Origin of the sequence: Pseudobutyrivibrio sp. JW11, from assembly GCF_900115355.1 — a bacterium.
Taxonomy (GTDB): domain Bacteria; phylum Bacillota; class Clostridia; order Lachnospirales; family Lachnospiraceae; genus Pseudobutyrivibrio; species Pseudobutyrivibrio ruminis.
Genome location: NZ_FOWB01000003.1, coordinates 230,686 through 288,356 on the forward strand (window position 1 = coordinate 230,686; position 57,671 = coordinate 288,356).

General features: G+C 37.7%; 33 protein-coding genes (2 of these 33 only partly in view). 29 read left to right on the top strand and 4 right to left on the bottom strand.

Annotation, left to right across the window (positions count from 1 at the left end):
- From BM102_RS04960 to BM102_RS05005, 10 genes are all read left to right on the top strand, one after another.
- Positions 1-736, top strand: the 3' portion of a protein-coding gene (locus BM102_RS04960) for a tRNA threonylcarbamoyladenosine dehydratase (RefSeq protein WP_090479491.1). 8 nt of this gene lie to the left of the window's left edge; the window shows 736 of its 744 coding nt (coding positions 9-744); its start codon lies beyond the left edge, outside the window; it ends in the stop codon at positions 734-736.
- Positions 737-740: 4 nt separating this feature from the next.
- A complete protein-coding gene (locus tag BM102_RS04965; RefSeq protein WP_044937330.1) occupies positions 741-1,682 on the top strand; it encodes a LysR family transcriptional regulator in 942 nt (313 codons plus the stop codon).
- A 65-nt stretch (positions 1,683-1,747) separates the two neighbouring features.
- Entirely contained in the window at positions 1,748-2,380 is a 633-nt protein-coding gene (locus tag BM102_RS04970; protein ID WP_090479493.1) for a precorrin-2 dehydrogenase/sirohydrochlorin ferrochelatase family protein, read from the top strand.
- A 124-nt stretch (positions 2,381-2,504) separates the two neighbouring features.
- On the top strand, positions 2,505-3,848 hold the full coding sequence (locus BM102_RS04975) for an HD-GYP domain-containing protein (RefSeq protein WP_090479496.1): 1,344 nt from the start codon (positions 2,505-2,507) through the stop codon (positions 3,846-3,848).
- Between the two features lie 165 nt (positions 3,849-4,013).
- Positions 4,014-8,654, top strand: a complete 4,641-nt coding sequence (locus BM102_RS04980) for an ATP-binding protein (protein ID WP_177194905.1) — start codon at positions 4,014-4,016, stop codon at positions 8,652-8,654.
- A gap of 37 nt (positions 8,655-8,691) precedes the next feature.
- Positions 8,692-10,809 (top strand): HD domain-containing phosphohydrolase, encoded by a 2,118-nt coding sequence (locus tag BM102_RS04985; RefSeq protein WP_090479503.1) that lies wholly within the window; start codon positions 8,692-8,694, stop codon positions 10,807-10,809.
- A gap of 34 nt (positions 10,810-10,843) precedes the next feature.
- Positions 10,844-14,503, top strand: a complete 3,660-nt coding sequence (locus BM102_RS04990; protein ID WP_090479506.1) for a hybrid sensor histidine kinase/response regulator — start codon at positions 10,844-10,846, stop codon at positions 14,501-14,503.
- Between the two features lie 140 nt (positions 14,504-14,643).
- Entirely contained in the window at positions 14,644-17,010 is a 2,367-nt protein-coding gene (locus tag BM102_RS04995; protein ID WP_177194906.1) for a response regulator, read from the top strand.
- 21 nt (positions 17,011-17,031) lie between these two features.
- Positions 17,032-17,790, top strand: coding sequence for a response regulator (locus BM102_RS05000; RefSeq protein ID WP_090479512.1), 759 nt, complete (start codon positions 17,032-17,034; stop codon positions 17,788-17,790).
- Positions 17,791-17,799: 9 nt separating this feature from the next.
- Complete coding sequence (locus tag BM102_RS05005; protein WP_090479515.1) at positions 17,800-22,035, top strand: hybrid sensor histidine kinase/response regulator; 4,236 nt, start codon at positions 17,800-17,802, stop codon at positions 22,033-22,035.
- Between the two features lie 96 nt (positions 22,036-22,131).
- On the opposite strand, the gene BM102_RS05010 is transcribed toward BM102_RS05005, so the two are convergent.
- A complete protein-coding gene (locus tag BM102_RS05010) occupies positions 22,132-23,994 on the bottom strand; it encodes an AAA family ATPase (RefSeq protein ID WP_090479518.1) in 1,863 nt (620 codons plus the stop codon).
- Positions 23,995-24,326: 332 nt separating this feature from the next.
- Here BM102_RS05010 and BM102_RS05015 point away from each other — a divergent pair, with 332 nt between their 5' ends.
- The 10 genes from BM102_RS05015 to BM102_RS05060 all read left to right on the top strand — a co-directional run bounded on the left by BM102_RS05015 (position 24,327) and on the right by BM102_RS05060 (position 36,363).
- Positions 24,327-25,694: an MFS transporter gene (locus BM102_RS05015; RefSeq protein ID WP_090479521.1), complete on the top strand. Its 1,368-nt coding sequence runs from the start codon at positions 24,327-24,329 to the stop codon at positions 25,692-25,694.
- A gap of 206 nt (positions 25,695-25,900) precedes the next feature.
- A complete protein-coding gene (locus BM102_RS05020; RefSeq protein WP_090479524.1) occupies positions 25,901-26,338 on the top strand; it encodes an ATP-binding protein in 438 nt (145 codons plus the stop codon).
- A gap of 70 nt (positions 26,339-26,408) precedes the next feature.
- Positions 26,409-27,623 (top strand): hypothetical protein, encoded by a 1,215-nt coding sequence (locus BM102_RS05025; protein ID WP_090479526.1) that lies wholly within the window; start codon positions 26,409-26,411, stop codon positions 27,621-27,623.
- 5 nt (positions 27,624-27,628) lie between these two features.
- Positions 27,629-27,925, top strand: a complete 297-nt coding sequence (locus tag BM102_RS05030) for an STAS domain-containing protein (RefSeq protein ID WP_044937552.1) — start codon at positions 27,629-27,631, stop codon at positions 27,923-27,925.
- 71 nt (positions 27,926-27,996) lie between these two features.
- Complete coding sequence (locus tag BM102_RS05035) at positions 27,997-29,766, top strand: MATE family efflux transporter (protein WP_090479532.1); 1,770 nt, start codon at positions 27,997-27,999, stop codon at positions 29,764-29,766.
- Entirely contained in the window at positions 29,766-30,764 is a 999-nt protein-coding gene (locus tag BM102_RS05040; protein WP_090479535.1) for a GNAT family N-acetyltransferase, read from the top strand. The genes BM102_RS05035 and BM102_RS05040 overlap by 1 nt, the downstream gene beginning before the upstream one ends.
- Positions 30,765-32,918, top strand: coding sequence for a SpoIIE family protein phosphatase (locus BM102_RS05045; RefSeq protein WP_090479537.1), 2,154 nt, complete (start codon positions 30,765-30,767; stop codon positions 32,916-32,918). It abuts the gene before it with no gap.
- A 24-nt stretch (positions 32,919-32,942) separates the two neighbouring features.
- A complete protein-coding gene (locus BM102_RS05050) occupies positions 32,943-33,512 on the top strand; it encodes a Crp/Fnr family transcriptional regulator (protein ID WP_044937357.1) in 570 nt (189 codons plus the stop codon).
- Positions 33,509-35,128, top strand: coding sequence for a dicarboxylate/amino acid:cation symporter (locus tag BM102_RS05055; RefSeq protein ID WP_090479540.1), 1,620 nt, complete (start codon positions 33,509-33,511; stop codon positions 35,126-35,128). The genes BM102_RS05050 and BM102_RS05055 overlap by 4 nt, the downstream gene beginning before the upstream one ends.
- 194 nt (positions 35,129-35,322) lie before the next feature.
- A complete protein-coding gene (locus BM102_RS05060; RefSeq protein ID WP_090479543.1) occupies positions 35,323-36,363 on the top strand; it encodes a S66 family peptidase in 1,041 nt (346 codons plus the stop codon).
- A gap of 46 nt (positions 36,364-36,409) precedes the next feature.
- On the opposite strand, the gene BM102_RS05065 is transcribed toward BM102_RS05060, so the two are convergent.
- Positions 36,410-36,934, bottom strand: a complete 525-nt coding sequence (locus tag BM102_RS05065) for a flavin reductase (RefSeq protein WP_090479546.1) — start codon at positions 36,932-36,934, stop codon at positions 36,410-36,412.
- 33 nt (positions 36,935-36,967) lie between these two features.
- On the bottom strand, positions 36,968-38,878 hold the full coding sequence (locus tag BM102_RS05070; protein ID WP_177194908.1) for an EAL domain-containing protein: 1,911 nt from the start codon (positions 38,876-38,878) through the stop codon (positions 36,968-36,970).
- A 222-nt stretch (positions 38,879-39,100) separates the two neighbouring features.
- On the opposite strand from BM102_RS05070, the gene BM102_RS05075 reads away from it, so the two are divergent.
- The 6 genes from BM102_RS05075 (at position 39,101) to BM102_RS05100 (ending at position 51,647) form a co-directional block, all read left to right on the top strand.
- The gene (locus BM102_RS05075; RefSeq protein WP_044937557.1) at positions 39,101-40,165 is read left to right on the top strand and encodes a branched-chain amino acid aminotransferase; all 1,065 of its coding nucleotides are present in this window, start codon (positions 39,101-39,103) and stop codon (positions 40,163-40,165) included.
- Positions 40,144-42,780, top strand: a complete 2,637-nt coding sequence (locus BM102_RS05080) for a sensor domain-containing phosphodiesterase (RefSeq protein WP_090479552.1) — start codon at positions 40,144-40,146, stop codon at positions 42,778-42,780. The genes BM102_RS05075 and BM102_RS05080 overlap by 22 nt, the downstream gene beginning before the upstream one ends.
- Before the next feature lie 15 nt (positions 42,781-42,795).
- Complete coding sequence (gene glyA, locus BM102_RS05085; RefSeq protein ID WP_044937376.1) at positions 42,796-44,046, top strand: serine hydroxymethyltransferase; 1,251 nt, start codon at positions 42,796-42,798, stop codon at positions 44,044-44,046.
- Positions 44,047-44,083: 37 nt separating this feature from the next.
- Positions 44,084-46,441, top strand: coding sequence for a transporter substrate-binding domain-containing protein (locus tag BM102_RS05090; protein ID WP_090479555.1), 2,358 nt, complete (start codon positions 44,084-44,086; stop codon positions 46,439-46,441).
- A 186-nt stretch (positions 46,442-46,627) separates the two neighbouring features.
- On the top strand, positions 46,628-51,070 hold the full coding sequence (locus BM102_RS05095; protein WP_090479558.1) for a SpaA isopeptide-forming pilin-related protein: 4,443 nt from the start codon (positions 46,628-46,630) through the stop codon (positions 51,068-51,070).
- Positions 51,060-51,647: a class D sortase gene (locus tag BM102_RS05100; protein WP_090479561.1), complete on the top strand. Its 588-nt coding sequence runs from the start codon at positions 51,060-51,062 to the stop codon at positions 51,645-51,647. Before BM102_RS05095 ends, BM102_RS05100 begins: the two co-directional genes overlap by 11 nt.
- Before the next feature lie 32 nt (positions 51,648-51,679).
- Here BM102_RS05100 and BM102_RS05105 read toward each other — a convergent pair whose 3' ends face one another.
- A complete protein-coding gene (locus tag BM102_RS05105; protein ID WP_090479564.1) occupies positions 51,680-52,492 on the bottom strand; it encodes a transglutaminase domain-containing protein in 813 nt (270 codons plus the stop codon).
- 277 nt (positions 52,493-52,769) lie between these two features.
- Here BM102_RS05105 and hypB point away from each other — a divergent pair, with 277 nt between their 5' ends.
- The 3 genes from hypB to BM102_RS05120 form a co-directional block, all read left to right on the top strand.
- Positions 52,770-53,441, top strand: coding sequence for a hydrogenase nickel incorporation protein HypB (hypB, locus tag BM102_RS05110; protein WP_090479567.1), 672 nt, complete (start codon positions 52,770-52,772; stop codon positions 53,439-53,441).
- Between the two features lie 71 nt (positions 53,442-53,512).
- Entirely contained in the window at positions 53,513-56,296 is a 2,784-nt protein-coding gene (locus BM102_RS05115; protein ID WP_177194909.1) for an FAD-dependent oxidoreductase, read from the top strand.
- A 699-nt stretch (positions 56,297-56,995) separates the two neighbouring features.
- Positions 56,996-57,671 carry the 5' portion of an alpha/beta hydrolase gene (locus tag BM102_RS05120; protein WP_090479569.1) on the top strand. The gene runs 326 nt beyond the window's last position, so the window shows 676 of its 1,002 coding nt (coding positions 1-676); its start codon is at positions 56,996-56,998; the stop codon falls past the right edge of the window.

Sequence of the window (57,671 nt, forward strand, 5' to 3'; positions counted from 1 at the left end):
TCAGTTTTCGAGAACAGAACTTCTTCTTGGCAAGGAAGCCATGGAGGGGCTGGAGAATAAAAGAGTTGCCATTTTCGGAATTGGCGGAGTAGGCGGATATGTATGTGAAGCCTTGGTACGAAGTGGGGTAGGACATTTTGATTTGATTGATAATGATACTGTTTCCCTTACAAACATCAATCGCCAAATTATAGCTACTCATTCTACTGTGGGAAGGCAAAAGGTGGAGGTAATGAAGGAAAGAATGCTAGACATTAATCCTGATGCAGACATTACCATTCATCAGTGCTTTTTCCTTCCAGAGAATGCTAATGAATTTCCGTTCGAAACATACGATTATGTTGTCGATGCAGTAGATACTGTTACTGCTAAGATTGAAATAATTATGCGCTGTAAGGAGCTTGGAGTTCCTGTTATAAGTGCCATGGGAGCAGGCAATAAGCTTGATCCAAGTAGATTTAGAGTTGCTGATATCTATAAAACAACAATGTGCCCATTGGCAAAGGTAATGCGTAAAGAGATGAAAAAGCGTGGGATTAAGGATTTGAAAGTGGTATTTTCTGATGAAATGCCAGTTAGCCCAATAGAGACGGAGGATGTGGAGCCATTAAATCCTGGAAAAAGGGCAACTCCAGGTTCTATAGCTTTTGCACCATCAGCTGCAGGCCTTGTATTGGCAAGCGAGGTACTAAAGGATTTAACTAACGGATTTAGCAGAGACAAAATAGGGGAATAAAACTATGACATTACAACAAGTATTGTACGCGTTAACTATTGAAGAAATGGGGTCAATGAACAAGGCTGCGGAGAAGCTATACATTGTTCAGCCTACACTTACAAGTGCCATTCAAGAGCTGGAAAATGAGGTGGGACTGACCATTTTTATGAGAACCAATAAAGGTGTTATAGTAACACCTGAGGGGCAGGAATTCTTGGATGACATCAGAGGTTTCTATCGTCAATACGATATTGTAATGCAAAAATATAAGGATGAAGGTACATACAAAAGAAAGTTTGGTGTATCAACTCAGCACTACACATTTGCTGTAAGAGCCTTCATTGATATGGCAAAAGAATACGATATGAATCAGTTCGATTTTGCCTTGAGAGAGACCACCACATATAACATTATTAAAGATGTCAGCTCCCTAAAAAGTGAAATCGGTGTTCTCTACATAAGCGAGCATAATCGCAAAGCTTTAAATAAGCTTTTCAATGAGCATTCAGTGGAGTTCCATCCACTAATCAAGTGCCGTGCTTTTGTTTATTTGTGGGGAGAGCATCCACTTGCTCAAAAAGAATATATTACGTTTGATGACTTGAAGGATTATCCTTGTCTTTCCTTTGAACAAGGAGAAAATAGTGAGTTTTTGGCAGAAGAGATTCTTAGCGAGAACATATATCCTCAGACTGTAAGAGTTACAGATAGATCAACAATGCTTAATCTGGTTCGTGCAATGAACGGTTATACACTGTGCTCTGGAATTGTTTGGGGAGATTTGAACAGTGACGGATACGTTGTTGTCCCTTACAAAGGTGATGAGGAAAACCCAAACAGCGTTATGGAAATAGGCTATATCACCAAGAAAAACTCTGTAATGAGTAAGATAGGTGAGCAGTATCTGGAAGAGATAGATATTGCATTATCTCAAATTGATAAGAGCGTTATTTACGAAGAATAGTTTTTTCACATATTTTTGCTATAGTGTATACACTGATGATGAGAAAACGTATCAAGGAGGTGTATATGGCATATTTTCCAATGTTTGTAGATATAACAGATACTAACTGCCTGGTAGTTGGTGGCGGTGAAGTAGCCCTTAGAAAGGTAAATGTACTTCTTGATTTTGGTGCAAAGGTACATGTGATTGCCAAAGAAATCTCTATGGAATTGGCTGCTTTATCTGAGGAGACGGATCATCTTCTCTTAGAACAGCGCGAGTTTACACCACTTGACCTTCAGGATCGCAAGTTGGTTGTTGTTGCAACTAACGATAATGAGCTGAATGCTCAGATTTCTATGATGTGCAATGAAGGAGGTATTCCAGTTAATGTTGTAGACGACCAGGCTAAATGTTCTTTTATTTTCTCGTCATATATTAAAGAACAGAATTTGGTGGGAGCATTTTCTAGCAGTGGAAATAGCCCGGCACTTACTCAGTTTCTTAGAAATAAAGAAAAAGAGGTGCTTACACCAAAGCTTGGAGAGCTTAATGAGATGCTTGGCAGATGGAGACAGCCGATTACAGAGCTGTTCCCGCTTGAATCATCTAGGAAAAGTGCCTTTGAGCAGCTTATAGACTATGCTCTTTGCTACGATGGAATCCCAACAGATGAAGAGGTTGAGGAGCTTCTAGGCGCTATTAGCATGACATTATAAACATATCTAAGAAAAAGACCTTGAAAAAAAGGTCTTTTTTTGTGTATTTTTTGTCAAAAAAGACACATTTTTGCAAAAGTTGGGTACAATAGAAGTGTTATTTTATATAACGAGGGGTGAGAGTATGAGTACATTACAGAAAACAAGAAAACTAATAAAAAGATTGTTTATAATCTTAGGAATTTCTTTTGCTATCATCATTATTTCTTTTGTATTTCATGTGATTCAAGTTAACAAGTTTAATAGCCAGGAAAGATATTATACACCAGATACTGTATCCATGGATGTTATAGCGGATATTCATCCTAGGGGGATGCTTACAGATTCTTGGGAAAAGAATGATGCTTTCGATGATATGGTTATTAATGGCAAAATCTATGAAGCTACTGTAGTAAACAATTCAAAGTGTCTCTTAACAGATTGGCAGTTGAAGGTATATGTTCGGGAAAGCTGTTGGATTAATAATGCCTGGAATGGGACTATGGAAATTCATCAGTTTAAGAATGGCGTAGAAAACATTCAGACTTTAGATTTGAGAGATTATAACGTAAGTGATATTACTCTTGATTATTATTTGGCAGGACAGGATTTGCTTATTCCTCTTAATAGTGGTGATTATTTTATATATCATCCAAAAACAGGTAGTGATTCTGGAGAAGTACCAATTAAGTCAACATCGGAGCTCTCAGGTCAGTCCAACATTGGATTTATCCTGTATAGTCTGTCGGGGGACAATGATTTATCTGACTATGTAATGACATATCATCTTACTAAATCTTATTTTGCAGGCACAGCTGGAATGATATTTGTTGTACTTATACCGGCATGGATTTTACTGATAATTGTATCTGCAATAATTGGATGGATTATTTTAGGCTTCGAAAGTACTGTGAATTATCAAACCCAGATAATAGATGACATGTTTACAATCTGTAGCAATCTTGCAGATGAAAAAGATTATTATCACAAAGAACATTCTAATAGAGTTGCAAAATATGCTAAGAAAATTGCTGAGGCAATGGGAATGGATAAGCATGATTGTAATGTAGTGTATTATGGTGCACTCCTTCACAATATAGGTAATTATGCAGTACCGGAAAGAATTTTAGGAAAATCAACCAAGCTCACAAAGGATGATGAGAAAATTGCACAAATACATACAATTAAAGGCGCAAAATTGCTTGAAAATGTAAAGATGATACAGCTAGCACCTGCAGCAGCATTGTATCACCATGAACGCTTTGATGGAAAAGGCTATCCAATGGGCAAGAAAGGGGAGGATATTCCTTTAATTGCAAGGATTATTGCTGTCGCTGATGCCTATGATGATATTAGTCACGATAGAGAATATCGTAAAAAGTATAATCTAGAAGAAATGAAATTATTCTTTAAAGATAATTCGGGAACATGGTTTGATCCACTTATTATAGACGTGTTTCTAAAAATTATTGATACTATTGAGGAATAGTTGGGGAGTTTTTAAATGGTTAACATAGACAAGAAAAGGCTCAAAATTTTAATACAGGGTATAGTAATAATACTATTGTGCAGAGGGGGAGCACATCTACTGAAATTCCCAGGAAATTTGAATCTTACAGGAATTATTTATGCTTCTTATTACGGAGGATGGATAGTGGGCCTTCTAGCTGCAATCATTGGTGGCCTTCTAGCTAAGTTTTTTGTGGCAGGAGATATAGTTTTTATTGTTATTGATGCTTTAATGGCTATTTTTATTTATTTATTGAGCAGAAATAATAGATTTTTTAATAGGTTTTTCTCTACGATAAGCTTAGCCCTTACATTTGCAATATTACAAGGTATTATGTTAACTGTTGCATCGTATATCAACTATCCAGAGTATGCCGGAAACTATCTAATAGATGCGTTAGCAGCTTATATTACGAATTTAGGTGGCAGTCTGTTTTCTTGCATTGCTATATGCAGTCTTTTTGTGGCTTTTGCAGACGCATTTGTGAGCTGTATGCTTATTTATACAGTCAGAAAGCTTTATAAATGGTATTTCAGAAAAAAGAATTCAGCTAAATTGAAAAAAGTATTGGGAGCAAAAGTTACCTTGACGCTTTTGGCAATTTCTACAGCCTTAGCATTTATTGGTCCAATAAATGCTAAAGCTGAAATGAACATCAATTTTGTTCAACGTATATACAATAGTGATAATGGCTTAGTTGGTGGATGTGCAAATGATTTGGCACAGACCTCCGATGGAAGCATGTGGGTCGGTACATACGGAGGCTTGTACAGGTTCAATGGCAAAAACTTCGATTTGCTTGATTCCGTGGAATCTATTCGATCTGTACAGTGCTTGTATGTGGATGAAAATGATAGGCTTTGGGTCGGAACCAATGGGGCAGGTCTGTCAGTAGTTCATGACGATTTGTCTGTAGGCGTGTTAAATACTGATAATGGGTTGTCAGCCAATTCTGTACGAGCCATTGTTGAAGATGGCAAAGAAAACTATTTTGTAGGAACTACAGCAGGGCTCGAAATTGTAAAAGTTGAGGATGAAAAACCAGTAATCATTAAATCCTTTGATGATATTGGTTATGTATCAAAGGAAGCTGCTGATAGCAATGGGCATGTTGCTGTACTTGATACTGTTGGAAATATTACTATTTTTTCTACAGATAGCTATGAGGTGGAAAATTCATTTGAATGTAATGAAGCGACTACAATAGCTTATGATTCTAAAGATAATTTATATATAGGCACAGATATGCAGTGTATCTACAAATATGAGTATGTCGATGGAGCCTACAACAAAATAGAAACTATTGATACTCCTGATTTTACATATATTAATGAAGTGTATTTTCATCGTAACGGTTTGATTTACATTGCGGCTGATTCTGGAATAGGATTTGTAGATGAAGAGGGGAATGTAAGTCATATTAATACAGGAAAATTTGATAGCTCTGTGGAACAAATATTTGAGGATTATCAAGGAGATTTGTGGTTTACCTCTTATCGTCGTGGATTACTATGTTTAAGTCAGTCTGCTTTTGTTGATACATTTGGTGTTTATAATATTTCACCAGCGGTAGCAAATGTTATAAAAAACAAAAATAATCAGTTTTATATTGGAACTGATGATGGACTTGTAATTTTAGATTATGTCACTGGTAAAGCCGTATACAATGAGATTACTGAATTTTACGCGGAAACAAGAATTAGATCAATGTCTGAGGACAAAGATGGCAATTTAGTTATAGCTGGTTATGGCAAACCTTTAATGGCTGTTTCAGATACTGGAGAGTTTTATCAATATGTGCAGGATGAAAATCAGATTACAGATAGAAAACAGCGATTTTTACTAACTCTATCAGATGGTAGAATTCTGGTTTCTGGTGAAAGTGGATTAACCTTCATAAAGGATAGAAAGATTGAAAGCACACTTGAACTGGGAAATGAACTAAATAATGCAACAATTTTAAATGCTTTAGAGCAGGAGGATGGCACACTACTTGCAGGCAGTGACGGTGATGGAATAGCTGTTATAAAAGAAGGCAAGGTTGAAAAATATATAACGAAAGAAGATGGCCTATGTTCAAGTGTTATCCTCAGAATAGTGGCTGATAAAGTTGGAAATGGCTATTTTATAATGACAGGAAGTGGGCTTTGTTATATGAATCATAAATATCAGATTCGAGAGTTAACAGGCATACCATATTTTAACAACTTTGATTTATATCAATCGGAAAGTGGCAACGTATTTATATTTGGCGGAGCAGGTATTTATGTAGTTAGATATGAAGACCTGATGGCAGGCTTGTCAGCAAATGTATATAATTTGTTGGATTCTAATAAGGGGCTGCCAGGAAGCCTTACAAGTAATGCATGGAATTATGTATCTGAAGATAATACAATTTTCCTTTGTGGAAGCACAGGAATATATTCATTGAATCTTGATAATTATGGAATGAATATTGATTCATATAAGACAAAGATAACAGGTGTTTCTTATGATGGAGAATACGTGCCTATTACCACTATGGATGAAATAGTTATTCCTAGAGGCGTAGAGAGGGCAGATTTTACCTTAGATTTAAATAACTTCACTCCTAGTGATCCGTATATACGATATTATCTATCAGGTGTTGATATAGAAAAGAAGAAGGTTTTAGCAAGTGAACTAGGAACAATATCCTATTACCGTCTACCTTACGGGACATATAAGTTTAATATAGAAGTGTTGAATGACGATAATAGAGTTCTAGTAGAACAACAATATACAATTATAAAAGAACGTGAAGCATATGAAACTACAGCCTTCAAGATATATTTTTATCTAGAAGTAAGTTTAATAGTTTTTGCAGTAATAGTTTCATTTGCAAATGGAGCCGTATATACGTTAACCAAAAAACAAAACACTGAGCATGAGGAAGTTGTAAAAAAATTACAAGCTGAAAAAACTGCTGCCTTGGAAAGAACCCTTAGGATGGAAGAAGCGGCTAACAAGATGAAGTCTGAGTTTTTGGCTAACATGTCTCACGAAATCAGAACTCCTATTAATGCAATTATTGGCATGGGAACTATGATTACAAGAGAGTCAAAGGAAGAAACAACAAAAAAATATGCAAGAGATATAAGAAATGCCAGTAAGACTTTGCTTGCTCTAGTTAACGATATTTTGGACTTTTCAAAGATTGAATCGGGTAATCTGGAATTAATTGAGAGTGATTATGATTTAAGCATACTAGTTAATGATTTGATTAACATGATTAAACCAAAGGCTGACGATAAAAAGCTTAGCTTTAATGTTGATATAAATCCGGATATTCCTCAGTTTTTATATGGAGATGAGGTGAGAATAGAGCAAATTATTATCAATATTCTGAGTAATGCTGTTAAGTATACGCAGGAAGGCGGCGTTACATTTAAAATGGATTATTCTCGAGAGTCAGACGAGGATATTATGCTCAAGGTTAGTGTAAGCGATACAGGTATAGGCATCAAGGAAGAAGATATTGAAAAGCTGTTTTCGCCATATCAGCGTTTTGATGAACAGAAGAATAAAAAAGTTGAGGGTACAGGCCTTGGCATGAGCATTACAAAGAGTCTTCTTGAAAAAATGCATAGTCAGCTTGAGGTCACCAGTGTGTATGGCGAAGGCTCAACTTTTGCATTTTCCATTATTCAACAGGTAAAGGGAGAGGAAAAGCTAGGAGATTATAGGAAAAAGGCTGACGTTGCCGTTTCCGAAGATGCTATGGAGTCCTTCCATGCTCCAAATGCCAACATTTTGGTGGTTGATGATGTTGAAATGAACTTGATTGTTGCAAAGAATTTGTTAAAGCGTATTCAGATTCAGGTTGATACGGCGCCTTCAGGACCGATTGCGGTAGATTTATGCCATGCTAAAAAGTACGACATTATATTCTTAGACGCAATGATGCCGGGAATGAGTGGAGAGGAAACATACGCTGCCATAAGACGAACTTGCCCGATTAATAATGTTACCCCTATCATTGTTCTTACTGCAAATGCAGTAAAGGGGGCAAAGGAGGAGTACTTGGCAGTAGGCTTTTCAGACTATTTGTCAAAACCAATAGATGGTCTTAAGTTTGAGGCCATGATAGAAAAGTACTTGCCAGATGATAAGAAGCAATTTGATGTTGAAGGAACAGACGAAGAAGAGAATAATGCTGATGGAGACGGGGATAGTATTTCTGGTTTGCGCCAGATCCCAGAAATCGATGTTGATTCAGGAATCTTGGCAGCAGGAGATGTAGATACTTATCTTGTAGTTTGTAAAAGCTTTTACGAAACAGCCAGGGAACGAATTCAGATGATAAAGGATTATTATGATGGCATGGATATTAAGAATTATACTATTCAAGTTCATGCATTAAAGTCATCTGCAAGACTTATAGGTGCTAATGATTTATCTGAAAAGGCGTTGGCACTTGAAATGGCTGGAAAGGATAAAAACGTAGATGCGATAATCGCAAATACGAATCAGGTATTAGATATTTACACAAGGATTTACAATCAAATGATAAATATCTATGAGAAGGAAGCTGAAGCTTCTGATAGTGAAGAGCCTAAGCAGGAGATTTCGCAGGAAGAATTAAATGACGCGTATGAGGCATTGAAAGAGTTAGTAACACAAATGGATTATGATTCTATAAAAATGCTTATAGAAGAATTAAATACTTATAAATTGCCAAGTGATGATGAAAAAACAATATTTGAAATCGAACGGTTATTAAAAGTGTTTGATTGGGATAAAATAGAGGAATTGTTGCAACTATGATATAATTACATAGGGTGTTATTAAGGGGTTTTGAGTGATGAAAAAATTTGATAAAAATGTTTTTTTGAATTTCATAACAATGATTGGCGGCGTTACTGTTAATTTTTTGCTTTCATTCCTGATGTATAAAATGGGGCTGCCAATGTATTTGGATTCTATTGGAACGATTGCAACAGCAGCGGTATGCGGCATGCTGCCAGGTATTTTAGTGGCAGTTGCAACAAATCTTGTTTGCTGCATATATAATCCTCTTGCGATATACTACGCTATCCTAAGTGTTCTTATGGCAATTGTTACATCTATTTATACTCATCGTAATTATTTAAAAAAGAAAACTCGTGTTGCAGAATATCTTCTGATTCTGGCGTTAATTGCAGGGGGATTGGGAGCAGGTGTGCAGCTTTTGTTGTTACATCATCCACAATATGCCGAGGTATCACATGTCAGTGAATATATTTCAACTAGATATTCTATCAATGTATATGTTTGCTTTTTTGCAGTTAACATAATTCTAAACCTAATAGATAAAGGCTTATCTGCAGGAATTGTTTTTGGGGTCCTTAGATTAGTTCCACAGAAAAATCTTGATGAGATTTGGGACATTGGTTGGCAACAGCGTCCTTTATCAGCTATAGATATGAAGAGGATGAAAATAGCCTCAAAAAAGAATAGTGCTAAACTACAAAAAAGAGTATCGAGTATGCTCATTACTGCAGCAATAACTATGTCTGTGATAATGAGTGTAATTAGCGTGCAGCTATTCTATTCTGATGTTAGAGAGCGTTACATCGCCAATGCAACAGGCGCCGTTAAAATGGCGGCAAAGGTGATTAATCCAGATAGAATTGATGCTTATGTTATCAAAGGACATGAATTAAGTGATTACATAGAAACAGAAAATGCTTTGTATGACATCAGGGCCAATTTTGAGGGCGTAGAGTATCTTTATGTAATCAGAATGAAAAAAGATGGCTGTCAGGTGGTGTTTGATTTGGCTACCGAGGAGGTAGAGCCATATGACAATGGAGATATGATTCCATTTGAAGAAGCCTTTGAGCCTTATATGGATGATTTATTTGCTGGCAAGGAAATTGAGCCAGTAGAATCAGATGATATATCAGGGTGGATAATCACTAAATATTACCCGGTAAAAGATGCTGAGGGAAACACTGTTTGTTATGTTGCAGCAGATGTACAAATAAAATATCTTTCAGGCTATCTGAAGGATTATATTATAAAAACATTTTTGATATTCTCAGGATTTTTCTTACTAATACTGGCTTATGGTATGTGGCTATCCAGATATCATTTAGTTTATCCAATAAACAGTATGGCTGCCTATACAAGTGATTTTATGACGGAAAATGACAATCAGGCTGCGCTGGAAGAAAATGTACGAAGAATAAAAGCATTAGATATCCACACTGGAGATGAAATTGAAAATCTGTATAAGGCGCTTTGCAAAATGACGGAAAGCACAGCGGAAAAAATGAAGGATGTTCGTCAGCAGGCAAAAGCTATCAACCAAATGCAATCGGGTCTTATCATTACGATGGCGGATTTAGTTGAAAATAGAGATTCGGACACAGGATATCATATTCTGAAAACTGCAGATTATGTAAAGATTATATTAGAGGGACTTCAGAAGAAAGGCTATTATTCTAAAAAGCTCACTCCAAAGTTTATCGCAGATGTGGAAATGTCAGCACCTTTGCATGATATAGGAAAAATAAATATACCTGATGCTGTGTTAAATAAGCCAGGAAAGCTTACAGATGAGGAATATGAGATTATGAAAACTCATACCACAGCAGGTAAGCAGATTATGGAGAAGGCAATAAGTACAGTTAAGGGTGAAAGCTATTTAAAAGAAGCAAGAAACATGGCTGCTTACCATCATGAAAAATGGGATGGTAGTGGATATCCAGAAGGATTAAAAGGGGAAGTTATACCTCTTTCAGCAAGAATAATGGCAGTAGCAGATGTCTTTGATGCTTTGACAGCAAGAAGAGTTTATAAGGAACCAATGCCATTTGAAAAAGCTATGGGTATTATTATAAAGGACTCAGGAACACACTTTGATCCTAAATGTGTTGAGGTATTTGCTGAATCAGAAAAAGAAGTTAGGAGAGTCTTAAAGAAGTATCAGGAATAACTATAGTTTAAGCATTTACGGGGGGACCTAGTGCATGAAACATAATAGCAGCAGGAAATATTTTGCCATTGGAATAGCAGCAACTATATTTATGGCTACAAATGTTTTTGAATCGCCTTACATATATGCATCAAATGTAGAAGATGTAGACGAGGTTTCTTCTGCTACGGAAAATTTAGAAAAAAATGGTGGAGGCTATGCTATTTCCAATCAGTTGGAGGGAGTAGGATATGCGGTCAGGCTTTATGATGCTACAAATGGACTTCCTACGTCAGATGCAAACTGTGTTCTTGCTGATAGCAATGGCTATATATGGATAGGAAGCTATGGCGGCGTAATAAAATATGATGGCACAACATTTGAAAGACAGGACTCTTCAGATGGTTTGACCAGTGCAAAAGCCTTATACGAAGATAGTAATGGAAGAATATGGGTAGGTACAAATGACAATGGTATTGTTGTTATAGAGGAAGATAAAAGAACACAATATACATACAAGGATGGTTTGCCTGCATCCACAATCCGCTCTATTGCTGAGGATGAAAATGGTTCGATTTATGTAGGAACAACAAATGGTATTTGTTATTTTGATTCAGATTTTAATATATACAACATTGATGATAGCCAATTACTTAATAAATACATTAGTTACCTGTACGCAGATTCTCAAGGAAGAATCATAGGAAATACAAGGGATGGAGATGTATTTGTCATTAAGAACAATAGGGTTGTTTTCTTTTGGACAAGTCAGGAAATAATAAGTAATACAGTATCTATTGTTGGAATGGATCCAGACAATGCAGATGGCATTTACCTTGGTGACGATTCTGGAATTTTGTATCATGGAAGTATTTCAGATGGATTAAAAAATCTAGAGACAATAGATTTATCAGCAGATACAACAAAGATATCTAATATTACATATGTCTGTGGACGAATATGGATAACAAGTGACAATGTTTTAGGATATTTGGATGCTGACAAAGAATTCCATGTAGTTGAGACCAGTCCGTTGTATAGCACTGTTGAAACTATAACAGCTGATTATCAGGGCAATCTGTGGCTGGCATCAGCAAGACAAGGTGTTGCGGAGGTGGTCACCAGTAATTTCCAGAATATAACAGATTTGGCGGGCCTTGAGCAAGAAGTAGTAAATTCCACTTGCTTGTATAAAGATAATATTTATATTGGAACAGATAAAGGTCTGCGTATTTTAGATGGTGATTTTCATGTGGTAGAAAATGACCTGACGAATTTACTAATCGACACACGTATTCGTTGCCTCATGGAGGATGAACATTCAAATCTGTGGATATCTACATACACAAATGGATTTGGTTTGATTTGTTACGGCGCGGATGGACAGATAACACAGTACAACGAGGATAATGGTTTTATTAGTAATGGTATCCGTTGCACTTCTATGCTAACAGATGGTTCTATTGCAGTTGGCACAAATAAAGGTGTAGCGATTATTGAAAATGGACTTGTAAGAGAAACAATAACAGCAGATGATGGGTTGGAAAATGAGGTCTGTCTGTCTGTAACAGAGGGAATAAACGGAAACATATACATTGGCACCGACGGCGCAGGTATATTTGAATATGATGGTATTGGGCTATATAAAATAGGAAGAGATGAGGGATTAACATCTGATGTCATTCTAAGAATAAAGCCTGATAAAAATAAAAATGTTGATTGGGTCATCACTTCTAACTCAATCGAGTATATAAAAAATGGAGAAATATATTGTGTTAAGACATTTCCTTATAACAATAACTTCGATATATTTTGGGATAATAATGATAATTACTGGGTTCTATCTTCATATGGATTATACTGCGTTGAAGCAGATATGATGCTTGATGATTCAATTGTAGACTACTCATTGTACAACACTGCCAGTGGCTTGACTAGTATACCAACAGGAAATGCGTATAGTGTTTTAGATGAAAATGGAAATCTGTATATAGCTGGACGAAGTGGAGTTAATCTAGTTAATATCAACAATTATTTTAAACAAACCAGCGAAATAAAAATCAGGGTAAAGGACATTACGTATGATGGAATCAGTGTGCTTCCTGATGAAGATGGTAAATACATTATTCCTGCCGATGCAGGCAGAATTCAAATGAATGCTGCCATTTTGAATTATACTTTGTCTGATCCTATGGTAAGGATATATCTCGAAGGAGATTCTAGTGAGGGTATTACTGCTGTTCAGAGTGAATTAGATTCTCTTGAATATACTGGTTTGGCATATGGAGAGTATACTCTTCATTTACAGATTATTGATGATGCTACAGGAACAATATATCAGGATTCCACATACAGCGTAGAAAAGAAACCACATATTTTTGAGCTGCTGGTTGTAAAGATTTTACTATTAATATTTGTGGCTCTTTTGGTGGCGCTAGTTGTATGGAGATTGATGACAAATACCATAATACGAAGACAGTATAAAGAAATCCAGGCTGCCAAAGAAGAAGCAGAAAGAGCGAATAGTGCGAAATCCCGTTTCTTAGCCAATATGTCGCATGAAATACGTACGCCTATTAACACTATTCTTGGAATGGATGAAATGATTCTTAGAGAGGATGCTAAAGGTGTAGACAAAAAGTATTCTATGTCTGTAATTAATTACGCATTGGATATTCGATCTTCAGCAGAAACACTGTTAGGCTTGATAAATGACATTTTGGATCTTTCTAAGATAGAGTCAGGAAAAATGCATCTTATTGAGCAGGAGTATAAGCCTGCCGAACAAATACGCTCCATGACCAAAATGATTAGGGTAAGAAGCGACCAAAAAGGTCTGAGCTTTGATTTGGATATTGATGAAAATATTCCATGCAAGCTATATGGTGATTTTGGAAAGATAAAGCAGATAGTTCTTAATCTGCTTACAAATGCAGTTAAATATACAGATGAGGGAGGCTTTACATTGTCTGTAGCTGTGATGGAACAGACAATGGGAAAGTGTAAGCTAAAGTTTGCAGTAAAAGATACTGGTATTGGAGTAAAGCCTGAGGATATGGATAAAATATTTTCGGCTTTTGAAAGACTGGATGAAGAAAAAAATAATGGAATTCAAGGTACTGGACTGGGACTTGATATTTCAAAACAGTTTGCAGAGTTAATGAATGGCACATTAACCTGCGAGAGTGAGTATGGAACAGGCTCTACATTTACATTTATAGTAGAGCAGGAAATTGTTGATGCAACTCCTATAGGTGATTTTAAAGAAGACGATGCTTTGGTGGTTAATGGTCCTTATGTGCCATCTTTCGTTGCACCAGATGCTTCAGTGCTTGTTGTTGATGACAATCCTATGAACCTGACAGTTATAAAGGGGTTATTGAGAGATACAAAAGTTTTCGTTACTACCGCAGAATCTGGTGAGGAATGCTTGGAAAAACTTAAATTTGGAGAGTATGATGTTGTATTCCTAGATCATCTTATGCCAGGAATGGATGGAATAGAAACAATCTCAAAAATAAGAGAACAAAATCCTGAGCTTCCGGTCTATGCCTTTACTGCAAATTTTGTTGCAGAAGGAGATGATTTTTATGAATCACATGGATTTAATGGGTATTTAACAAAACCAATAGATGGAATAGCTTTAGAGAAGACCATTCGAAAGCATATAAAAGATGAGATAGTAATGGAAAGTAACCAGGGGAAACTAAAGTGATGAATTTTTTGAGAGAGATACAATTAAGTGTGATGCTGTTTTTGAGTGGGGCTTGTGGCGTGCTCATATTATTGACCTCCTTCACAAAAACTATGTCCGCCTCACGAAGACGTGCACTTGTCTATATGCAAGTGGTGTCAATGCTATTGCTACTGTTTGATAGAGAGGCATATATATACAGAGGCGATGTTAGTGAGCTTGGCTATTGGATGGTTCGCATAAGTAATTTTGCAGTTTTTTTATTATCATTGTGCGGAACACATTCTTTTAATTTGTATCTGATAGACTTATATAAAGGAAAAGATAAACTAAATCGTGTTCCAACCACATTGAGATATTGCGAAGTCTTTTTTTCATGTGGGCTAGTATTATTAATAATTTCACAGTTTACAGGATTCTATTACACGTTTGATGAAACTAATCGTTATCAACGAGGAGATGGCTATTTACTTTGCTATTTGATGCCAATGTTAATATTGACACTTCAATTAATAACGATTTTAAAGTACAAAAAGGCATTATTAAGAACGGAATATATACCAGTAATACTATTTGTCGGCTTTCCATATATAGCTACCATAATACAAATATTTGCATATGGACTATCACTTACAAATATTTCTATGGTAGGAATGGTTGTGCTTTTGTATTTCTTTGAGATTAAAAATCTCAATACTCTACAGGAAGCGAAGCAAAAAGCAGAAGAAGCAAACACGGCAAAATCTCGTTTCTTGGCAAATATATCACATGAAATACGTACTCCTATTAATACAATAATGGGAATGAATGAGATGATATTAAGGGAGGACGCAACTGAAGTACCTAGAAAGTATTATCAGAATATAACGGAATTTGCCAAATCAATACATGTTGCATCAGAATCCTTGCTCAGTCTGGTAAATGATATTTTAGATATTTCACAGATTGAGTCGGGAAAAATGAAGTTGGATGAGCATGAATATGATTTGGAAAGCTTTTTAAGAAATATTATTACCAATATAAGAAAAAAGTGCGAGGAAAAGGACTTACAGTTTATTGTAGACATTGATAAGAATCTTCCACAAAAAGTCTTTGGAGATGTAAACAAGATTAGGCAGATAGTTTTTAATATGCTGACAAACGCTGTAAAGAATACAGAGGAAGGATCTATACAATTCATTGTAAAACTGGTGGAGCGCAAACAGGAGGATTGCAAAATATCATTTATTATAACTGACACTGGAATAGGAATGAAAACCGAAGAAAAGGAAAGATTATTTTCGGCTTTTGAATTAATGGATGTTGTAAAAAATAGCAATATTCAAGGTTCTGGTTTGGGGTTAGATATATCACGTCATTTTGCAACCATGATGGATGGAAAACTGGATTGTGAAAGTGAATATGGTAAAGGGACAACATTTACTTTTGAGATATCACAGAAGGTCATTGATAACGAGCTTTTGGGAGATTTTGATGAGAAGCTGGAAGAAATACCTAAGGGAAATTATATTCCAAGATTTATTGCTCCTGATGTAAGTGTGCTTGTTGTTGATGATAATCCAATGAATTTATCAGTTATAAAGGGGCTACTTTCGGCAACAAAGATGTATATTGTGACCGCCTTGTCGGGTGAAGAGTGTTTGGAAAAAATAGAAGAGGCAAATTACGATATTGTTCTTTTAGACCATATGATGCCTGGTATGGATGGGTTAGAGACAGCAAAAAGAATTCGTGAGAAACATAAAAGACTGCCAGTTATAGCACTTACAGCAAACTATATTTCCAACGGAGATGAATTCTATACATCCCATGGATTTGATAGCTATCTTCCAAAGCCAGTAGATGGAGCAACATTAGAAAAAACTATTAGGGAGTTTTTACCTAGCAATTTGGTTATGGATGTTGATACATCAGATATGCCGGTTCAATCTATGGAATTACCAACGGAATATCAGTGGATTAATTCGGTAGAGGGAATATCAGTAGAGGATGGCATACGTTTCAGCGGAGGAGCAGAAGGGTTTATAAATGCTCTAAAAATGTTTGTGGAAACTCTGGAAGGAAATATCGATGTAATACAAAAGGCATTTAACGAAAAGGATCTTAAGTTTTATACAGTAAAGGTTCATGCACTAAAGAGTTCAGCCAGAATAATAGGTGCCATGGAATTATCAAATCAGGCTAAAAAACTTGAGGATGCAGGAAAAGCTGGAGATATTGATTATATTTTAAGTAACAATAATAAATTATTAGATGCATATAAATCATTCCAAGATAAATTTTCAGGATTATTATATAAAGAAGATGACAAAAATAAACCTTTATTACCACCAGAAGAATTAAATGAGGCAATCAATGCCATTAAAGAGCTTGTTCCACAAATGGATTATGATGCTATCGAAATGGTAATGGAGCAGATACATGAATATAAGCTTGAAGAAAAAGATGCAAAGGCTTTTGCAGATATAGAAAAAGCATTAAAAACATTTGACTGGGACAAAATGGAAGAATTATTAAACAATATGTAAATAAATGGAGGACACTTACTTATGGGGCAAGACAAAATTTTAATTTTAGGTTCAAAGGAATCATTTATTATTCGAGTACTTTTAAAGAAACTGGCAGATGCTGGCATTGATGCTGAGTTTACAACTCTTTCGGTAGAAAAGATAAATGATTATTGGGAGGATATTTCGCTTGTTACCTTTTATATGGAACAGGATGAAAGACTCGATGATGAAATAAGAACATTTCTTGTAGATAAGATGGAGGATGATGACAAACAAATCATTCTCATTGGCGAACCCAATGATACAGATGATGTAGCAAAGGGAATACCATCGGATTTGATCTTTGAAATACTACCAAGGCCGCTAGATTATTCTAATTATATTAATATCGTAAATACGTATACAAAGAAGGCCTCAACAGGCGAGTTGAAAAAGAGCATTTTAGTAGTAGACGATGATCCTAATTACATGAATCTTGTTCGAGAATGGTTGAAAGATACCTACAGGGTTTCTATGGCAACTTCCGGGCTTAGAGCAATTAAATGGCTTGGAGCGAACAAAGTGGATTTGATTCTGCTTGACTATGAAATGCCAGTAACTGATGGTCCTCAGGTTCTAGAAATGCTTAGAGCTGACGACGATACAAAGGATATTCCGGTAATGTTTCTAACAGGACGAGATGATAAAGAGAGTGTTATGGCAGTTGTGTCATTAAAACCAGAAGGCTATTTTTTGAAAACGATAGGAAAGGATGAATTATTAAACAAGCTTAAGATTTATTTTATGTCGAAGGAATAGACTTTAATTATGACTATGATGAGTAAAAGAGCAGGAATAATAGTTTCTTTTGCTTTAATATGTTCACTTGGTTGCTTCTTTACTAGTTATTTATGTGCAAAGGAAATAGATTCAGAAAAAGATAATGTTCAGATGGGCGGAGGCTTTGCTGCTACAGGGCAATTAACGCAAGTAGGGTATTCCACCCAGATGTATGATGCTGTTAATGGGCTTCCAACTTCGGAGGCAAATTACGTTTTATCAGATAAGGAAGGATATATCTGGATAGGCGGATATAGTGGAGTTATGCGCTACGATGGAAATACCTTTGCGCGCTTTACCTCTGCTGAGGGCCTAACAAGTGGAAGAGGAATATTTGAAGATTCTGAGGGCGGTATTTGGATAGGAACCAACGATAATGGTGTAGTCTATTTTGATGAATATAGGCAACCAACTCATTATAGTAAAAAAGATGGTTTACCTTCTGCTTCGATAAGAACATTCGCAGAAGACGCAGAAGGAAATATATTCATAGGTACAACTGAAGGAATAGCATATGTAGATTCTAAAGGGCAAATACTTACAGTTAATGATAGCAGAATAAACACTGAGAGAATTTTACGTTTATCAACAGATTTAGATGGTACTGTATATGGATATACCAAAAATGGTTCAGTATTTTCTTTAAAGGATTGTAGTGTCTCAGAATTCTATACTGGGGAGGAGCTGGGTGAACAAAGCATTACTAATATATATGCAGATCCATCAAGCTCAGAAAAAGTATATATTGGTGTTAATTCTGGAAAAATCTATTATGGTAAATTTGGTCTGAAGCTAGATGATATGGAAGAAATATCTGTAGCACCTTTGGATAAAATTAAATGGATAGAATTAGCATGTAACAGAATATGGGTGGCTTCTGAGAGTGCTTTGGGCTATTTGGATGAAAAAAATATATTTCATCTGTTAGATGATATTGCGGTAGAGAGCGGAATAGAAATGCTAACTTCTGATTACCAGGGAAATATTTGGGTTGCATCCTCAAGACAGGGCGTTATGAAGCTTGTAGCCAATAGCTTTTCAAACATTACCTCTAAGGTGGGGTTAAGTGAAGAGGTTGTAAATACAACATGTGTGTATAATAATTCACTGTATATTGGCACAAATGCTGGACTTAGAATTATAGATAATTTTTCTACAGTTATAGAAAATGATTTAACGGAGTATCTGGGAAATGCAAAGATTAGGTGCATAATCAAAGACAGTAGTAATAATCTTTGGATTGCTACCTTTGAAAATAAGTATGGTTTAGTTTGCTACAAATCAGATGGAAGCCTTGAATCCTTTACTATGAATGATGGAATGCCGAGTAATGAGATTAGATGTGTAGAAGAAGCGAAGGATGGAAGCATAATTGCTGGAACAAATGGCGGTTTAGCTATTATTAAAGACTATAGTGTTGTATCTACAATAGATAAGTCGTCGGGTATAAAAAACACGGTTTTTCTCGATGTTGAAGTGGGACGAGATGGTGAGATATATGCAGCAACAGATGGTGATGGAATATATGTAATTAAGGATGATGAAATAGCAAAGCTTGGCGAGGATGATGGACTTACAAGCGACGTTATAAACAAAATCAAATGGGATGACAGCAGAAATGTTTATTGGATAATTACATCAAATTCCATTGAATATATGACGGAAGGGAATATAAAAGAGGTATCAACCTTTCCATATAACAATAATGACAATATTTTCTATGATAAAAATGGAGGTCTATGGATACTTGCATCAAATGGCGTTTACTGGGTTGATGCATCTGAAATGCTAAGTGATGATGTACAAAAGTATAAACTATTTACTATTTCAAATGGACTTACCAGTATACCTATTGTTCCGGAATATAGTGATATAGATGAGGATGGTAACCTATATATTGCCGGAATGAATGGTGTTTGTGTTGTTAATATCAATAACTATTACCAGGGAAATTTGTGGATAAAAACTGGAATAACAGATGTTTACTGCGATGATCAGTATATTTCACCTGATTTAGATGGTACATATACTGTTCCAGCAGTTATGGGAAGAATACAAATAAGGCCGGCAGTACTTGATTATTCCATGGTAAATCCGTTGGTAAGAGTTTATTTGGAAGGCAATCCAGACAAAGGCTTTATTGGATACAGAGACGAATTAACCACGCTGGAATACACAGGGCTTCGATATGGAAATTATAAGCTTCATATTCAGCTATTGGATGAGGCGTCAGGAGAAATAATTCAGGATAATACTTATGCAATTATTAAAGAACCGGTTTTCTTTGAGAGAACAGCTGTAAGGGTGCTATTGGTCGTTTTGCTTGCAGTAGTTGTGGGCGTCGCAGTGTGGCGTGTAATGACTTGGACAGTTATTCGGCGACAATATATGGAAATTGCAGCAGCAAAGGATGAGGCGGAACGAGCTAATTCTGCAAAATCCAGATTCCTTGCAAATATGTCCCATGAGATTCGTACACCTATTAACACAATTATGGGAATGGATGAAATAATTCTCAGGGAAAACCCAGAAGGAGTTCCTAGAGAGTACTTGATGTCAGTTATTAATAGTGCGATGGATATTCGTACAGCCTCGGAATCATTGCTTGGCCTGATTAATGAGATTCTTGATATATCTAAAATAGAATCAGGAAAAATGCATTTAGTGGAACAGGAATATGAACCAGTAGAACAACTACGTGCCATAATCACTATGATTCGAGTTCGTGCAGAACAAAAGGATTTATCATTCGATGTAGAAGTGGATGAAAATATTCCTAGTATTTTGTATGGTGATTTTGGAAAGATTAAACAGATAACACTTAACCTGTTGACGAATGCAGTTAAATATACAGAAAAAGGAGGATTTACACTTAAAGTAGCAGTTACAGATGATGCAGAAGAATATTGTGATTTACGCATTTCTGTTAAAGATACTGGAATTGGCGTGAAAGAAGAAGATTTAGATAAACTGTTTACAGCTTATGAAAGACTTGATGAAAAGCGAAACAGTGGAATTCAAGGCACAGGACTTGGACTGGATATTTCACGTAGATTCAGCGAATTAATGGGCGGAAATCTTTGGTGCGAAAGTGTTTATGGCGAGGGCTCTGAATTCATTTTTACCTTCCGACAAAAGGTAATTGATAATACTCCTATAGGTGAATTTAAGGAGCGAGAGGAAACTACTCCTCCAGGCTTTTATGCACCTCAGTTTATTGCACCAGAAGGCGAATTATTAGTTGTTGATGACAGTCCAATGAACCTAAATGTCTTTAAGGGACTTCTTCGAGCAACACAAATAAAAATCACAACTGCTTCAAGTGGATTGGAGTGTTTGGAACTGTTGGAGAAAAAACAGTTTGACATTGTTCTTTTGGATCATATGATGCCAGAAATGGACGGTATTGAAACAAATGCCATTATCAAGGAAAAATATCCAGATTTACCGGTATATGCTTTGACTGCAAACAATATGTCGGATGCAGATGAGTTTTATAAGTCTCATGGTTTTCTTGGATATTTATCTAAACCTATTGATTCCTTTGCGATGGAAGCTACATTGATGAAGCATCTTGGAGATAAAATAATTCAAAAGCCAGCAGAGGAATTAGAAAAGAACGAGCCAACCGAATTACCTGATGATATGCTTTGGATTAGACAGGTGGATGGTTTGGATGTTGATGAGAGTATAAAAAATTCTGGCGGTGTAACGGTATATGTTATTTCAATCAAAGATTACTATGACACAATTGATTTAAATGCTGATGCTATCGAGGAAGCATATAATGCCGGAGATATCAAGCTGTACACAGTAAAGGTACATGCTCTTAAGACCTCAGCAAGAATCGTTGGAGCTATGGAGTTATCTGCATTGGCTGAACAGCTTGAGGAGGCAGGAAAGAAAAACGATTTAGATTTCATTAATGAGAATACAAAAAAGCTGCTGGCAGATTACAGAAAATACAAGACCTTGCTTTCTGGATTGGAAGCTTCCGATGAAGCTCAAAATAGTGAAGAGAAAGAACCAATTAATCCAGAGGAATTGGCTGGTGCATACGAAGCTTTAAAAGAGCTTGTACAGCAGATGGATTTCGATGGAGCTGAAATGGTGCTTTCTGAAGTGCGCCAGTATAAACTTTCTGATGAGGATGACAAGAAGATTAAAGAACTAAGAAAAGCCCTAAAGAGATTTGACTGGGATGATATGGAAAACCTGCTATAAGGAACAAACAACAGCGACTGCCCTCCAAAAGTGTGTAATAAAAATGCTTTTGGCGGGCAGTCATAATGTAATAAATGAGCTAACAAGCTATATATCTTATTCCATTCTTATCTTTACATTCTTTCCAGAGAAAGCAATTCCGAATTTAATGATATTCTTTACACCCATATCATGGAGTTCGGTGTCGTAATCCTTTTCATTTATTTGATTAAGAGCTTCTGAGGTTAAAGCAGTGAGTTCCTTATCGTTCAGATTCTTATCCCATTTTAATTCCATGATTATCCCTGGATATTTATTTTCTCTCGGGAACATGCTGATATCATATCGACCTTCGCCAGATTCTCTATTAGACCTGATACGGTACTGGTTATCCATTAAAGCAATAAGTCCTAGAACAAGGCCATGATAAAAACCTTCTGCACCGGCATCGTAGAAGCTGATACTGTTTTTTAAGTATTCCTCTATTCCTTCTTGCAGCTTTTTTGTATCTTGGGCAAATAGGCTCTCCGCAATTTTATTTGCAGTAGCTCTTCTCATTGCGCCAATTTGCATAAGGTGAGAGAGTATCTCACTTTTATATACCGCTGCTATTTCACGGTTGGGAATAGAAACCTGACACAGCCATGCGCCATCATCCTGAAGCTCCTTTTGGGGTATTTTCAGGTAACCAGCGACCAAAAGTAGACTATAAATATTTGCAGGATCATCGGCCAATGATCTGTATACTACGTTCTGATCGATTCTGGCTATAACACTTTCTCCTTGAAGAAGAGAATATAGTTTCTCAGTGATATCGTTTGTTGCTACTTTCAGTACATCTTCAAGGACTTCATTTTTCCCAGTGTTTACCCAATATGCCTGAGGCAAGCAACCTTTGGAGAGATAATTAATCACTGACCATGGGTTATAAATTTCCTTATTTCCAAAGCGATACCCATCGTACCAGCTTTGAATCTCGTCTTTCTTGTCGGATGCTCCATAATAAGCGAGCATTTGGCTTACCTCGGATTCGGTAAAGCCAAAGAATCCATCGTACTCATTGTCCATGACGGAATTAACCGTAAGGTTATTCAAACCGCTGAAAATGCTCTCCTGAGCTATTCTTAATATACCAGTCAAAAAGCCATAGGATAGATTACTGTTGTCTTTGAATGCACCGGAGAAGAAGTTCCTCATGAATCCGATAATTTCATCATAAAATTCTTTCGAATATCCCTCCTGAATTGGAGTATCGTACTCGTCAATAATGATAATAGGGGCTTTTCCGTAATGAGCTGCAAGCATTTTAGAAAGCTTTTGAAGCGAGTCTGCAAGTTCTACCTCATCAGCCTTTCCACTTAATACTTTCTTAAAATAGTCTTTCTCATAGCTTTCTAGTTTATCGCTGTTTTTTAGCTCGGAATGGCGACCAAATTCTTCCTGTAGCAATCCTGAAATCTTTGTAAAAGTTGCTTCCCAGGAATCGTATTTAACATCCTTAAATGTCAGAAAAATCACAGGATATTTTCCCTGATGTTTTCTGTACTCATTTCCACACTGCCAAATAGCTTTATCTGTAAAATATCTACGTGTATCATCATCTGATATTTCAAAGAAAACACGAAGCATATCCATATTTAGAGTCTTTCCGAAACGTCTTGGTCTTGTAAACAAAGATACAAAAGATTTGCGGTCTAGAAACTCCTTAATTAGAAGGGTCTTGTCCACATAATAATATTCTGACTGCGCACGAATATAATCTGATATTCCAACGGGAAGGGGCTTTTTCTCTGTATCTGTTCCTGACTTGATATATTCACCTGTAACTATGCGTTTGTCCGCAGGTCGCTTAGCTTCATCGGGGATTTGCCATTGTTTCCCAACTTTAACAGCACCAGGAATCGAACCCTCCTTGCAGAATGCCGAAACTCTTCGTTCTGATATTCCCCATACCTCAGACATTTCTTTACAGGATTTCATATGAATCTTCCTCCTTTACGTCTTTTATTACTTACAGTATAAACAACATTCGGAAGGATGTCAATTTGAATCGGCATCCTTCCGAATGTTCTTCCGAAATGTATCATGCAAAGGAATTCAGGCAGCTTTGCGAAGGTAATAAGGTAGAGTTGTTTGTTACTGTTTGGCTTGCTGTTATAGATTTGACGACCTTACTATGCTTGGATTTGAGTTTGTAAAAAATGCATAGTGTCTAATAATAGAAAAGGGTCTGAACAGTTAACATTTGTGCAAAGGCCCAAATAGGTTTATAATTTCTGTTGGGTATAAATACAAAGGGGGATAATTGAATAATGAAACAACTCAAACCTATTACTAACAAACTCTTATGGATCTTTGCATTAGGGCAATTCGGTTGGAGCCTTCTATCAGGTGTAGTATCCAACTGGATGGTTTACTACTACACAGGCACACCAAGTGCACAGAATCCTAACACAGGTCTTTTTGCATCTGGAATCACTCAAAATCCAATTCTTTTCAAATTAACATTGTTTGGTCTTGTGCTTGCCTGCGGTCGAATTTTCGATGCAATCACAGATCCACTTATTGCTGGCTGGTCAGATGGAGCTGACTATAAGGGCGGCAGACGTATTCCATTTATGAGAGCCATGGCAGTCCCATTTGCTCTATGTACTATTGGTCTTTTTGTGCTTCCACAAACAAGCAACGTAGTCGTAAATGACGTAGTGTTGTTTGTACTTTTAATGGTGTTCTATCTTTTTATGACAATGTTCTGCACACCTTACAACGCTCTTATTGCAGAGCTAGGTGACACACAGCAGCATCGTATAAACGTATCAACATACATTTCATTTACATTTATTGTAGGTCAGTCTATTTCATTCTTACTTCCAAACGTTGCGGGAGCTTTGGAGGGAAGCTTTGGACAGGCTGGTTCCATCAGAATGTCAGTTGCAATCATGGCAGCTATAGCTTGTATTGCAATGCTCATTCCAGCATTTTACATTAACGAGCGTGATTACATCGAAAGCAAACCAAGTGAGACAAAGCCATTTTCATCACTTGTTAAGACATTCTCTAATGTACAGTTCAGACATTTCGTATACAGTGATGTTATTTATTTCTTTGCACTTACATTATTCCAGACAGGTCTTGCATTCTACGAGACACAGCTTATGGAAATCGAAGATACATGGACATTTGTCCTTACTGCAACAATGACATTCATCAGCGTTTGCCTCTATCCAGCAGTAAACATCTTAGCTAAGAAAATTGGAAAGAAGCAGCTTATTATTGTGGGATTCTTTGCATACGCATGTGTATTCCTTGTAACAACCTTCTGTGGCAAGGGATTACAGTGGGGCTTCATTATTGCTGTTGCAGCATCTATCCCAATGGCAATCCTTGGAATTCTTCCACAGGCATGTGTTGCCGATGTTGCTGAGCTTACACGTCTTGAAACTGGTGAAGACAGAAGCGGTATGTTCTTTGCAGCACGTACTTTTGCATTCAAAATGGGGCAGGCAATTGCCATGGTAGTATTTACTTCTGTTACAGTTGCTCAGACAAAGGCTAGCTATCGTATGACAGCAGGAATTGCATTTGTTACTTGCTTCATTGGAGCTTGTATCTTCTTCACATTCAATGAAAAACAAATCCTTGCGCGTATCAAAGAACTGAAGGGCAGCGAGGAAATCTAAAAAATGAATTCATAATATCCACTTAATTTGCAGCAAGCAGTTAAGTGGATATTTTTTTATGGATTCTTGTATCCAAGAAAATGAAATGATTGTGAAAGTATTTTGAAAAGGAACACATAATGTAAATGATGTGCAATAATAGTAGATACAGTGACAAAAGTTGAAATAATCTAATTAGACTTACATTATTTCTGAGGGAAAGATATATGAAAAAAACATTTGAATGTGAAGCCACAGTAGATAAGCTGGATGAGATAACTGCATTTGTAGAGGGACAGCTTGAGGAACTTGGATGCAGTATGAAAGATATCATGACGCTTACTATTGCATTGGAAGAGATATATGTAAATATTGCCCACTACGCATATGCGAAGCTTGATGAAAATGGAAAGACAATTCCGGATACGGGCACTGGACCAATGAAACTTACCGTTGATTCAGAAGACGGAAAGGTATTTCTTACTTTTGAAGATCATGGATTACCGTATAATCCACTTGAAAAGCCAGATCCAGATATCACATTGGCGGCAGAAGAACGCGAAATCGGTGGATTAGGCATTTATATGGTAAAGCAAAGTATGGATGATGTTACATACCAAAATAAAGATGGAAAAAACATCCTAACTTTAATGAAAAAACTGTGAAAGTAGGCTATTTAGCGGAGAAAAAGGTTATACTAATAATTGACTAAATAAAGAGAAAGGGGAGTAAAGAATGCAGTCTGAACATATTCGAATTTCTAATTTACAAGAGCATTTCGATAGAGTAGAAGACATTCTTGAGGATTATCTATTCAGACTAAATATCACTGGCAAAAATGCCTCAAGGTTTTCTCTTTTAGCAGAGGAGGCTATCAGGTTAGTAAAATCTATTGCTAATGATTCATCAACAGTTGAGTTATGGTTTGAAGGTACAGCAAGAATTTCCCATATATGCTTGCAATTAGAAAGCAATATGGATGCAAATAAGCAGGAGGAATTCTTATCTGTTTCCTCAACAGGTACAAATAGTGCAGATAGAACTTTTTTTGATAATTTAAGAGAGTTCTTTATTAAGCCAAAAGCACCTACATGGTCTTTAGCTGAATATGAGGCAGAGCTTTTACAAAAGAGGGCTCAAGATAAATACTCTGAGGATGCCTGGGGCAATTTGGAAAGATCCGTTTTAGCAAACCTGGCGGATGATATTCAGGTTGGAGTAAAGGATAATCACGTTCTTATGATTATCACCAAGGATTTCACTGAATCAATTAGCCGTATAGGAGTTCAAAAACCTCTTACAACATCAGCTCAAATACTTCTTACCTCAGATTCGGATAAGCTGGCAGAGGCGTATAACAAAGTTGATAATTGCGTTGGATCATTGGAGCTTAAAAAGAAGGATACTCTTAGGATTAAGCTTCTTTTGGAAGAAACAATTGGTATGTTCGATGCAATGACTGGTGATTTCACAGCTCTTCTTTGGGTTGAGAAATATAAATCAGAATGTGCAATCAAGATAGTTGGTAACACACAAATGAATGCAGATAAGAAATACGATATCTTATCAATGTCAACATCTGGTAACAACGAGCTGGCTCATGGATTTATGGGTAAGCTGAAGGATATTATTGAAACTGGAATTCTTAATTACGAAAGCGTAATGAAGCTGAATCAGGAATACAACGGAGTAAGCGTGAATTTCGGTGGCTTAGGTGTTTATACTGATGTATCTGCAGCAACTAATCCAATTGCAACCACAGGATTTATGTGGTCTATGGAGGATTATCGAAAAGCATTACAACAAAACAAAGATTCTAATGAAGGTATGATGCATGCTTGGGATGAGTTGGAAAAATCTATTGTAGCAAGCATTGCTGATGACGTAGTTGTTGGAGTTAAAAATAATAGAGTTCAGATGACAATTGTTTATAAATTGAAGGAGGAGTAAGTATGTTGAACATTAACAAAACAAAAGAGGGTGCAAGTTTAGCATTTGCTTTAGAGGGAAGACTTGATACTTCTACAGCACCACAGCTTGAAGAAGCTGTTAATGGGGATATTAGTGGTGTTACAGAGTTAACATTTGATTTTTCAAAATTAGAGTACATTTCCAGTGCAGGCCTTAGAGTTCTTCTTTCTTCACAGAAGACAATGAATAAGCAAGGAAAGATGACAATTACTAATGTGTCTGAGGAAGTGATGGAAATCTTTGATGTAACAGGTTTCTCTGATATTCTTACAATTGAGTAACTAGGTATACGATTCCCACATCCCATAGCAGGATGTGGGATTTTGTCTATTGAGACAAACGGGTTGGGGATATGAAAAATAGTATTGCTGATGGCAAATATGTACAGAATACACTCATAAAGCACGAGATGGCAACAATCGTTGCTGTTCTTGGTGTGACAATTTCTACATTTGGAAATACATTGTTTGCCGGCAGATTCCTTGGAAAATCTGCTTTGGCAGCAATGAATATTCTATCGTCTTTTACATTTCTGTATGCCATGATTGGATGCCTTGTCAGTGTGGGGGCTGCGTCTAAGGCCGCGGTTGCACTTGGCAAACATGATTATGAAATGGCTGGCAAATATGAAAAGGTAGCTTTTGGCCTATCTATAATCATACCAACAATTATCAGCGCCATATGCTTAATCAATTTACGTTGGTTCATGTCATTCCTTGGGTTCGACAGTGAACTGTATTTGATGAGTGTTGCTTATGGAAAAGTAGTTCTTGTTGGTGGTATTTTCAATACTTTAATGTATTTTCCCTTTAATTTTCTAAGGATAGCTGGAAGAGCTAAATATTCTATGTGGATATTTAGTTTAATGGGCGTTCTAGATTTGATTCTGGTATATGTGCTTTTATCTCTGGGATTTGGCCTTACTGGAGTGGCAATGGGTAATGTTTTATCCATGATGATAGCCGATTTTATTGGACTGGCTTTTATATTTTCCAAGAAAAGCAATATTCGTATGGTTAAGCTTGGAAAAAAGGAGATTGTACCAATTACAGGTAGCGCACTTTACGCTGGTTCTGCATCGGGACTTAACAATCTGTGCAAAGTATTTAGAACAATATGGCTGAATAGTTTGGTCCTTAGGTTTTTAGGAACAGATGGAGTCAGTGTACTTGCAATAGGTTGCGCAATTATAAATTTTGCCTCTGCAGCAGTAACTGGATTTGGAATGGCAATGTATCCGCTGGTGGGAATCCTTTATGGAGAGCATGATTCAGATGGACAGAAGAAGGTAATGAATGGCTCACTGAAAAATTCTTCGGTGGTAATGATTTCACTTGGAATCGTCCTTTGTATCTTTGCAGAAAACGTAGCAATGGCCTTTGGTATTACCGAGCCTGAATTGATAGGACAGGCTGCATTAATGATTAGGCTTGTGGCTATCAGCCTTATTCCTGCTACCTATATGAATGAATATATCTATTATTACACGGCTATAGGAGAAAATGTAGCTGCCATGACATTTACAGTGCTTCACAGCTTCATTTTGGTAGTGCTAATGATTTCAGCACATTTGAGAATTGATGCAAGCACTTGGTATGGAGTGGAATTCATCCTTGTTGAATTGGTAGATTTCGCCATTTTGTGGGGATATAGCAAATATAAAAGAGCTAAGGATCATAATTTAAAAACTATACTTCTTACTCCGAAGAGAAGTGATGAGATATTTTTCAGTGCAGTTTCATCTGGTACATATGATGACAACATGGCGCTTGTTGAAAAGGTAGAGGATTTTTGCCGAGATAACAAGGTTAGCTTTAAAGGTATTCGTATACCGATGGTTGTGGAAGAGATATCCATATTAATGGCTAATCATTGTCTTAAAGAGGACTACTCAGGTATCGATGTAAAGATATCGGTTTTACGAAATACAATCATTGTTAGAACCAGGTGTGGTGGAGAAATGTTTAATCCAGTTACCTGGTTTGCACATGAAGAAGAGATAGATTCTGATTCGGAAGAATTGTTTGGAATGAGAATGGTAGACAAAATGGCAACGGATATACGTTATACCCAGCTGTTTGGTTTAAATAATGTGATTGTTACTATGGAGGGACATAGTTGATGGTAACTAGCCCGATGATAATTGATGAAAAATATATACTTCGTCCGGCAGAAGAAGGGGATATACCCGGCATCGTTTCCTGCATAAGGGAAGAGTACGGTGATTGCTATTATCGCAGAGCCTTTTATAGTGAAGACTATTTGAGGAAGAACATGCCCCACCTGAATCTGTTTGTTGCAGTGGAAGGGGAACAGCTTTGCGGGTTTCAATCCATGATAAGTCATAAGCCAGAGGATGAATATGTGGAAGGGGCATCCCAAATCTTTTTCAAGGAGTACAGGGGATTTGGCTTGTCGAGAAAGCTGGTGGATTACACCTACGATATCGCAAGAAAACAAAGCTTTTACAGCATATACGCAACGGCTGTTACCTTTCACAAGATTACCCAGTCCATGTGTGAGAAGGAGGGAATGCTACCAATCGGCTTTAACTTTGGAAGTTATATCACCTCCAAAATGCATAACAGTTTTCACTTGGGAAGCAATGAGAAATACGTTCAGGCAATTCTTCTATTGCCGCTGATAAAGCCAGAAAATAAAAGAGTTTACATTGATGAGAAAACAAAGGACCTAGCTCAGTACATCTACGACAATCTGGGTGTTAAGTACCAGATTTTTACAGATAAAGCAGAACCAGAAATACCCCAGTCGGACATAGAAATAAAGGTCAATGCAAGAGAGCAGCAGGTAATTATAAGAGTTAATGAAATCGGAGTGGATTTCAAAGAGCAAATTGTTGAAATAAAAAATAAATATCATGGAGAATTGTGGACAATGCAATTGATCCTGCCTATTGAAGCTCCAGAAAGTGTTTGGGCTCAAAGGGTGTTAATGGATGAAGGTTTCTTTGTTTCGGGAATGCGTCTACTTTGTAATAAAAAAGAGCAGATGTTTATGCAATATATAGGTGATGTACGTTTCAACGTAGAAGAATTGGAGCTTACAGATAACGCTAAAGTATTGATACGTAAGATATTAAGTCTTAGGGAAGAGGGTTAAATGAAAGAGATTAAGAAGAAATCATTAAGGGGAAAAATACTAAAGGCAATGATACTGCTGATAGTTCTAACTATGGTTGTTCTTGGAGTCAATATCATTCTGAGAATGGTTGGAATGATGAAGGAAATCCATAATGGAAACGAGAGTCTGGGCAGCCAAATAAGCAGTATTACATCTGAAACAATGGAGAACGAAATCACCGCTCATATGCAGGACATTGCAACAGGGCAGGCAAATACTGCAGATGCGGAGTTTGCAAAGTTTAGAGATACGGTCGAATTACTTGCTTCAGATGCTGAGTACTTATATGCCAACTCGGATAGTTATGGCAGGTATATGGTAAATCCTCCGGACCCTGCTAACAACGGAGAATTATCTCTTCATATGACATATAGCGCAAATACAAACATCAATGATTCAGCAATTATTGATGAAGCCGGACTTTTGGGAAATGCCAGACAGACTTTATTAGATGCCCATGCTGGTAATAAAGCAATGGCGGCTTGCTATTATGCAACAGAATCTGGACTGTTTATAGAGGCTGATTATAGCTCAGCTGCAAAATGTGATGAGAATGGAAATCCATTGAATTATGAAGCCTCTGAGAGACCTTGGTATATCGGAACCAAAGAGGCAAAGAAAACGTATTTCACAAATATCGTCAGAGAATCCACTGGAAAAAGAGTAGGTATGATGTGCGGTTCGCCTATCTATTATGATGACCAATTTATGGGTGTTGCCTGTGCCGGAATGTATCTGGATGATTTGGATGAAATGGTTTCCTCTACAGAAATAGGAGAAAACGGTATTGCTGCGATTATCAATAATGAAGGCAAGCTATTGTTCTCATCGGATACAGCAGGCGTTTTAACTGTAACAGATGAAAACGCAAATACGGATATGAGAGGTGACACCAATCCTGGCTTTGCAGGAATGGTAAGTGAAGCTGTAGCCGGAAATACAGGAGTAAGAAACTTTACATTAAATGATGTTAAGTATTATGCAGCTTTCGCACCTATGAAGACAGTTGGATGGACCTTTATAGTAATGCTTCCTGAAAGTGAAGTGTTTAGTACTACAAATGCTCTTTTGACAGAGGTTAATAATGAAAATGATGAGCTGGAAATTACTTTAACTAAGTATATTTTAAGAATGCTTTATTCCCTTGTAATAATCGGAATTATTGCAGCAGTTGTTGTATTTATCGGTGCAGGACATATGGCAACAAGTATTGTTAGACCAATGAATAAGCTGACAAGCAAAGTTCTTGAGATAAAAGGAGACAACCTAGATTTTACCTGGGATGAGACCACTGATGATGAGACCCAGGATCTGGCAGAGAGCTTTGAAAGCATGACAAAGCGAATGAAGGAATACATCCAAGAGGTGACCCAGATAACTGCGGAAAAGGAAAGAATTGGTGCGGAGCTAAGTATTGCTACAAAAATACAAGAGGCAATGCTTCCAAATGTTTTCCCACCATTCCCGGATAGAAATGAGTTCGATATTTATGCAACTATGACTCCTGCGAAGGAGGTAGGTGGAGATTTCTTCGATTTCTTCTTTATGGATAAGAATCATCTGGTAGTGGTAATCGCCGATGTATCAGGTAAAGGTGTTCCGGCTGCAATGTTTATGATGCTCACCAAGACAATGATTCAGAATAGAGCGTTGATGGGTGGAACTCCATCAGAGATTCTGGAATTCGTAAATAACCAGGTATGTGCAAGAAATGAGGCTGATATGTTTGTAACTGTATGGCTTGCAATACTTGATGTTACTACAGGAGATGTTATTGCAACAAATGCAGGTCATGAATATCCGGCAATCAAAAAAGCTGGTGGAAAATATGAGTACTTAAAGGATAAGCACGGTCTTCCTATTGGTGCTATGGAGGGCGTTAAATACAAGAACTACGAATTCAAAATGGAGCCAGGTGATGCTTTCTTCGTATATACGGATGGTGTTACAGAGGCAACAAATGAAAAAGAAGAATTCTGGGGAATGGACAATGCTCTTGCAGCTCTTAACAAGAATGATTATGAAACACCACAGGAAACACTTGCAGGCGTTCAGGTAGAAATAACTGAATACATGGGCGACGCAATGCAGTTTGATGATATTACTCAGCTTTGCCTGCTTTACAAGGGATAAATAGGCGGAAATGAGAGGTGGCACATGGCGAATATTTTTGATGGAAACAGTATAACCAACAGAAACAAGATTTATGAGGTGCCTGAAGGAACAATGATTCTTAAAGAGGGCGAGATTAATCTTGATATGTATAAGATTCTCTCAGGCCATGCGGAAATGTACACAGGATATGGAACTGAGAATGAAATCCTGATAGGAATGATTGGACCGGGGACATGCTTTGGTGAGTTTGGAATTCTTACTGGGAAACCTGCGATTTATACGATTATTACGTATTCACCGGTAAAATTGTTGCGCGTCACAGAGGGATTGATGGGCCAGTTTATTCAGGAAAACCGTGATGACATTTTAAAGATAATGAAAAACATGGCTACCAATATGATGCGAATGCAGCATCAGATCAATCAGTTGAGTGAGGAATTGATGATAAAGAAGCAGGAAGAGGAGGCCACTGATATTCCTACATCCAACGCCAAGAGAGAGAAAGAATATTTCGATAATCTGCATAAGCAACAGCGAGACGAACTTAGAAAATATGCTTTATATAAGTCAGAAAAAACAGATGGCGATTTGCCTAAGATGAGGTTTCTATGAAAGATACTATAATTATAAAAATCAACGATGAAGATTATTTAGAGCAGGCACTGAAATATATAAAGGAGACATTGATAAAAAGAAAGGTTTCCAAGTCCAACGCTATAAGAGCAGAGCTTTTATCAGAAGAGACAATTGTGTTGCTTGCTAAGAATGCAGCGCCAGATGCTGTATTAAGAATCAAAATCACCAGCTTCCTGGGAGATGTGAGTGTTGAACTAAAAATGAAGGGGCAGGAATTTGAGCCTGCAGCTGATGAGGATGAAGAGGAGGCTGTCCGTTCTATTCTCCTAAGAGCCTACGGCGAAAAATTCAAATATACTCACAAGAATGGCGAGAACAGAGTAAGAATTGTGGTTGTAAAGGCGGAGCAAACTGCCGTGCGCAACACAGTCGTTGCTATGGTATTAGGACTTGTTGTGGGATTGCTTTTAAAGGATGTCATACCAGCTGCTGTTGGAGATGGTATTTGTACATACCTTCTTAGGCCTATAAAGACTATGTTTATGAGCGCTATAAAAATAGTCATCGCGCCGGTTGTATTCTTCTCGTTGGTTACTTGTATTTCTCAGTTTAAGAATCTAGCAGAGTTAGGACGTTTGGCAGCAAAGGTAATGGGCTTCTACACATTTACCACAATTATTGCTACGGCTTTGGGATTTACATTTTCCTTGTTATTCAAAGCAGGGGAGTGGGGATTTGCATTAGAAACTGTTCAAGATACTACTGTTGTAGCTGAAACTAGCGATGCGGATTTTTCACTTATATCAGCCCTTGTAAATATTGTTCCTTCCAATTTTGTAAAGCCATTTGTTGAGGCTGATACATTGCAGGTTATGTTTTTGGCGCTTTTAGTTGGTGTAGCTGTGGGAATGATTGGCGAGTACTCAACTATACTTAAGGATATATTTGAAGCCTGCAACTCACTGTTTTTGACAATTACTACAATGATTGCAAAAGCTATTCCATTCGCAGTATTTTGTTCAATCGCATTAATGATTGTGGATATGGGTGGAGCATCACTGGTATCTGTGTTGACAGCAGCACTAGTTCAAGTGGGAACCATATTTGTAATGATTTGTGTATATGGAGTTTTGGTATTAGTTATTGGACATCTTAATCCTTTCAAGTTTTTTGGAAATATCAAAGAAGGAATGGTTACAAGCTTAACCCTTTCTTCAAGCTCGGCAGCTATGCCTACTAACTTGAGAATCTGCAAGGAAAAACTTGGAATATCTCCAAAGGTATGCAACTTCTCAATTCCTTTGGGAGCTACTGTAAATATGGATGGTACATGTATCTTCCTCACATCTTTTGTAATATTCCTTGCAAGAGCTTACGGTGTGGAAGTGACAGCTCCAATGATTATGTCCATGACATTATCCATAATTCTACTATCATTTTCAGCACCTGGAGTACCAGGTTCAGCACTAATTTGTATCGGTGTTCTACTTGGACAAATTGGAGTTCCAGTGGAAGCAATTGGACTGATATTACCTGTTAATCCTTTGGTTGATATGTTTGACACCATGAACAACACAACAGGCGATATGGCAGGTACTTTGCTTGTAGCTAAGTCAGAAAAGCTATTTGATATTGATATATATAATTCATAGTAAAAGGGGATGGGGAGTATGATTAATTTAGCTTTACGCATGATAACAGGATGTGTTATCGCATTTACGTTGGCGGTGTGTTTAATACCGCTAGAAGTCTTTGCAAAGTAAATAGTATTATGTAGAATAAATATGAGGGAAGACTTGCTCCCTCATATTTATTTTTGTAGTAATAGCAGATTGGAGAAAATGAAATGAGATATCCTGAGTTTCTAAAAAAGAATGGCACAATCGGGCTTGTTGCACCATCCTTTGGATGTACATTTGAACCATATAAAAGCTGTATGGATGCAGCTATAGAAAGATTTAAAGGCATGGGCTACTCCATAGTTGAAGGGCCTAACTGCCGAAAGGATGATGGAATAGGAATCAGCTCCACACCTCTTAACTGTGGAACCGAGCTTACAGAGTATTATTGTTCATCAGACAACGATATACTTATTAGCTGTGGCGGTGGAGAGTTGATGTGTGAGACTTTGGATTATGTTGATTTCGATGCAGTTAAAAATGCTGCTCCAAAGTGGTACATGGGATACTCAGACAATACCAACTTCACTTTTCTTCTTAATACTATCTGCGATGTGGCATCTATCTATGGACCAAGCATAGGAGCTTTTGGAGCAGAGTACCTTCACCAGGCTTTGCTTGATTCTATAAAGGCATTTACCGGAGAGCTTGATAAAGTGTCAGGATACGACATGTTTGAGTTGGAGTCACTTAAGGACGAGGAGCATCCTCTTGTTTCATACAATCTCACAGAGAAAAAAGAATTAAAGCTTTACAGTGGAGATGCAGCAGTAAATCGTTTGCCTCAGTTTACAGGCAGAATCACAGGAGGATGTTTGGACTGTCTGGCAAATCTTGTTGGCACAAAATACGATAAGGTGGCTGAGTTCAATAAGCGATACAGCGATGAAGGTGTGATTTGGTTTTTAGAGGCCTGCGACTTAAATGTCATGTCTATACGCAGAGCACTGTGGAATCTGGATAGAGCAGGATGGTTTGAGAATGCCAAAGGCTTTATAATTGGTCGTCCTCTAGCAGCATGGCAGGAGGAAATGATGGGACTTGATCAGTATAATGCAGTCACTGGAATTCTTGGAAAGTACAATGTGCCTATAGTGATGGATGCAGACGTAGGACATATTGCACCAGCAATGCCAATTATATCTGGCGCTATGGCTACAGTAGGCACAGACATGGGAAATATAACAATCGAATATAATTTAAAATAGTTCTTAAAAAGAATAATGCTGACCAGGATTCTGGCCAGCATTATTTTTATCTTGCGCGAATATCTAATATTTCGCCAATATACATGGTGTGAAAATCGTCCAAGTGACGTTCCGTATACTGTTTGTTTAGAATAGCCTCATCTAGCACAGTGTTTTCGGTCATTGGAACGGCAGCTATTTTTCGACATAGAATAATGAAGTTTGCATCATCAATGTAAGGAACCTTCATAGCGTGCTCAATATCTACGTGGCACAGGCGAAGCTTGTCTTCGTTGCGGCCGCTAAGCTGATCAAGTACCTTCATTAGTTGCACGTTGTTTTTGTCGTTCATATCGAAGAAACATGCTGAAAAATACTCAGATTTATCAAGTAATTCTTTTGTGTATCGTGTGTTGCGAAGAAATGCGTAGACTACATGTTTTCCCCAGATATGACCTACGCCTCCGTTGTGGGACGAGGTGGCATTGACTTTTCCGTCTGCCTCAGCAACGATTGCAATACCGTCATCCGCAAGCTTTTGGATTGGATTCCATTCCAACATATTAATTGGATAAGGTTGAAAAGTATGCATATGATTCTCCTTCTCTCTATTATTATTTGATGGCTAGTTAAGGTTATTGCTTTGAAGAAACTTTAAAAACTCATGCTCAGGTAATGGCTTTGTGAAATAGTATCCCTGAATGTAATCAACCCCCAGAGTTTTCATAGTTTCAAGTGCTTCTTTGGTCTCAATTCCTTCGGCAATTATCTTAATATCCATTGAATGAGCCATATCTATAACAGTTTTTACGATAGCCCGGGCTTTGTTATTCTTAAAATATTCATCAGTCAAATGCTTATCCAGTTTTACAATGCTTACAGGCATATCAATTATATAATTCAGATTGGATGTGCCAGAACCAAAATCATCTAGTGAGAAGGAAATACCTTTTTCCTCTAGCTTTTTCATATTGTTAAGGATATTTTCCTTACTGATTAAGGAACTGGTTTCTGTGATTTCCATATTTATAAGCAATGGTGAAACAGCGTAGTGCTCCAACAACTCTGTAAATCTAGATACAAATACAGGACTTTCACCTTGCTTAACAGAAAGATTAATCTCTATTTTTTCAATTCCCAGTTTTTCAACTCGGTATGATTTCATAAAGGAAAGGACTTTTCTGTAAATACCGTCCGATAGTGGAATGATTCGTCCGGTTTCTTCCATAACAGGGATGAAATCATTTGGGTAAACTAATGTACCATCCTTTAATCTAATTCGAACAAGTGCTTCAGCACCTGTGAATAAGCCAGTTGAAATGTTGTAAATAGGTTGATAATGCATTTCAATTCTGTCTTCTTCCATGGCAGATACAACCATTTTTTCAACAAGCTTGTGCTTCCTAAGCTCTGCCATAGTTTCTGAGTTAACCACAACTTCATTTTTGTTAGTCATGTTGTGGCTACTAGGAATGAAGTTTGTTAGTAGCATTTGAAGCTCATCTGCATCCTCAGCTACATTACAATTTGGAATGATAGTGTAGAAAGGATTTAGTAGAGTAATGGCATCAGCAATGTCTGGATTGTCCTCTATGGATTGAAAATAGGTGGCAATCTTAAACTTTGTACTTTCCATAAAATCGGTGCTGTCGAATACCAAAAGGAAATAGCCTTCGGCAGTATCGAAAACTTTGGCTGTATCAATGCTAAATAGAAACTCAGAAAGCTTTTCTATTGTTTGTCTAAGCAATTTATTTTCATTAACTGCGTCTCCAACAGTTTTGAAGGAAATCATCATTAACGAAAAAGTCTTTTTATTCTGATATAGGAAATCAAAATAGTCATGTATTACAGCGGAACTGAAGTGACCGGTTTTTCTGGAGATAGCTCCCTGCGGATTTTCCAATTCAAAATACATTATTAATGCGCCAATACATGCGGCAAAGCTGACAATCAAATATTGTGGTCTTATAAACTGAATGATTGCAGCTAGGCTCCAAATTACCATCCATATAAGTAAAGCATTGATCTTTTGGCGTTTTATGTGGTGTCTCAATAGGAATGCGGAAAGGGCAACACTCAGAATATAAATGGATGCCAGTACATAAGTAAGTATGGCAGCTGGGCCATAGGAATATAGCTTGATTCCGTCGTAATAAAAATTGAGAGGCAAATACAGAGTTAATAAAACTCCACCAACAAAGCAAAACTTGATGAATCTATCTAAAAGTATCTCAGCCTGACTTCCTTTTGTTTCCACAATGTCTGAAACGGTGTACTTAAAGGCAAAAAAGGAAACGATTTGTAGGGACTGTAGATAGAATTTGCCTACTATTGTTGTAATCATTGGATTGTATCGATATCCATAAACTATGAAATAACAAGAAGCAATATCTAGGATGACGCAAGCCAAGATAGCATATAAGGTTTCGATAAAACGGCGCTCTGAAACAAGCCCCATAGTCGGTTGACGTTTATAAAAGAACAGGAGCATGGATACAATAATCAGGCCGCATACTTGAGTATATATATTCATAAAATCATTCCTATGTGTAGTATTTAAACTGATTATAGCATTCATTTTACGTGGAATTGCCTAAAACTCAGAAAGTTCAAAGAATGTTCAAAAAGTGACAAAAAACAATCGAAAAAATTTAATAATTTAGTGCGTTAAAGTGTTGACTCGTACTAGATGAAAGGGGTAAAATTTCTATTAATATTTAATAAGATCAGAGCATAGATTTCATGGAGGCGGAAAATGGAAATCAGATTTGAAAAGCGTGAACAATTAAAAGAAAAACCAGACTGGAACAACCTTGGATTTGGAAAGTATATGACAGACTACATGTTTGTCTGCGATTGGGATAGAGAAATCGGTTGGCACGATGCCAGAATTGTCCCAGAGGGACCAATTGAATTGGATCCAGCATGCATGACTCTCCATTATGCACAGGAGACATTTGAAGGTATGAAGGCATATCGTCGTGAGGATGGTAAAATCCAGCTTTTCAGACCTGAAATGAATGCAAAGAGAATGATTAATTCTAATGAAAGACTTTGCATGCCAGCATTCCCAGTTGAGGACTTTGTTGCAGCTGTTAAGGCTCTTGTTAAGACAGAACAGGATTGGGTTCCATCTCAGAAAGATACATCACTTTACATCAGACCATTTATGTTTGCTACAGAGGCTGCTCTTGGTGTTCATATGGCAAAATCATACAAATTTATGATTCTTTGTTGTCCAGTTGGCGCATATTATGCAACAGGACTTGACCCAGTAAAGATTTTAGTAGAAAATGAATTAGTACGAGCAGTTGCAGGCGGTACTGGCTTTACAAAATGTGGTGGAAATTATGCGGGTTCTATCGCAGGTCAGGTAAAGGCAGAGAAGCTTGGCTATTCTCAGGTTCTTTGGCTGGATGGTAACGAGCGTAAGTACGTTGAGGAAGTTGGTACAATGAACATCATGTTCAAGATTGATGGAGAGATTTGGACAGCTCCAACAGTTGGTACCGTACTCCCAGGTGTTACTAGAGATTCTATGATCCATTTATTAAGAGATTGGGGATATAATGTTAGAGAGGAGCGCCTCGCAATTGATGATCTTATGAAGGCTGGCCACGAAGGCAAGCTTGAGGAGGTCTTTGGTACAGGAACAGCAGCAGTTATTTCTCCAGTTGGTGAGCTCCGTTTTAAGGATGATGTTGTTGTAATAAATGGAGGTAAAACCGGAGAGCTTACACAGAAGCTTTACGATACTCTTACAGGTATCCAGTGGGGTAGGCTCGAGGACAAATATGGATGGACAACTCTAGTAGATTAAATTTTGAATTGGAAATCAATAATGATGATATGCAGTCATTACAGGACGTATTCTGCAAATCTAATGATATGTATATCATGTGTATTGGGAAAAACTTAGGACAAATTACATCCTTCTCAGGTTCAAAGCCTGAGGAGGATTTTGTTGACTCTAATTTCTCTCCTGAACTCAGAAGAGAAATTGTTGATTCTTTTGTGGATGGTTCCGCGGAAAACATCGTGGAAAGATACGGCACAACTGATTATCTCATGTACAGGGGCGTAGCTATCAGAGGCTCCGAAGGAGAGCTTATGGGGGTATGGCTTTGCTTTGGTGTTGATAGAACTCAGCTTCCTATCGAAGTCAGATTGGATTCCTCGATTCGTCTTACTACAAAGGATTCCTTCGACAAATCAATTTCACTTATTGAAACTCTTACAAAGTATTATTTCGCAGAAAAATTCAAATCGCATCTTTTACGTCAAAAATTGATGAAAGAAAAAGATGTTGAGAATGAAATTACATATAAGCTAAAGAAAAATGAAATCATGACAGATATCCTTCGTTTGATGGAGTCTGAGAATTCATTTTCAAAGATATCCGAGGATATTCTCAAGGAATCAGGCAGATATTTGGACTGTACCCATACAGCGTTGCTGCAGATTGATTCCAGCGGAATAGGTGTGGATATGATTTCTGAATGGTGTGCAGAAGGCCGCAAAGCGCTGATTTCTCGCTTCCAGGAGGTTCCTTTGGTAGAGCTTCCATTTATGAACGGAAAGCCATACACCATTTCATCGGATGCTTCTCTTCCTGAAGCCTTCGAGATTTTCTTCATAAAATATGGAATAAAAGCAGCTATCTTCCTACCAATCAATGTGAATGATTCAGCTGCAATGTATTTATGCTTCTTCTCTATTGGAGAGGAGCGAAAGTGGAGTGTGGATGATTTGCGTTTTGCAAATGACATTAAGCGTATCATTCATACTGTCCTAGTGAAAAAGATTACTACCAATTCCTTGGCAAGCTCTTATAATGCGCTTGAAGCAATATTACAGAATGCTGGCTATGGAGTTGTTGTTGCAGATTTGGCTCACAACCAAATCCTTTATACAAACGATACCTTCAAAATCATGTTTGAAAATGAAGTTGATAGGTTGGCAATCGAAGAAATTATTTTCGATGAGAGATACACACTTCCTGAGCTAAATGGATATTCAGCAAATGGTTCTGGAAAGTGGTTCGACATTTCAATCGACTCGCTCAAGTGGGTGGATGGAAGAGATGTTAGAATGATTACTTTCTATGACATTACAGATCTTCGTATCTATCAAAAGAAGGTTGAAAAACAGGCCCAGGAGGATATCCTGACAGGTCTTTACAACAGACAGGCTTGTGAAAAGGATATTTCATTAGAGTTCCATGTGGCTAAAAAGCTTGATACCAAGTTTGCGGTGCTTATGATTGACCTGGATGATTTTGCTAGCGTCAACGAAGGACTGGGCTACAAAATCGGAGATGACTTGCTTGAGTATGTTGCTCATAGCATTAATGATATTTCTTATATCCACGGTAAATGTTACCGTGTGGGTGGCGATGAATTTGCAGTCCTCATTGACCATGAAAATTATGAAAATCTTGATTTAATTATCAAGAGAATCATGAATCTTTTCGATAATCCATGGCGACTTAACGACCAGGATTACTATTGCACAATGAGTATGGGATGCGTAAAAGCTCCTGCTGATTTGGAAGATTCCACAGATATTCTAACAAGACTTAATATCGCAGTTCACGGCGCTAAAAATAAGGGCAAGAACCGATTTGAGTATTACAGTCCAAAATCCGAAGCAGTTATGGCAGAAAAGGTTAAAATGGACCAGGCCATGAGAAAAGCTGTAGAAGATGACTGTAAGGAATTCGAGGTTTATTTCCAACCAATTATGGAATTTATCAATGGCTTGCCACAGTGCTGTGGTTCCGAAGCCTTGGTTAGATGGAATTCATCTGAATATGGCATGGTTATGCCGGACAAGTTTATCAGTCAGGCGGAGCAGATGAGGCTTATCAATGCCATAGGAGAGCATGTTCTTTTGGAAGCAGCAAAGGCATGCAAGCACTGGAATGATTTCGGTCATCCTGAATACAAGGTTAATGTTAACCTTTCGGTTGTTCAGTTAACACAGAATGATTTCATTGAAAAACTGAAAAACGTACTGGAAGTTACATCAATTAATCCTAGAAACTTGACTCTAGAAGTAACAGAGTCTTTGGCTATAAATGATATGGAATGGATGGTTAAGATATTAAAGGCCATTCGAGAATTGGGATGCAGAGTTGCGCTGGATGATTTCGGCACAGGCTATTCTTCCCTCAATCATATTAGGAGCATGCCTATCGATACTATCAAAATCGATAAAGCATTCGTCTCAGAAATGGGTTCAGATCATTTCTCTGAAGCATTTGTAAAGACTATTTCCGAGCTTGCTGATTCCTTAGACGTAGATGTTTGCGTTGAGGGAGTGGAAATGGACAAGCAGGTAGATATGATTGGAAAATTCTCCGTTAATTTAGCGCAGGGATTCTTCTTTGACAAACCACTATCTAGAGGCGAGTTTGAAAAGAAATATTTATAAAAGAAAGGGATTATAATGTACACACTACAGGACATCAAAAACACAGATCCAGAAGTTGCAGAGGCAATTGTTAAGGAGTTCAATCGTCAGTCAGAGCACATCGAGCTTATCGCTTCAGAAAACTGGGTATCACCAGCAGTAATGTCTGCAATGGGCTCAGTACTTACAAACAAGTACGCTGAAGGCTATCCAGGAAAGCGCTACTACGGCGGTTGCGCAGAAGTAGATGTAATCGAAGAGCTTGCTCGTGAGCGTGCAAAAGAGTTATTCGGTTGCGAATATGTAAACGTTCAGCCTCATTCTGGTGCACAGGCCAACATGGCAGTGCAGTTTGCAGTGCTTAAGCCAGGGGACACAGTTATGGGAATGAATTTGGATCACGGCGGACACCTGACACATGGTTCACCAGCCAACTTCTCTGGTACCTATTTCAACATTGTTCCTTATGGAGTAAATGATGATGGTTTCATCGATTACGATGAAGTAGAGCGTATAGCACTTGAGTGCAAGCCAAAGATGATTATTGCAGGAGCATCTGCATATTGTCGTAAGATTGATTTCAAGCGCTTTAGAGAAATCTGTGACAAAGTTGATGCAGTTCTGTTTGTGGACATGGCTCACATTGCTGGTCTTGTAGCAGCAGGTGTTCATGAGAGCCCAATCCCATATGCAGATATAGTTACCACCACTACACACAAGACTCTTCGTGGTCCTAGAGGTGGTATGATTATGGCAACAGCCGAAGCTAATGAAAAGTACAATTTCAACAAGGCTGTTTTCCCAGGAATCCAGGGTGGCCCACTTATGCATGTTATTGCAGGTAAGGCTGTATGCTTCAAGGAAGCATTGGACCCTTCATTCAAAGAATATGGCAAGCAGATTGTAAAGAACGCTCAGGCTCTTTGCAAAGGCCTCCAGGATAGAGGTATTAAAATTGTTTCTGGTGGTACAGACAATCACTTGATGCTTATCGACCTTACACCATTTGAGCTTACAGGCAAGGTTGTTGAGAAGCTTCTTGATGATGCACATATCACTGCAAATAAAAACACAATCCCAAATGATCCAAAGTCGCCATTCGTAACATCTGGTATTCGTCTTGGTACACCAGCTGCTACAACACGTGGACTTAAGGAGGATGATTTCGACAAGGTTGCTGAGGCAATTGCAGTTGTTATCAAGGAGCAGGAAGCTGGCGTAGAAAAAGCTCGCAAAATCATAAAAGAAATTACAGATAAATATCCACTTTCTGGCGAAATGTGTTAAAGTAAAAGAAACAATAATTAATTTAGGGGATTGATTTATGAGGAGAGTTTCTTTTATAGGAAACCATTTGAAGAATTTGACATATCTGATAGTTATGGGCCTTGTTATATCTTTATTGCAAGGTCCTCTTTTTGTGTCTGCTTCAAATGTTCAACCTAAGACAGTTAAAATTGGCTACTATGAGAATGAAATATTCCAGGAAGGAGCCTCCGAAGACGCTATAAAATCAGGCTATGCCTACGAGTACTATATGAAGCTTTCTGAGTATACAGGATGGCGTTATGAGTATGTGTATGGCAGCTTTAATGATCTCTATCAGATGTTACTTGATGGAGATATAGATATGCTTGCTGGCCTTGCTTATAAGGAAGAAAGAGCGGATTTGATTGGCTATCCAGATATTGCAATGGGTACCGAATCCTACAATCTGGTTAAATACGAAAGTAATCATGAAATAACTAGTGATGTGGAGACGTTAACGGGACATTCTATAGGTGTGCTTGATAGTGCCATGGCAGATGCATTAGATGAATATCTTGATAAATATAATGTAGATGCCGATGTGGTACGTTATGAATATACTGACGAGCTCACAGAAGATTTTGAAGCAGGAGTAGTAGATGTTCTTGCTGTTGAAGGTGAAGGTACAAATAAGAGAAGTGGTTACGAGGTTCTTTTGACCTTTGGAATGACTGATTATTATATTTGTGTCAGCAACAGCAGAGGTGACCTTCTAAAAGAATTGAATGCTGCGCAGACTGATTTATTTAATGACGAGCCATATTATACAAGCTCACTTAGTTCAAAGTATCATGGCTCCAGCGTATCGGCACAGGCATTGTCATCAGTTGAAAGAGCCTGGCTGGAAAATAATGATTCGTTGACTGTTGGCTATTTAAACAATTATCTTCCATACAGTTCTACAGATGTGCATGGAAATGTAACAGGTGTTATTAGAGAACTGATGCCTGCCATTTTCAATGCTATTGATGTGAACAATATCAGCGTGTCCTATGTGGGATATGATACATACGAAGATATGATAACTGCCATCAATAACGAAGAAATTGATGTTGCCTTTCCAGTAGGTGGTGGTATATATCACTCTGAGCAAAATGGTATTTACCAGACAGAGCCAGTGGTTTCTATCAGTACAGAGTTGGTATTTGATAATGTTGTGGTCAATCCTAGCGCTGCTACATTTGCTGTAAATAGCAGTAATAGCATGCAGTACTATTACATAAAGACATATTATCCAGAGGCAGAGATAGTTTATTACGACAACATCGAACAGTGTTTGGAAGCTGTTATGAAGCATGAAGTTGATTGTACTACTCTCAATGGTTTGCGTGCAGGTGAGATTCTTAAGAATTATAAGTACAACCGATTATCTGTTAGACAGCTTTCTGAGAAGGATGGCAGATGCCTTGGCGTAAAAATTGGTAATGACGGTTTGCTCCGTCTTTTAAACCGAGGTATTAATATCCTGGCAGATGATTATTCTGAGAGTATTGCTTACAAATATACTAAGGATTTATATAACTATTCATTTATAGACTGGCTAGATGATTATTTGATGGGCGTGCTGATTGTCATTGTATTGATTGTTGTTGTTTCAGTGATAATCCTTCATGTGAGAACAATCCGAAAGAACAAGGTTATTCTTGCTCTTCGAAATTCAAATAAAAATCAATTAGTTCTTATTGAAAACATTGCAAGAAGTATCAAGGAACCTATTACTGAAATTCACAATATTTCAAGCACAGCAACACAGGTGATGGATGATGAGAAGCTAATCAGCGACAGCCTTAAAAAGATTGCAGATGACAGTGAAGGCATCAAGACTACTGCAGACAAAATCATCGATGCAAGTATTCTTGATAAAGGCAAACTGATGCTTAATAAAGAAAAGGTTAATGTTGCGGCCTTTGCAAAAGATATTGAAAGCTATATACAGCCACGGGCTGATGCTAAAGGTATTAATTATTCTGTTAAGACAAAAAAGATTAAGACCAAGGATATTATGGTAGATAGAGAACGATTAATGCAGGCAATTATGGCGGTTATCGACAATTCTCTAAAGTTTACAGGTGCAGGCGGTACCATAAAGGTAACAGTGGAAGAGCAGCCTTGCAGCAACATGAGTATGGCAAGGATGGCCATCACCATCAAGGATGATGGTATTGGTATGAGTGAAGAGTTTAAAGATATTGCCTTTGATGCATTCACCAAAGAAGAAAACGCCTTGGATGCAAATCTTACAGGCGTAGGCCTGGGACTTACCATCACCAAAAAGCTTGTGGAGCTTATGGGCGGTTATGTCACTCTTATGTCGAAAAAGAATCTGGGAACAGAAGTAACAATCACTTTGGACTGTAAAATAAGTTACAATTAAACGAATAAGACTGGTTTTTTGCCAGTCTTATTTTTTTGTCATCTAAATGTCTGAAAAAACAATTTTAGAACATAACTTGTATTGACTTTAAAACATTACATTTTATAATAATAAACTGGTTTGGATAAAATTAGTTTCCAAGTGGGGAGGCAAGAGTTTTGAGACATAAGAAGGGAACTATAGATAATGAAAAAGAAAATTATGGCGGCAGTGCTGGGCTTTGCTATCATATTTAGCACCTTCAGCTCAGATCTAGTGTCGCAGGCAGAGGGAATTGACGGGGTTATTGAAGAGACTGTGGATTCGGAGGAGACGGAAGAAGTGGATGATGTTACCGAGTCCGAGGAAGAAGTTGTCGAGGAGGAGAGCTCCGAAGGAACGACTGAGACAACAACCAATACTAATAGCGTTTCAGAGCTTCTAAGTGACGTTGCTGGAAATGAAAATCTGATTTCAGAAAGCAAAGTTGAGTCTTCTGAAACAGGAAGTGAAAATACAGAAATAACTGTAAAGAGTGTTGAAATGTATATGAATAATGAGAAGCTTGAAACAAGTACTGGTGCCATTGAGATTACTAGTGGCACAGAGTTCAAAGCTGTATATACATTTCCAGATTTGATTCTAAATACATCAGATGAAGGAAGTTTGAAAGGTGGGACGACATATACCGTAAAACCTAGTATTACAGGCATTTCCCAGTTTAATCTGACGGATAAAATCACTGCAGATGTTAAAGATGATAATGGAATCGTCTATGGTGTTATTACTGTTACTCCAAGTGGAGATAAAGCGACAATGACATTTACACCATCAAGTGTTGGTGTAGGTACATTATCAAATCTGAAGTTTGAGATATCATTTAAATTAGACACAAGTAGTAATACCTCTTCAAAACGTGATGGAATAGTACTTCCTGATGGTAATACATATTCATTTATTTTAACTGATTTAGTGGCAACACCACCTACGCTTTCAATTGCAGGTAGCTTATCATCATCAGATAACACTGTAGCAGATTGGACAGTGAAGATTACTAACGCTGCAACACCTCAGACGTACAGTGATGGTTATACTGTTAAAATACAGTTGAGTAATGGAGAAAAATATGTGGAAAAATCTTCTTCTGTTGAAGGAGTTCAATATGATTCAACTGACAATATTCTGAGTTTTAAGATAGATACTCCAAGTACAGTATCAAATGATGTGACAACTATTACATATAAGACCACATCGGAGTTTCCACTTACAGAAACAATTGTAAAAGAGAATGCTGAAAAAATAGAAGCTACATTAGTAGATACAGCAAATCTTGTTGATTCTAGCAATACAAATATCAATCAGGAATCTGTATCAGCTCAAGTAACTGCTTCTAAGGATCTTTCTAAGTGGATGGAAAAGACGGGCGGAACGGTAAGCTCTGATGGAACTGTAGAGTGGACTGTCACAGTTCAAAACAATGGCTATAGCTTGAAGAATGTTGTACTATACGATGCTTTTGATGATACGATGTCGCTAGTGGAAAATAGTGTCGAAGTAAGTAAATCTGGTGCTACAGCTTCATATGTTTCAGGAACGAATAGTTCTAAGGCTTATAATTGGAGTGTAGATATTGGCGACATGTCGGGAAGTGAGACAGTCACTATTACATATAAAACACAGATAAAAGATTATCCAGAGTACCAGAAGCAAAACCATGCTACTAAGCCATCAAATAGCGCATGGATAAGATACACTTATAATTTTGGTAGTGGAGAGGAATCTTTTACTGGCCCTACAGTTAGCAAAGAAGCAAGTGTCAACCAGCAGTCGGGGATTAAAATTGAAGGAGCAGGTGTAGATGTCTCCACTCATGAACTTACATGGAAGGTCACTGTAAATGCGGGATATCAAACAGTTTCAGGTATTACTGTTCTAGATATGATTCCGGCTGGCCAGGAGTATGTTACAGGTTCTTTAAGTGATATTACATTGACTACAAGTGATGGGACGAATACTACACTTAAAAGCTCGGCTGAATCATATACTAATCCTGGTGATTCTTCAGATACAAATAATCTGAGTATATATATTGGAAATTTAGCTAGTCAAAAAGCTGAATTTACTTTAAAGACAAAACTTACTGATAATGAAGTTGCAGTTTGGTCAGATAATAATAGCGGTACATACTCTAACATTGTAGAACTCATACAGACAGGCTATGGTAACCAAACACATTCAGCATCTCAGAAATATACAAGTACAGTTTTAACAACTACTATTGGCAACTATAATTACAACAATCATACCGTTGATGTAACAGTTGAAGTTGACGCCAACCAGATGGCTATGCAAGACACTGTTGTAACAAATAAGCTTAAGTATGACGACTATGAGTTTGATGAAATTGGAGCTGTCTATGTAGATGGAGTTGAATTATCATCAGATTCATATTCTATAGTCGATGGGAATTTAGTTGTAAATTTAGGAAATATTAATTCAAAGCAGAAGGTAAGTTTTACGGCAACAGTAAAAAGCGATAGTTATGAAACAGTAAACAATTCGACTTTCTCAATAAATAATAAAGCGTACCTTTCTACAGAGGATGTTAACAAAATAAGTGAAGATTATCAGGTGTCTGCGGAGTCTGATTCAATCATTATCAATAATTCAAAGCTATTAAAAGAGGGTACAGGTAATAGTTCCACAGGAGCAGCTACATATACTGTATATATTAATAAAGCTAGAAATCTAATTGCAGAGGGGACTTACGTAGAAGATGTACTAGGCAGTTCGTTAGAACTAGATACATTATCTGTTGAGTTATATGAATGTGAACTTGATGCGGATGGAAAAGTTTTATTAGCAGATTCGCCACTTTCAAGTGATAAGTATACTGTTACAGTTTCTGTAGATGCCAGTACTAATAAAACAATAATGGATGTTACTATACCAGCAACTGATAAGGTTTATGTACTTAAGTACTCTGCACAGGTTACAGATACTAAGCTTACAGATTGTTCTAATAGCATAAGTATGTGGAAGACTGATGGAAGTACTGTAGCTTCATCAAATTTAAATCTACAAACATCATTTAACGCTGGAGCAACATTTACAAGTGCAACATATCTAAATATTATTGCTGATGATGAAGATGGAAATCTTTTGTCTGGCGTAAAATATGGTGTATACGATAGTAATGACAATCTGATTTTGACAGCTGTAACAAAAAACAACGGAATTGCCAAAATTATTACAACTAAGCTTGCTGAAGGAGAGACATACACAGTTAAAGAAATAACTGGACCTGCTACTTATGAATCAATTAAAGAAGGTAAGACAACTGGAACAATCGTACTGGGTAATTCATCTTCCCCTAAAGAAGTAGAGTTTACATACGTAAAGAAATCTACTGAAATCGAAATATTTAACAGAGAAGACAGTGAAGATGGAGATTTGCTTGATGGATCAACTCTCACATTGTATAAGGATGGAACACAGATTGATTCATGGAACTCTACAGATGCAAACAGCAAATCAGTGCGAGTGTATCTTGATAGTACATATGTATTAAAAGATAAAGCTCCATTTGGATACACAGCGGGTTCGAACATAACATTTAAAGTTGTAGAAAATGGCGATGGAAAAATCGCTGTACAACAGCTAGTAGATGGAGAATATAAGACTGTTTCTGAAATCAATATGGTAAATGTTACGGAAGGAAAATATAACATTGCTATAAGTAAGGTATCAGATACTTCTAATGCTTTGCTTGAAGGAGCAACTCTTGTAATTGCTACAGATGCGGCAGGAAATAATGTTGTAGCCACAAGAACAACAAGTGGAACAGTAATAAAGGATTTGAATCTTCCTGCAGGTGACTATTATTTGATTGAAACAAATGCACCAGTTGGCTTTGATATTGCAGATCCAATTAGTTTTACAGTAACAGAAGATACAACTCTTACTATGGTGGATAAATACCAGAAAGCGGATGAGTCCGCAGGAAGCTCAGGAACGTATATGACGTTTAAATTAGACCCATCAACACTTGGTATTAGCACAGAGTTGTTTAATGCTCTTGGGGTCAAGCTTTATAAAGTTGATTCAATTACAGGAAAACTATCCGATGATCTTTTGACTGATGAGGATGGCAATTATCTTCTTGAGTATCAGAGTACATATACAATCATCTCAACTAATGACTTGGAAGGTTATGATCCAATAGCACCTATCACATTCAAGGTTGTAGGTTCAACAGATGAAAATGGAGAGATTGTTGATACAATCAAGGTTGTAAACAGGGATAATACATATAGTGAGGTTTCATTTTCTGATATGGGTGAAGCTCTTACTCCACAACGTACTATAGTTCCTACAACATCAACATCCACAACTGGTACTCAATCAACCGATGCTACATCTACTGTCTACTATGGCAGTGCAGCAGTTTCTACTACAGATGATGGATTGGTATTGAAGGATAAGGATTTAGCGGCTGGGGCTGATTTGGCAAATACAAGTGAGACTGCCCCACGCCTTGCAAAGACAGGTGGCTTTGTAGGTACATTGTTTGGATATCTCACAGCAGTGGCACTTATCCTTGCTGGTTTGTATTTAACACTTGGAAAGAAAAAGGAACATGACAAATAAACAATCTATTAAAAAGATAATAGGTTTAACGTTAATCGCATTGGGACTGGGCTTATTGCTCAGTTCTATTGCATTAAACCTAAAGCAATACTATTCAAAAAAGGAAACGGTGAAGGAGTTCAAGGAATATATTGAAAGTGGCGACGCATTTCTTGATACAGATGGCAATGAAGCTGTCACAGGAGATATGCTTTACATCCTCAGAATTCCATCTATCGATTCAGAAAATCCTGTGAGAGAGGGGACAGAAAGGGATGTGTTATCAGATTCTCTTGGACACGAATCGGGAACTGCATTTGCAGGAGAGGAAGGAAATTGCGTAATAGCTGGCCACCGTAATTACAACTTCGGCAAATATTTTAATCGCCTTGATGAGGTTGAGATAGATGATTTGATTTATCTGGATTCAGCCACAGAAACATACACATATGTGGTTACAGACATTCAGGTGGTGGACCCTACAGATGTAGAAATCCTAGAACCTATCGAAGGAAAAGAAACACTCACTCTCTACACTTGCACACCAATATACATAGCAACACATCGCTTAGTAATTATTGCTGAGCGTGTGATATAACAAAAGCCGGCCTGGTTTTTCAGGCTGGCTTTTTAGTTACATGCCACGATTCTTCCGGACAGGCTCGAGCGGCTGTGGTCTGAAGCAAATGCGGCGTCGCTTTTATTGAAATAATCATAGGATGTTACTCCGATGCATTCAGATATTGAATCGTCCCAAGTCAAATCTACGTTGTAAAACTTTCCATCAATCTTAACTATGTTCCAGGCGTGGGTGCTTCCCATAGAAATTCCAGTTACATAATAGCAGGTGATGCCAAGGCGCTGGCAGGCTGCCTGAAATGCTCTGGCGTATCCGGCACATACTGAGGTGCCTGTTGTAAGAGCAGAGTAAGCGCTTTGATTCATATGGTTGTCAGGATCGTAGGTGTTCATTTGGCAGATAGCGTCATGCAAATATTTCTCCTGGTCCACCTGGCTGGTGAATTGCTTTGCTCCAGAAACCAGCGAATTCAAAACACCATTGAAATTCGCTTGAGCTTGTGGCAATTCATCCTTTGTAATGCAGAATTTCAGTCTAACTTTATGAACGATATTAGATGAATCTACGGCATATTGATAAGATGTGTACACCCAGAAAAGCTCTGGATGATCGTTGAATAGAGAATTCATTGTATCTTCCAGGCTTTTTTCAGATATAGGAGTATCCAACACAAAAAGCTCGTCATTGAAGTTCATGATATTTTGGTAAATCTGATTATATACGGAGAGCTGGTCCGAATTAAGAAGTTGTAGATATGGGTATAAAGGCTCACTTGAAGTGAGCGCAGTGCTGGTAAATGTGGTAGAATGTATGCTAAATATTAATGTAATTAAAAGACAAATCGAACAAACTCTGTTTTTCATATCTCATCACCCAAAATAGTAGTTTTCAAAGGAAAATCATCCTATTATCAGATTATAATTTTAAATGGTGAATAAAATTTGTACAAAGCCCGTGTTCACAAAGAATTCACAGTGATAATACACACCCTGTGTAATAAAGTAGCTTTGTCCTAGAATTTATACCGGTTTGTGGCGAAAAAACTTATTGACAATTTTTTATCAATTAGAGTATATTATATATACAGGAAACTGAAAAAATGAGTTAGAGTTTACTAACACGATTTGGTTAGGAGAGCTTATGCTAGATTACAAAATCATCGAAGTTAAGCAGAGCATCTTTGAGGACAACGATGCAGATGCTGATAAGCTCAGACAGGAGATTAAAGAACAGAAGACATTTCTTGTTAATCTGATGTCAGCTCCTGGTTCTGGCAAAACAACCACATTATGCCAAACAATCGCACGTCTTAAGGACGAAATGCAAATCGGTGTAATGGAGGCAGATATTGATTCTGATGTGGACGCTGCCACAATTACTGCGGCAGGAGCACGTGCAATTCAGATACATACAGGAGGAATGTGCCATCTCGATGCAGATATGACCCGTCAGGGCTTGCATGAGTTTGGAACAGAAGACTTAGATCTTGTCTTCCTGGAAAACGTTGGTAATTTAGTTTGTCCAGCGGAATTTGATACCGGTTCATCAAAGAACGCCATGATTCTTTCTGTTCCCGAGGGAGACGACAAACCACTTAAGTACCCACTGATGTTTTCAGTGTGTGATGTAGTGCTTATCAACAAATGCGACACACTTCCAGTGTTTAGCGAATTCTCAAAGGAGGCTGTTGTGGAACGAATCCACAGTCTTAATCCTAATTCAAAGGTTATCTTTGTTTCAGCAAAAACTGGCGAAGGATTTGACGAATGGGTTGACTGGTTGAGGGGCCAGGTTCAGCAGTGGCAGGCTTAATGCTTGGAATTGAGACTTTTTGAGGGAAGTATAAATAATATTTTTTAGGGCAATTAAAGGAGGAAATTAATATGGGTATCGGACCAGACAATTTGGGCGATTTTTATCCTGATTGGGTAAATGATTTAAAGGATGAAGATTTACGTCCAGAAATTCTTCAGCTTGGAAAGGTAATCACAGATAGAGCTAAAATCAAGCTTGGTCTTCAGAAGATTACAAAGTACGATCCAGAGTACTGGGCTGTAGCAAATCTTGCACCTACAAAGGAAATTGCAGAGCTTGCACTTTCTATGGGTGGCATTAGAAAGCCAAAGACATTCAAGGAACTTCTTGAAATTACTGGCCTTGATGAAAAGACACTTGAGGAAAGACTTGAGAAAGCTAGCTGGACAGGTCTTTTAGAGTGGAACTATGAGAACGAAGCTCACGAGAAGCAGTGGGTACTTCCTATGTTCGTTCCAGGTTCTGCAGAGTTCTCAAACATGAATCAGGATTTCTTGGCTGAGCATCCTGAGATGGGACGTTTCTTTGAGAGAATGAGCCGTCTTCCACTTGAGGGACTTACACACATGGTACCACCAGGAGGCGCTGGTATTGGTATGCACGTTATCCCTGTAGAGGACGCTATTTCAATGGAGCAGGAAGCAATCGGACTTGAGAAGATTTCTTACTGGCTCGATAAATACGAAGGAAAGTATGCTAAGTCACCATGTTCTTGCCGTCTTTCTAGAAAGACATATGACGAGGGCTGCGCTGATGATCCAGAAGGATGGTGTATCGCAGTTGGTGATATGGCAGACTACGTTGTTGAGACAAACAAGGGTGGTGTTTACATCACTAAGGAAGAGGCTCTTGATATTTTCAAGCAGGCTGAGGACAACGGCTTCGTTCATCAGATCACAAATATCGATGGCGAGAACAAAATCTTCGCTATCTGTAACTGTAATGTAAATGTATGTTATGCACTTCGTACATCACAGCTTTTCAACACTCCAAACATGTCACGTTCAGCATATGTTGCTCACGTTACAGCTGAGGATTGTGTAGCTTGTGGTAAGTGTGTTGAGAACTGCCCAGCTGGTGCTGTTAAGCTTGGTCAGAAGCTTTGCACAGCTGATGGCTCACAGGTCGAGTATCCAAAGCAGGTTCTTCCAACAGAGCGCAAGTGGTCAACAGACGAGTGGAACGACAACTATCGTGACACAAACAGAATCAACTGCTACGACACAGGTACAGCTCCATGTAAGACAGCTTGTCCTGCACATATCGCTATCCAAGGTTACCTTCGTATGGCAGCTCAGGGACGTTACAAAGAAGCTCTTGCTCTTATTAAGCAGGACAATCCACTTCCAGCAATCTGCGGTCGTGTATGTAACAGACGTTGCGAGGCAGCTTGTACACGTGGAACAATCGATGAGGCAATTGCAATCGATGAAGTTAAGCGTTTCTTAGCAGAGATGGATCTTAAGTCAGAGACACGCTACATCCCTAAGAAGATCGTTCCTTCACAGAAGGGTGAGTTCACAGAGAAGGTAGCTATTATTGGTGCAGGTCCTGCAGGTCTTTCTTGTGCTTACTACTTAGCACTTAAGGGTTACAAGCCTACAATCTTTGAAAAGAGCAAGTATCCAGGTGGTATGCTTCGTTACGGTATTCCATCATTCGTACTTGAGAACAACGTTATCGACGCTGAAATCGAAATCATCAAGGAGCTTGGTGTAGAGATTAAGTGTGGCGTTGAAGTTGGTAAGGATATTTCACTTGATGAGTTACGTAGCCAGGGCTACAAGGCATTCTACGTAGCTATTGGTTGCCAGGGTGGTAACAAGCCAGGCGTACCAGGTGATGATGCTATCGGTACAGCAACAGCTGTTGATTTCCTTCACGAGTGCTCAGAGAACGAGAAATACGATATCAAGGGTGACCTTGTTGTTATCGGTGGTGGTAACGTTGCTATCGACGTTGCTCGTTCAGCTAGACGTGTTGGAAACGAAAAGGTTTCTATGTTCTGTCTTGAGAGCAGAGACATCATGCCTGCATCTCCAGAGGAAATCGAAATCGTTGAAGCAGAGGGCGTTGAGCTTAACTGCGGATGGGGACCAAAGGAGGTTCTCGTTGATGAGGCAGGAGCTGTTAAGGGAATCGTTCTTAAGAAGTGTACTCGTGTTAAGGACGAGACAGGTAGATTCTCTCCACAGTATGATGAGAATGACACAATCACTGTAGAGTGTAAGCACGTTATCTTCTCAGTAGGACAGCGTAGCGTATACGGAGATCTCTTCAAGGGTTCTAAGGTTGTTATCGAGAGAGGCCCTAAGGCTGATGCTCTTACATACCAGACAGATGAGCCAGATATCTTTGTTGGTGGTGATATGTACACAGGCCCACGTTTTGCTATCGATGCTATCGCAGCAGGTCGTGAGGGAGCTATCTCAATCCACAGATTTGTACAGCCACACAGCTCACTTACAATCGGACGTAACCGTCGTGACTTCATCGAGCTTGATAAGGAAAACATCAAGATTGGTGATTATGATCACAGCCCACGTCAGATTCCAGGCGTTTCAAAGACAACTGTTGATGGAGAGCTTACATTCCGCGACAAGACAGTAGAGCTTACAGAGGAGCAGATTAAGAAAGAGACAGCTAGATGTCTCAAGTGTGGTGCTTCAGTAGTAGATGAGAATAAGTGTATTGGTTGTGGTGTATGTACAACTAAGTGCGAATTCGATGCTATCAAGCTTTACAGAGAGCATCCAGAGTGTTCAAAGATGACTCCATCTGAGGACAAGCTTAAGTATGTTCTTCCTAACGGATTAAAGCAGCGTATTAAGGTTGCTTTCAAGCACAGATAATTAAATAAACTATAGGCTGATAAACAACCCTTACGGCTACAAGCCTGATGAATTCTTCGCTCGGCAACACGCCTCGCTTAAGAATTATCAGAGCTTGATGCCTACGGGTTGTTTTTTAATAGTATGTATTATTGGAGCTTGATAGTTACCCATGGCTTTTTTATATCTTAGTATTATCAGGGCTTGATAGTTACCCAAAATACTTGGGGGGGAGAAAATGATTATTTAGTTAAGTTAAAAAGTGATAATGGTATATTTCACTTAAAAAGTGGAAGAGTGGTTAAGTGTATATGAGAAAAAAAGAAATAAACTTAAAATAAGTTAAAAATATTTAGGTTATTTTAAGTTTATTTTTAAGATTAGAATATTCACTTAACTATTTTAGGTGTTAGTTAAGTTTATTCATGTTTATGAATAATAAACTTAACTAACTAAAAAATTAGAAACAAAAAGTTAAGTTTATTTTTGGAGAAAAGCAAATTCACTTAAGTGGATTTCTCAGTTTTAAGTGAAAGTTAATGAATAATGAAATTCACTTAAATGTTAGTAGATTTATATATAAGTGAATTTGAGAAATTCATAGATGATACTTAACTGTAAATAAATTGCTAATATCATAAGTAAATAAAAATAATTCAATTTACTTTGTGGCAGAGAATAGGTATATATTATGCTATTATATAGGCATAGGAGGGACATATGCGAAATATTTATTTATTTGCAAACGGATTTGGCGAGACCATTCGCACACTTATAATTGCATATTTAATACTTACATTCGTATTTACGGTTTATTCTATTGCTCGAATGTATTATATAGAGCATAAATCCAATAATGTAAAAGCGGGAAGAGCGCGTGTGAAGGAATTGCAGGCCGCAGGCCGATTTATGCAGATTCCTGTTTATTCAATGGAGGAAATGGCCAAGAATAAGCATAAGCGCGATGTGAGACTGATGTATTTTCCAGCAGATAACCCTAAGAGCAAGCGATTTGTAGTTGTTCTTCCTGGTGGAGGATATGCACATCTTTGCACAAAGCAAGAGGGATATCCTGTTGCGGCAGCCTTAAATAAAATGGGGATTAATGCATTTGTTTTGGAATACCGTGCTGGAAGAGATTGCGAAGCCTTTGCTCCAATGGAGGATTTAGGAGTGGCTCTTCGCCTTATCTCAGAAAATGCTGATAAATATAATGTTCAGATGGATGGATATGGGCTTATTGGTTTTTCTGCTGGAGGAAACTTAGCGGGAATCTTCTCTAGCCATAAATATGGATATATGGATTTTGGTTTACCAAAGCCAGGAGCAGTCATATTAGGCTATCCTTGGACTTGTGTTAACGATTGGCTTCATCATCCTTACTGGAACATTTGGA

Bases quoted from the DNA above. Each gene is read 5' to 3' on its own strand.
- BM102_RS04965 (WP_044937330.1), top strand. From the start codon at position 741: ATGACATTACAACAAGTATTGTACGCGTTAACTATTGAAGAAATGGGG.
- BM102_RS04970 (WP_090479493.1), top strand. From the start codon at position 1,748: ATGGCATATTTTCCAATGTTTGTAGATATAACAGATACTAACTGCCTG.
- BM102_RS04975 (WP_090479496.1), top strand. From the start codon at position 2,505: ATGAGTACATTACAGAAAACAAGAAAACTAATAAAAAGATTGTTTATA.
- BM102_RS04985 (WP_090479503.1), top strand. From the start codon at position 8,692: ATGAAAAAATTTGATAAAAATGTTTTTTTGAATTTCATAACAATGATT.
- BM102_RS04990 (WP_090479506.1), top strand. From the start codon at position 10,844: ATGAAACATAATAGCAGCAGGAAATATTTTGCCATTGGAATAGCAGCA.
- BM102_RS04995 (WP_177194906.1), top strand. From the start codon at position 14,644: ATGCTATTGCTACTGTTTGATAGAGAGGCATATATATACAGAGGCGAT.
- BM102_RS05000 (WP_090479512.1), top strand. From the start codon at position 17,032: ATGGGGCAAGACAAAATTTTAATTTTAGGTTCAAAGGAATCATTTATT.
- BM102_RS05005 (WP_090479515.1), top strand. From the start codon at position 17,800: ATGACTATGATGAGTAAAAGAGCAGGAATAATAGTTTCTTTTGCTTTA.
- BM102_RS05010 (WP_090479518.1), bottom strand. From the start codon at position 23,994: ATGAAATCCTGTAAAGAAATGTCTGAGGTATGGGGAATATCAGAACGA.
- BM102_RS05015 (WP_090479521.1), top strand. From the start codon at position 24,327: ATGAAACAACTCAAACCTATTACTAACAAACTCTTATGGATCTTTGCA.
- BM102_RS05020 (WP_090479524.1), top strand. From the start codon at position 25,901: ATGAAAAAAACATTTGAATGTGAAGCCACAGTAGATAAGCTGGATGAG.
- BM102_RS05025 (WP_090479526.1), top strand. From the start codon at position 26,409: ATGCAGTCTGAACATATTCGAATTTCTAATTTACAAGAGCATTTCGAT.
- BM102_RS05035 (WP_090479532.1), top strand. From the start codon at position 27,997: ATGAAAAATAGTATTGCTGATGGCAAATATGTACAGAATACACTCATA.
- BM102_RS05040 (WP_090479535.1), top strand. From the start codon at position 29,766: ATGGTAACTAGCCCGATGATAATTGATGAAAAATATATACTTCGTCCG.
- BM102_RS05045 (WP_090479537.1), top strand. From the start codon at position 30,765: ATGAAAGAGATTAAGAAGAAATCATTAAGGGGAAAAATACTAAAGGCA.
- BM102_RS05050 (WP_044937357.1), top strand. From the start codon at position 32,943: ATGGCGAATATTTTTGATGGAAACAGTATAACCAACAGAAACAAGATT.
- BM102_RS05055 (WP_090479540.1), top strand. From the start codon at position 33,509: ATGAAAGATACTATAATTATAAAAATCAACGATGAAGATTATTTAGAG.
- BM102_RS05060 (WP_090479543.1), top strand. From the start codon at position 35,323: ATGAGATATCCTGAGTTTCTAAAAAAGAATGGCACAATCGGGCTTGTT.
- BM102_RS05065 (WP_090479546.1), bottom strand. From the start codon at position 36,934: ATGCATACTTTTCAACCTTATCCAATTAATATGTTGGAATGGAATCCA.
- BM102_RS05070 (WP_177194908.1), bottom strand. From the start codon at position 38,878: ATGAATATATATACTCAAGTATGCGGCCTGATTATTGTATCCATGCTC.
- BM102_RS05075 (WP_044937557.1), top strand. From the start codon at position 39,101: ATGGAAATCAGATTTGAAAAGCGTGAACAATTAAAAGAAAAACCAGAC.
- BM102_RS05080 (WP_090479552.1), top strand. From the start codon at position 40,144: ATGGACAACTCTAGTAGATTAAATTTTGAATTGGAAATCAATAATGAT.
- glyA (WP_044937376.1), top strand. From the start codon at position 42,796: ATGTACACACTACAGGACATCAAAAACACAGATCCAGAAGTTGCAGAG.
- BM102_RS05090 (WP_090479555.1), top strand. From the start codon at position 44,084: ATGAGGAGAGTTTCTTTTATAGGAAACCATTTGAAGAATTTGACATAT.
- BM102_RS05095 (WP_090479558.1), top strand. From the start codon at position 46,628: ATGAAAAAGAAAATTATGGCGGCAGTGCTGGGCTTTGCTATCATATTT.
- BM102_RS05100 (WP_090479561.1), top strand. From the start codon at position 51,060: ATGACAAATAAACAATCTATTAAAAAGATAATAGGTTTAACGTTAATC.
- BM102_RS05105 (WP_090479564.1), bottom strand. From the start codon at position 52,492: ATGAAAAACAGAGTTTGTTCGATTTGTCTTTTAATTACATTAATATTT.
- hypB (WP_090479567.1), top strand. From the start codon at position 52,770: ATGCTAGATTACAAAATCATCGAAGTTAAGCAGAGCATCTTTGAGGAC.
- BM102_RS05115 (WP_177194909.1), top strand. From the start codon at position 53,513: ATGGGTATCGGACCAGACAATTTGGGCGATTTTTATCCTGATTGGGTA.